The sequence below is a fragment of the Endozoicomonas sp. SCSIO W0465 genome (assembly GCF_023716865.1).
Taxonomy (GTDB): domain Bacteria; phylum Pseudomonadota; class Gammaproteobacteria; order Pseudomonadales; family Endozoicomonadaceae; genus Endozoicomonas.
Genome location: NZ_CP092417.1, coordinates 6,663,186 through 6,719,799, shown reverse-complemented (window position 1 = coordinate 6,719,799; position 56,614 = coordinate 6,663,186). Strand labels below are relative to the sequence as shown.

General features: G+C 46.7%; 57 protein-coding genes and 7 pseudogenes (2 of these 64 only partly in view). 45 read left to right on the top strand and 19 right to left on the bottom strand.

Annotation, left to right across the window (positions count from 1 at the left end):
- Positions 1–356, bottom strand: the 5' portion of a protein-coding gene (locus MJO57_RS30325) for a LysE family translocator (protein WP_252021128.1). 268 nt of this gene lie to the left of the window's left edge; the window shows 356 of its 624 coding nt (coding positions 1–356); it begins with the start codon at positions 354–356; its stop codon lies off the left edge, out of view.
- Between the two features lie 113 nt (positions 357–469).
- Here MJO57_RS30325 and MJO57_RS30320 point away from each other — a divergent pair, with 113 nt between their 5' ends.
- The 4 genes from MJO57_RS30320 (at position 470) to MJO57_RS30305 (ending at position 3,322) form a co-directional block, all read left to right on the top strand.
- The gene (locus MJO57_RS30320) at positions 470–1,129 is read left to right on the top strand and encodes a DUF2491 family protein (protein ID WP_252021127.1); all 660 of its coding nucleotides are present in this window, start codon (positions 470–472) and stop codon (positions 1,127–1,129) included.
- A 69-nt stretch (positions 1,130–1,198) separates the two neighbouring features.
- Positions 1,199–1,609 (top strand): DUF350 domain-containing protein, encoded by a 411-nt coding sequence (locus tag MJO57_RS30315; RefSeq protein WP_252021126.1) that lies wholly within the window; start codon positions 1,199–1,201, stop codon positions 1,607–1,609.
- 19 nt (positions 1,610–1,628) lie between these two features.
- Complete coding sequence (locus tag MJO57_RS30310; protein ID WP_252021125.1) at positions 1,629–2,150, top strand: DUF1190 domain-containing protein; 522 nt, start codon at positions 1,629–1,631, stop codon at positions 2,148–2,150.
- Positions 2,150–3,322 (top strand): glutathionylspermidine synthase family protein, encoded by a 1,173-nt coding sequence (locus tag MJO57_RS30305; RefSeq protein WP_252021124.1) that lies wholly within the window; start codon positions 2,150–2,152, stop codon positions 3,320–3,322. Before MJO57_RS30310 ends, MJO57_RS30305 begins: the two co-directional genes overlap by 1 nt.
- A gap of 211 nt (positions 3,323–3,533) precedes the next feature.
- Here the strand turns inward: MJO57_RS30305 and MJO57_RS30300 are convergent, their stop codons facing one another.
- Positions 3,534–4,178 (bottom strand): outer membrane beta-barrel protein, encoded by a 645-nt coding sequence (locus MJO57_RS30300; RefSeq protein ID WP_371924718.1) that lies wholly within the window; start codon positions 4,176–4,178, stop codon positions 3,534–3,536.
- 502 nt (positions 4,179–4,680) lie between these two features.
- On the opposite strand from MJO57_RS30300, the gene MJO57_RS30295 reads away from it, so the two are divergent.
- Genes MJO57_RS30295 through MJO57_RS30285 form a run of 3 tightly spaced genes read left to right on the top strand, consistent with a single transcriptional unit; the run spans position 4,681 to position 5,960 of the window.
- The gene (locus MJO57_RS30295; protein ID WP_252021122.1) at positions 4,681–5,121 is read left to right on the top strand and encodes a hypothetical protein; all 441 of its coding nucleotides are present in this window, start codon (positions 4,681–4,683) and stop codon (positions 5,119–5,121) included.
- Positions 5,090–5,563, top strand: a complete 474-nt coding sequence (locus MJO57_RS30290) for a hypothetical protein (protein ID WP_252021121.1) — start codon at positions 5,090–5,092, stop codon at positions 5,561–5,563. The genes MJO57_RS30295 and MJO57_RS30290 overlap by 32 nt, the downstream gene beginning before the upstream one ends.
- Entirely contained in the window at positions 5,526–5,960 is a 435-nt protein-coding gene (locus MJO57_RS30285) for a hypothetical protein (protein WP_252021119.1), read from the top strand. Before MJO57_RS30290 ends, MJO57_RS30285 begins: the two co-directional genes overlap by 38 nt.
- A gap of 478 nt (positions 5,961–6,438) precedes the next feature.
- On the opposite strand, the gene MJO57_RS30280 is transcribed toward MJO57_RS30285, so the two are convergent.
- The 3 genes from MJO57_RS30280 to MJO57_RS30270 are packed head-to-tail and all read right to left on the bottom strand — an operon-like array spanning position 6,439 to position 7,951.
- Positions 6,439–6,918 (bottom strand): transposase, encoded by a 480-nt coding sequence (locus MJO57_RS30280; RefSeq protein WP_252027143.1) that lies wholly within the window; start codon positions 6,916–6,918, stop codon positions 6,439–6,441.
- Positions 6,918–7,520 (bottom strand): transposase, encoded by a 603-nt coding sequence (locus MJO57_RS30275; protein WP_252021117.1) that lies wholly within the window; start codon positions 7,518–7,520, stop codon positions 6,918–6,920. The genes MJO57_RS30280 and MJO57_RS30275 overlap by 1 nt, the downstream gene beginning before the upstream one ends.
- Complete coding sequence (locus MJO57_RS30270; protein ID WP_252021107.1) at positions 7,484–7,951, bottom strand: DUF6444 domain-containing protein; 468 nt, start codon at positions 7,949–7,951, stop codon at positions 7,484–7,486. The genes MJO57_RS30275 and MJO57_RS30270 overlap by 37 nt, the downstream gene beginning before the upstream one ends.
- Here MJO57_RS30270 and MJO57_RS30265 point away from each other — a divergent pair.
- The 11 genes from MJO57_RS30265 to MJO57_RS30215 all read left to right on the top strand — a co-directional run bounded on the left by MJO57_RS30265 (position 7,950) and on the right by MJO57_RS30215 (position 17,073).
- Entirely contained in the window at positions 7,950–8,177 is a 228-nt protein-coding gene (locus MJO57_RS30265) for a hypothetical protein (protein WP_252021105.1), read from the top strand. The genes MJO57_RS30270 and MJO57_RS30265 overlap by 2 nt on opposite strands.
- A gap of 54 nt (positions 8,178–8,231) precedes the next feature.
- Entirely contained in the window at positions 8,232–9,134 is a 903-nt protein-coding gene (locus MJO57_RS30260; RefSeq protein ID WP_252021103.1) for a LysR substrate-binding domain-containing protein, read from the top strand.
- A 321-nt stretch (positions 9,135–9,455) separates the two neighbouring features.
- The gene (locus tag MJO57_RS30255; protein ID WP_252021101.1) at positions 9,456–9,941 is read left to right on the top strand and encodes a F0F1 ATP synthase subunit I; all 486 of its coding nucleotides are present in this window, start codon (positions 9,456–9,458) and stop codon (positions 9,939–9,941) included.
- Positions 9,942–10,066: 125 nt separating this feature from the next.
- A complete protein-coding gene (atpB, locus tag MJO57_RS30250; protein ID WP_252021099.1) occupies positions 10,067–10,948 on the top strand; it encodes a F0F1 ATP synthase subunit A in 882 nt (293 codons plus the stop codon).
- 114 nt (positions 10,949–11,062) lie between these two features.
- Positions 11,063–11,314 carry a F0F1 ATP synthase subunit C gene (atpE, locus tag MJO57_RS30245; RefSeq protein ID WP_020581950.1) on the top strand — a complete coding sequence of 84 codons (252 nt, stop codon included), beginning with the start codon at positions 11,063–11,065 and terminating at the stop codon, positions 11,312–11,314.
- Between the two features lie 183 nt (positions 11,315–11,497).
- Entirely contained in the window at positions 11,498–11,968 is a 471-nt protein-coding gene (locus MJO57_RS30240; RefSeq protein ID WP_252021098.1) for a F0F1 ATP synthase subunit B, read from the top strand.
- Between the two features lie 14 nt (positions 11,969–11,982).
- The gene (locus tag MJO57_RS30235) at positions 11,983–12,516 is read left to right on the top strand and encodes a F0F1 ATP synthase subunit delta (RefSeq protein ID WP_252021096.1); all 534 of its coding nucleotides are present in this window, start codon (positions 11,983–11,985) and stop codon (positions 12,514–12,516) included.
- 59 nt (positions 12,517–12,575) lie between these two features.
- Positions 12,576–14,120: a F0F1 ATP synthase subunit alpha gene (atpA, locus tag MJO57_RS30230; RefSeq protein ID WP_252021094.1), complete on the top strand. Its 1,545-nt coding sequence runs from the start codon at positions 12,576–12,578 to the stop codon at positions 14,118–14,120.
- A gap of 103 nt (positions 14,121–14,223) precedes the next feature.
- On the top strand, positions 14,224–15,084 hold the full coding sequence (gene atpG / locus MJO57_RS30225; protein WP_252021092.1) for a F0F1 ATP synthase subunit gamma: 861 nt from the start codon (positions 14,224–14,226) through the stop codon (positions 15,082–15,084).
- A 73-nt stretch (positions 15,085–15,157) separates the two neighbouring features.
- Positions 15,158–16,534 (top strand): F0F1 ATP synthase subunit beta, encoded by a 1,377-nt coding sequence (gene atpD / locus MJO57_RS30220; RefSeq protein WP_252021090.1) that lies wholly within the window; start codon positions 15,158–15,160, stop codon positions 16,532–16,534.
- A 113-nt stretch (positions 16,535–16,647) separates the two neighbouring features.
- A complete protein-coding gene (locus tag MJO57_RS30215) occupies positions 16,648–17,073 on the top strand; it encodes a F0F1 ATP synthase subunit epsilon (RefSeq protein WP_252021088.1) in 426 nt (141 codons plus the stop codon).
- 30 nt (positions 17,074–17,103) lie between these two features.
- Here MJO57_RS30215 and MJO57_RS30210 read toward each other — a convergent pair whose 3' ends face one another.
- The gene (locus MJO57_RS30210; protein ID WP_252021086.1) at positions 17,104–17,382 is read right to left on the bottom strand and encodes a hypothetical protein; all 279 of its coding nucleotides are present in this window, start codon (positions 17,380–17,382) and stop codon (positions 17,104–17,106) included.
- On the opposite strand from MJO57_RS30210, the gene MJO57_RS30205 reads away from it, so the two are divergent.
- Positions 17,381–17,665: a DUF6444 domain-containing protein gene (locus MJO57_RS30205; protein ID WP_252021084.1), complete on the top strand. Its 285-nt coding sequence runs from the start codon at positions 17,381–17,383 to the stop codon at positions 17,663–17,665. The genes MJO57_RS30210 and MJO57_RS30205 overlap by 2 nt on opposite strands.
- Positions 17,622–18,896: an IS66 family transposase gene (locus MJO57_RS30200; RefSeq protein WP_252021082.1), complete on the top strand. Its 1,275-nt coding sequence runs from the start codon at positions 17,622–17,624 to the stop codon at positions 18,894–18,896. The genes MJO57_RS30205 and MJO57_RS30200 overlap by 44 nt, the downstream gene beginning before the upstream one ends.
- A gap of 194 nt (positions 18,897–19,090) precedes the next feature.
- On the opposite strand, the gene MJO57_RS30195 is transcribed toward MJO57_RS30200, so the two are convergent.
- Positions 19,091–19,606 (bottom strand): transposase, encoded by a 516-nt coding sequence (locus tag MJO57_RS30195; protein ID WP_252021080.1) that lies wholly within the window; start codon positions 19,604–19,606, stop codon positions 19,091–19,093.
- A 117-nt stretch (positions 19,607–19,723) separates the two neighbouring features.
- Between MJO57_RS30195 and MJO57_RS30190 the strand changes: the two genes are divergently transcribed.
- Positions 19,724–20,782 (top strand): transposase, encoded by a 1,059-nt coding sequence (locus MJO57_RS30190; protein ID WP_252017920.1) that lies wholly within the window; start codon positions 19,724–19,726, stop codon positions 20,780–20,782.
- Between the two features lie 2 nt (positions 20,783–20,784).
- Here the strand turns inward: MJO57_RS30190 and MJO57_RS30185 are convergent, their stop codons facing one another.
- Together MJO57_RS30185 and MJO57_RS30180 are read right to left on the bottom strand one after the other, a co-directional pair.
- On the bottom strand, positions 20,785–21,165 hold the full coding sequence (locus MJO57_RS30185; RefSeq protein WP_252021078.1) for an IS110 family transposase: 381 nt from the start codon (positions 21,163–21,165) through the stop codon (positions 20,785–20,787).
- 382 nt (positions 21,166–21,547) lie between these two features.
- Entirely contained in the window at positions 21,548–22,876 is a 1,329-nt protein-coding gene (locus MJO57_RS30180) for a hypothetical protein (protein ID WP_252021076.1), read from the bottom strand.
- Between the two features lie 195 nt (positions 22,877–23,071).
- Between MJO57_RS30180 and MJO57_RS30175 the strand changes: the two genes are divergently transcribed.
- Positions 23,072–24,304 carry an NAD(P)/FAD-dependent oxidoreductase gene (locus MJO57_RS30175; RefSeq protein WP_252021074.1) on the top strand — a complete coding sequence of 411 codons (1,233 nt, stop codon included), beginning with the start codon at positions 23,072–23,074 and terminating at the stop codon, positions 24,302–24,304.
- A gap of 653 nt (positions 24,305–24,957) precedes the next feature.
- Here the strand turns inward: MJO57_RS30175 and MJO57_RS30170 are convergent.
- Positions 24,958–26,022 carry an OmpA family protein gene (locus tag MJO57_RS30170; RefSeq protein ID WP_252021072.1) on the bottom strand — a complete coding sequence of 355 codons (1,065 nt, stop codon included), beginning with the start codon at positions 26,020–26,022 and terminating at the stop codon, positions 24,958–24,960.
- A 264-nt stretch (positions 26,023–26,286) separates the two neighbouring features.
- Here MJO57_RS30170 and MJO57_RS30165 point away from each other — a divergent pair, with 264 nt between their 5' ends.
- Complete coding sequence (locus tag MJO57_RS30165; protein WP_252021070.1) at positions 26,287–27,117, top strand: Cof-type HAD-IIB family hydrolase; 831 nt, start codon at positions 26,287–26,289, stop codon at positions 27,115–27,117.
- A 57-nt stretch (positions 27,118–27,174) separates the two neighbouring features.
- Here the strand turns inward: MJO57_RS30165 and MJO57_RS30160 are convergent, their stop codons facing one another.
- Complete coding sequence (locus MJO57_RS30160) at positions 27,175–27,870, bottom strand: substrate binding domain-containing protein (RefSeq protein ID WP_252021068.1); 696 nt, start codon at positions 27,868–27,870, stop codon at positions 27,175–27,177.
- A gap of 199 nt (positions 27,871–28,069) precedes the next feature.
- Positions 28,070–29,533, bottom strand: coding sequence for an IS4 family transposase (locus tag MJO57_RS30155; protein WP_252021066.1), 1,464 nt, complete (start codon positions 29,531–29,533; stop codon positions 28,070–28,072).
- A gap of 258 nt (positions 29,534–29,791) precedes the next feature.
- Between MJO57_RS30155 and MJO57_RS30150 the strand changes: the two genes are divergently transcribed.
- The 6 genes and pseudogenes from MJO57_RS30150 to MJO57_RS30130 all read left to right on the top strand — a co-directional run bounded on the left by MJO57_RS30150 (position 29,792) and on the right by MJO57_RS30130 (position 36,185).
- Positions 29,792–31,153, top strand: coding sequence for an ISNCY family transposase (locus MJO57_RS30150; protein ID WP_252017318.1), 1,362 nt, complete (start codon positions 29,792–29,794; stop codon positions 31,151–31,153).
- Between the two features lie 454 nt (positions 31,154–31,607).
- Positions 31,608–33,542, top strand: a complete 1,935-nt coding sequence (locus MJO57_RS30145; protein ID WP_252021064.1) for a hypothetical protein — start codon at positions 31,608–31,610, stop codon at positions 33,540–33,542.
- Between the two features lie 123 nt (positions 33,543–33,665).
- Positions 33,666–34,310 carry a CoA transferase subunit A gene (locus MJO57_RS30140; protein ID WP_252021062.1) on the top strand — a complete coding sequence of 215 codons (645 nt, stop codon included), beginning with the start codon at positions 33,666–33,668 and terminating at the stop codon, positions 34,308–34,310.
- A gap of 12 nt (positions 34,311–34,322) precedes the next feature.
- Positions 34,323–34,487: pseudogene (locus MJO57_RS33015) on the top strand (CoA-transferase); the annotation flags it as partial.
- Positions 34,488–34,591: 104 nt separating this feature from the next.
- Positions 34,592–34,993 (top strand): annotated as a pseudogene (locus tag MJO57_RS33010) (CoA-transferase); the annotation flags it as partial.
- A gap of 17 nt (positions 34,994–35,010) precedes the next feature.
- Positions 35,011–36,185 (top strand): annotated as a pseudogene (locus tag MJO57_RS30130) (acetyl-CoA C-acetyltransferase).
- 150 nt (positions 36,186–36,335) lie between these two features.
- Here MJO57_RS30130 and MJO57_RS30125 read toward each other — a convergent pair.
- Positions 36,336–36,668 (bottom strand): hypothetical protein, encoded by a 333-nt coding sequence (locus tag MJO57_RS30125; protein ID WP_252021061.1) that lies wholly within the window; start codon positions 36,666–36,668, stop codon positions 36,336–36,338.
- Positions 36,658–36,942 (bottom strand): annotated as a pseudogene (locus MJO57_RS30120) (transposase); the annotation flags it as partial. The gene MJO57_RS30125 and the pseudogene MJO57_RS30120, both read right to left, overlap by 11 nt.
- Positions 36,943–37,144: 202 nt before the next feature.
- Here MJO57_RS30120 and MJO57_RS30115 point away from each other — a divergent pair.
- Entirely contained in the window at positions 37,145–38,347 is a 1,203-nt protein-coding gene (locus MJO57_RS30115; protein ID WP_252017687.1) for an ISL3 family transposase, read from the top strand.
- On the opposite strand, the gene MJO57_RS30110 is transcribed toward MJO57_RS30115, so the two are convergent.
- Positions 38,325–39,506, bottom strand: coding sequence for an IS66 family transposase (locus MJO57_RS30110; protein ID WP_252021059.1), 1,182 nt, complete (start codon positions 39,504–39,506; stop codon positions 38,325–38,327). The two genes, MJO57_RS30115 and MJO57_RS30110, sit on opposite strands and share 23 nt — an antisense overlap.
- Between MJO57_RS30110 and MJO57_RS30105 the strand changes: the two genes are divergently transcribed.
- Positions 39,505–39,657, top strand: coding sequence for a hypothetical protein (locus MJO57_RS30105; protein ID WP_252021057.1), 153 nt, complete (start codon positions 39,505–39,507; stop codon positions 39,655–39,657). The genes MJO57_RS30110 and MJO57_RS30105 overlap by 2 nt on opposite strands.
- Here the strand turns inward: MJO57_RS30105 and MJO57_RS30100 are convergent.
- Together MJO57_RS30100 and MJO57_RS30095 are read right to left on the bottom strand one after the other, a co-directional pair.
- Positions 39,592–40,308 (bottom strand): annotated as a pseudogene (locus tag MJO57_RS30100) (transposase); the annotation flags it as partial. The gene MJO57_RS30105 and the pseudogene MJO57_RS30100 sit on opposite strands and share 66 nt — an antisense overlap.
- Before the next feature lie 145 nt (positions 40,309–40,453).
- Positions 40,454–40,663 carry a hypothetical protein gene (locus MJO57_RS30095; RefSeq protein ID WP_252021053.1) on the bottom strand — a complete coding sequence of 70 codons (210 nt, stop codon included), beginning with the start codon at positions 40,661–40,663 and terminating at the stop codon, positions 40,454–40,456.
- Positions 40,664–40,737: 74 nt separating this feature from the next.
- Here MJO57_RS30095 and MJO57_RS30090 point away from each other — a divergent pair, with 74 nt between their 5' ends.
- Positions 40,738–42,252, top strand: coding sequence for an IS66 family transposase (locus MJO57_RS30090; protein WP_252017330.1), 1,515 nt, complete (start codon positions 40,738–40,740; stop codon positions 42,250–42,252).
- Positions 42,253–42,255: 3 nt separating this feature from the next.
- Here the strand turns inward: MJO57_RS30090 and MJO57_RS30085 are convergent.
- Positions 42,256–42,726, bottom strand: a pseudogene (locus tag MJO57_RS30085) (PfkB family carbohydrate kinase); the annotation flags it as partial.
- A gap of 293 nt (positions 42,727–43,019) precedes the next feature.
- Between MJO57_RS30085 and MJO57_RS30080 the strand changes: the two are divergent.
- The 7 genes and pseudogenes from MJO57_RS30080 to MJO57_RS30050 all read left to right on the top strand — a co-directional run bounded on the left by MJO57_RS30080 (position 43,020) and on the right by MJO57_RS30050 (position 51,157).
- A complete protein-coding gene (locus MJO57_RS30080) occupies positions 43,020–43,643 on the top strand; it encodes an AvrPphF family type III effector (protein ID WP_252021051.1) in 624 nt (207 codons plus the stop codon).
- 1,355 nt (positions 43,644–44,998) lie between these two features.
- Complete coding sequence (locus tag MJO57_RS30075) at positions 44,999–46,810, top strand: hypothetical protein (protein ID WP_252021050.1); 1,812 nt, start codon at positions 44,999–45,001, stop codon at positions 46,808–46,810.
- A 168-nt stretch (positions 46,811–46,978) separates the two neighbouring features.
- Complete coding sequence (locus tag MJO57_RS30070; protein ID WP_252021048.1) at positions 46,979–48,109, top strand: hypothetical protein; 1,131 nt, start codon at positions 46,979–46,981, stop codon at positions 48,107–48,109.
- 15 nt (positions 48,110–48,124) lie between these two features.
- Positions 48,125–48,304, top strand: coding sequence for a hypothetical protein (locus MJO57_RS30065; RefSeq protein WP_252021046.1), 180 nt, complete (start codon positions 48,125–48,127; stop codon positions 48,302–48,304).
- A gap of 48 nt (positions 48,305–48,352) precedes the next feature.
- On the top strand, positions 48,353–49,780 hold the full coding sequence (locus MJO57_RS30060) for an IS4 family transposase (RefSeq protein WP_252021044.1): 1,428 nt from the start codon (positions 48,353–48,355) through the stop codon (positions 49,778–49,780).
- Positions 49,781–49,807: 27 nt separating this feature from the next.
- Positions 49,808–50,197: pseudogene (locus MJO57_RS30055) on the top strand (class II fructose-bisphosphate aldolase); the annotation flags it as partial.
- A 120-nt stretch (positions 50,198–50,317) separates the two neighbouring features.
- A complete protein-coding gene (locus tag MJO57_RS30050) occupies positions 50,318–51,157 on the top strand; it encodes a MurR/RpiR family transcriptional regulator (RefSeq protein WP_252021040.1) in 840 nt (279 codons plus the stop codon).
- Positions 51,158–51,227: 70 nt separating this feature from the next.
- On the opposite strand, the gene MJO57_RS30045 is transcribed toward MJO57_RS30050, so the two are convergent.
- The gene (locus tag MJO57_RS30045) at positions 51,228–51,992 is read right to left on the bottom strand and encodes a DeoR/GlpR family DNA-binding transcription regulator (RefSeq protein WP_252021038.1); all 765 of its coding nucleotides are present in this window, start codon (positions 51,990–51,992) and stop codon (positions 51,228–51,230) included.
- 238 nt (positions 51,993–52,230) lie between these two features.
- Between MJO57_RS30045 and ltnD the strand changes: the two genes are divergently transcribed.
- The 6 genes from ltnD to MJO57_RS30015 form a co-directional block, all read left to right on the top strand.
- Entirely contained in the window at positions 52,231–53,136 is a 906-nt protein-coding gene (gene ltnD / locus MJO57_RS30040) for an L-threonate dehydrogenase (protein ID WP_252027142.1), read from the top strand.
- A 2-nt stretch (positions 53,137–53,138) separates the two neighbouring features.
- Complete coding sequence (otnK, locus tag MJO57_RS30035; protein WP_252021036.1) at positions 53,139–54,398, top strand: 3-oxo-tetronate kinase; 1,260 nt, start codon at positions 53,139–53,141, stop codon at positions 54,396–54,398.
- Positions 54,399–54,454: 56 nt separating this feature from the next.
- Positions 54,455–54,637: a class II aldolase/adducin family protein gene (locus tag MJO57_RS30030; protein ID WP_252021035.1), complete on the top strand. Its 183-nt coding sequence runs from the start codon at positions 54,455–54,457 to the stop codon at positions 54,635–54,637.
- Between the two features lie 136 nt (positions 54,638–54,773).
- A complete protein-coding gene (locus tag MJO57_RS30025) occupies positions 54,774–55,478 on the top strand; it encodes a hypothetical protein (protein WP_252021033.1) in 705 nt (234 codons plus the stop codon).
- A 62-nt stretch (positions 55,479–55,540) separates the two neighbouring features.
- Entirely contained in the window at positions 55,541–56,140 is a 600-nt protein-coding gene (locus MJO57_RS30020; protein WP_252021031.1) for a transposase, read from the top strand.
- On the top strand, positions 56,077–56,614 hold the 5' portion of the coding sequence (locus tag MJO57_RS30015; protein ID WP_252021030.1) for a class II aldolase/adducin family protein. Its footprint extends 119 nt past the window's final position; only the first 538 of its 657 coding nucleotides appear in the window; its start codon is at positions 56,077–56,079; the stop codon falls past the right edge of the window. Before MJO57_RS30020 ends, MJO57_RS30015 begins: the two co-directional genes overlap by 64 nt.

Here is a 56,614-nt window from a genome sequence, read left to right as displayed (position 1 = left end):
TCAGTAATAACACCCTGATAAAAAATTCGTTTCAGGGCAACTTTTGAAATACACTCGTTGCTACTTTCTCCTTTCGAAAAAAAGAGCGTTCGAACTCCCAGGTAACAGAGATAGGCGGCCCCGGCATACTTAATACATGCAAATCCCATTGTTGACGATGTGATCAGGGCAGACAGTCCGAGAGATGCAATGATAGTATGGATGAGTACGCCGGTATGAACGCCCAGTGCAGAAATAAACCCGGCCATGGCTCCCTGAGAAAAACCCCGGGTGGTGATATAAAGCAAGTCCGGTCCGGGAGCCAGAGCCAGAATCAGGGTCGCTATCAGAAATAACGCCAGTGATGATTCAGACATAACGTGTTCTCTTTTCTATTCATAGCCATCTTTTCATGGGTTAATGACTTTCAGGGGTTAAAGAGTATAGTCCTGATTTCTCTATCAAGCGTTTTAAATGGTGGTTTGTTTTTATGATCTTTGACTGGTTTAACAGTAAGAAAGAAGACCAAAGCAAGAGGGTTTCTTTACCATCACCACTCAATTTGCGCCCGGGAAGTGCTGTTGAACTGGATTTATTACCTTTGCAGATGGTGCGCGAACAGTTGAGACTCAGCCTGCCAGAGGGGATTCAGACAATTGAGGCGGCAGGTTTTATTGATCTGGGGGCAGGAAATTCGCTTTGCCGTTTCTACACCGCTGATGATGGATTTATTCAGATCTCTACAAGTGGTGGTTATGAAACACAGAATATTGATGACATAAAATTCTTTGTTTTTACCCAAACTCATAACATTGCCAGTGAAAGCGGTGTAGGCCTCTGGGTTAGTGATACTGGCTTGATTGGTGATAAGCTCTTTCTGCTGGATGGGACCAGTTACGGTCGGGTATGGGATGAGGCCGTTACCGGGCGGATTGAACCGGTCAATTTCACTGAAACAGTTTATGGTCGTGATGATTCAGTGGATACCTATGATGTCGATCACCTGGCCATGCTCTATCAGCGACAAATCAGTGGCAGCGAACGTTATGAATACCTCCTGGCTTCCCTGGAGTTCAGTAATGACGATGAAGCTACAGCTGTCGTCAGTGTGGGCTTTGATCTTGATATTTCATCAATGAATATCACGTAAGCAATGAATCTCAGGGTTTGCAAGGGTATCCTTGTCAACCAGTACCGATAATGTTCAGGACGTAACCGTATGATTGCCATCACCGACTATTTGGCCGGAGTCCCTCTTTTTCTTGCCTATTTTGCCATTGCCCTAGTTTTAACAGGTGTTTATGTGCTGGTTTACACATGGTGCACGCCTCACGAGGAGATGAAACTGATCAAGGCAAATGTGCCCGCAGCAGCGATCGCCTTTGCAGGCAGCTTGATCGGGTTTGTGCTGCCGTTGGCCAGTGTGATTGAAAATTCCATTGACCTGGTGGATATGGCGCTTTGGGGTGCAGTGGCATTGATTGTCCAGTTGGCAACATTTTTTGGCTTAAGACAGTTTATCCCCAAAATCTCAGAGCACATTGCTGACAATGAGCTTGCTTCAGGTATCTGGCTTGGAGGAGTATCCATCGCGACTGGTTTGTTGAATGCTGCCTGTTTGACCTATTAGTGTTGGAGTTAAGGGAATAATGAAGCGTTCAAAGACGTTGCAGCTTGTCATTATGGGCACCGCTCCATTGGTTCTCGGTGGTTGCACAGATTCATCCAGAGAAGCGTTGGTCTACAAAGACGTAGCCAGTTGCATCAATGATGGCGTTATTTCAGATTCGGTCTGTCGGTACGAATACAATAAGGCTTGGCAGAACCATTTAATGATGGCTCCCAAATACCCTGTAGCCTCTGACTGCCAGCAGGACTTTGGCACAACATGCCAACAGCTGGCTTCCGGAGAGTATATTCCCACGATGGAAGGCTTTATGCTTGCCGCAGAGCCAGGGTCGAACAGAAGTTCTTTCACGGTTATACCGCTCTATCTTGGCAGCGGTGGTTATTTCCGGACAGGTAACTACGACAGGGTCGGCAGTAGCTATAAGCAAGGGAAGGTGGTGGTTGACCAGAAAGCAACGGCCAAGCCTTCTTTGAAAAGTACCACCATGAAACGGGGAGGTTTTGGTAGCCGCTCTGCTGCCAGAGGAAGCTGGGGGGGATAATGCGGCGTATTACCTCTGCACCGAGAAGAGACTGGACAAAGCTTGCTGAGTCCCTCGGGTTTAAATTCCACACTATTGGTGGGGAAGCCTATTGGGACGAAACTGCATATTATCAGTTCACCATGAAGCAGGTAGAACAGGATATTGAAAATCCTACCGCAGAGATTCACCAGATGTGCCTGCATCTGGTGGACAAAGCCGTGAATTCCGAGCAAATGCTGGAGCGTCTGCGAATTCCCCGGTTTTTCTGGGACTATGTGCGTGAATCCTGGTTAAGAAGGGATTCTCATCTGTACGGACGAATGGACTTTTCCTACGATGGTAAGTCCCCAGCCAGATTTTATGAATATAATGCCGATACACCAACGTCCCTCTATGAATCCGCTTTTTTTCAGTGGCTCTGGCTGGAGCAGATGGTTGAAGAAAAGAAGCTTTCTCCAGACATCGATCAATTCAATATCATTCAGGAAATGTTGATTGAAGCGCTGGTTCTACTGAACAAGCAGAAGATGGCCGGTGAACCACTTTACTTCTCTTGCAGTCGGGACTCCGAGGAAGATTATGGGACGGTTGAATACTTCCGTGACTGTGCGGTTCAGGCGGGGTTAACTACAAAGTTCATTTATACGGAGGACGTCGGTATCAGTTCAGAGGGGCAGTTTACCGACCTGGAAGACCGAACTATTCCCGGAATGTTTAAACTTTACCCGTGGGAGTTCATGTTTGAGGAAGAGTTTGGCCGCTATCTTCCGGGAAGTAGCACCTTATTCTTTGAGCCACCATGGAAGGCCATTCTGTCGAATAAAGGGATTCTGCCTCTTTTATGGCAGGAGTTTAAGGGGCACCCTAACTTGTTGCCCAGCTATTTTGATGATGAATCACCGGGGGATGATCTGGGAAATCGCTACGTCAGGAAGCCTGTTTTTTCCAGAGAAGGTGCAAACATCACAGTCATGGACAGTGGAGAGTCGGTAGTGGTCGTTGATGGTCCATATGTGGATAGTGGCTATGTTTTACAGAAATATGAACCTCTGCCTGTGTTTGGTGGAAACCATACACTCATCGGTAGTTGGGTAATAGCTGATCGTTCGGCCGGAATTGGGATAAGGGAGGATTATTCAGTGATAACCAAGGATAGCTCCAGATTTTTGCCGCATGTGATTAGAGAATAAAGAAGAGAGCCCCAGCCCCATAACAGGGTAGGGCTTTACATTAAAGCCTAGGAGGCTGACCGAGAATAGACTGCCCTACTGCGGTGGCAGCAAATTAGTCTAAAAAGCCGGAAATTTTTAGCAAATAGAACCACTATTCACGAAAAATTTCCGGCTTTTTATCCTCAATTTTCTGCCATCCTCGCTACGGGCGCTATTCTCGGTCAGCCTCCTAGAAGTGGATAGATGCTGCAACATAGATCTGGCGAGAGTCGTTTACTTTTAGTTTGATATCATGTTTGTGCTCATAATGGTTAGAGGTACTGTTGGTTAGATATCTTAATCCGGCTTCCAGGTCAAACTGGTCAATTTGGTAGATAACACCTGCTTGAGCACCGTAGGCAAAGGCCCATTTTTTGTTGAAACTGTTTTCTCCCACATCTGGAATGTCTACAGTACCTTTAGCTTTTGTCTCAGCTGCACCAATAGTAAGGCCTACAAAAGGTTGTAACTCCCACTCAGGCATAAAGAGATAATCTGCTGAAACCAGTAAATTTAGCTGCTTGATGTCATGTACTTTGTATTCGATACCACTAGCGTTCCAATTAGCATCTTTCGGCTTGAGATAACCAACAGTCAAGTAGGCTCTGGCCTCATCTCTCCAGAAACTGCCAAAGCGGACACCAAAAAAACCTGTATTGTCACTGTTATCATGACCGGTTACTCCATCCACCTTTACTTTGGTTTTGGCATAGCCTCCTTCCAGACCAACAAACAAGTCACTTTCCGACCAGTCGTCCTCCCAATTGGCCAAGACCACTGAAGATGATGCAAAAAATAGTGTGAGAGCAGTTAAGAGTGAAGTTATCTTTTTCATGGGTATTCCCAACGTATTCCATATCCAAGTGTGTGTACAAGAAACAACCAACCGCTTTTTCTATGTTCTATAGATCAAGCTCGACATTAAGGAAACATCGCTAAAAATAGACCAGTTTCTGAGCGCACGAGGTAGAAAAAACGTATCGACCAGAACCCGGAGAGCTATTGAGAACAGCGTTTCATTATCAATCAGTGGTTTTTATATAGAACACATATCCACATTCTGCCATTTTCATTAAGCGTACCAAGGTACAAAATTACGTGAGAGTGGTTACTTTCGATGCATAAACAGGGTGGATGTAAATAAGAAAACAGAAGGGAAAGATTTGTTCGATTTTGATTATTATGATGAGTTTTTTGAATGTTTTTTATTATTAATGATGCTGCAAAATATCGGTGGTGCCGTTTTAATTGGGTGTTCTCTCTGAATAATTGAAACCTATGTGCACCCCAATCACGACTATTATGGGAACCATCTTTCACAGTCGTAATCTGTCGCCATGCCTGCTTCTGTCGTTGCCCGTAAACCAAAAACCATTGTGTTGCAAATTGAAGTACCCATTGAATCTGGCAACATGCTGGATCTTGAAGATGGACTGCAGCGAGCATTGAATGAAGCAGGACAGCTCGGAACAAAAGAGTTGCTTGAACTGTTTGAACCACCCAACAAAGACCCCATTGTCGTAAACCAGCAGAAGTGGAGTTACAAGGGAAAGGTGCTGAAGCGATATGAAACCATGTATGGATGTGTGCCTATGGAACGTTCTGTTTATCAGGGGGGCAGAGGTGGTGTTACGCTGGCGCCTCTTGATCTTCGCACCGGTATTGTCGGCTCAGCTACCCCCAAGTTTGCCAAAACACTCGCTTGGAAATACAGTCAGATGCCCGCTCCTGCTGTTAAAGAAGACTTTGCAAACCAACCATCAAAGAACTCTGTCTAACTCGTATATCAAGCATTTATCCGACAGGGTAGGTGCATTAATTGAAGACCAGAATGACATCGAATATGACTTGCCGCTCCTGCCAGAACCTGTCGAAACCATTGCCATAGGTCTGGATGGCACCTGCATGTTGCTCTGTGAACACGGCTGGAGAGAAGCGATGTGTGGAACCCTGAGTCTTTACTCGGCCAATGGTGATCGATTGCACACTATTTATACCGCCAGCTCACCTGAATATGGCAAGCAAAGCTTTATGGGCAAACTGGACGAGGAGATTGCAAAACTAAAACGCCTTTACCCACAAGCGACTTATGTGGGGGTCGCTGATGGGGCTAAAGAAAACTGGTGCTATCTGACGAAGCATACCTGCTCAGATACTCGATTTTTATCATGCCTCGGAATACTTGGCCGGGGCAGCAAAAGCATTATTTCCGGACAGTAAAGCCAGGAGAAAGGTCTGGTTAGAAGATAGGCTCCATAACTTGAAACACACATGCGGTGCGGCCAGGAAAATACTGAAGGAGATTGAATCAGCAGAACTCCCGAAAAAGACGACGGCACTGATAGAAAAGCGTTACAAGGCAGTGACCTACTTTACCAACAATCATCACTTAATGAAGTATCAAGAGGCTCTGGAGCACAACTGGCCGATCGGTTCCGGAGTCACAGAAGCAGCATGTAAGACATTGGTCAAACAACGGCTATGCAGTTCAGGAATGAGGTGGAAATTAGCCGGGGCAGAAGTACTGCTGGAAACAAGGTCTCTTATCCATAGCAAGGGACGCTGGGAACAACTGTGGTCTAACGTTATGTCAGGCAAAGTTTTACTTGATTGCTAAGTCAGCTATTAACCCGAGAGAGCACCCTTTTAATTTTGCTCAACCAGTATAAAATAGAAAATTTCTTATTAATGAATTCTCAAAACGCTTTCAAATAAGCAAATTCATATGGTTCAAAGTTGTCCGGTTTTATTCTTTGAGTTTTGTTTCTGTTATTCTTTGTTATTTTGGGAATAAAAAAACCGCTTGAAAAAGCGGTTGATGTTAATAGCATCTCACTAGATAGTGACTAAGCACTATTTGATATGCTTATCTGCTTCCTTAAAGAAAAGCGCCATATTGTTCCACGGCGTTGTCTTTCTGAGAATACGTCTGCAATTTACGATCGTTTCAAAATTAGGGGTCTGTTTCTTCAGCTCAACCCAGCTACTGATGCCACTGTTTTTCATGATACAACTCGAAAAGACTGAATAAACTCAGTGAGGGATTAGGATGAGTTCAGTATATGACGATAAGATATTTATAAAAATCAATGTAACTATTCAGCACTGAGCAAAGGCATATTACAGTAATTCCGAACAGCTCTATGAAGTGATTGATATATGTCCATTCCCTGTTTTCTGGCAGACGACAAATAGCTGCGAATCCGTGCAAACATAGAACCACCGTCTGCACTCCTGAAGCAGCCTGAGATTTTCTGCTTTAACTTGGCCATTCGAACATCCCGCTCACTGCCATTGTTATCGAAGGGAATGGTAAAATCTGACATGAAGCGCAGTGTCTCAGCCTTGAACTCAGTGAGTCGTTTGAAGAGATTGTAAGCTTTAGTATTCTTGACTTTCTTGCGCTTAAGCTCCTCTCGTTGCTTCTCCATATAGACGACTTCTTTCATTAGAGCCCGCTGAAGCAACCGGTCATAAATCTTCTCGATTCGTTCACAGACAACACTTGGCATCTGTAGCATACCTATGGTCTTAAAGCCCTTGCAGTAATGCCAGGAAAGCCTCAGTAGCTTCATCAATCGCAACGCCCGTTGATTGCTGTCCCTATCACAACACCCAAAAGCTCCCTCAGGTGATGGGCATTGCAAAGTACGTGAGTTGCCGCATATGCAAAATAGGATTTCCAATGATCATGAACCAGAACGCCTGCAAATGTTAGCAGTATGCCCATCGTGTCCATGGCCTCACGACCTCGCTTTTCAGACAAGTAGTAGAGCGTCCATTGTTCATCCCGCATAACGTGTAGCCAGTGCAAAGAGCCCTCGGCCCGCATACCCGTTTCATCGGCTCCGGCAACAGACGATTCCCGCAAGGCGTCACGAATAACCTCTTCAGTAGAAGCCAGATTTTCATAGGTTCTGGCCACAAAATTGGCGACAGTGCCTGCACTTACACTCATTTTATAGAGAGTATTAAAATACTCTGACACGCGCTTAAAAGGCAGGAAATGGTATTGGTTAAGATAGACGGCCATAGCCTGTGTGGCTGAGCCATATTGTGCGGCAGCGGTAACACCTTCCGGGAATTCAGCCTGATTCCGACAACCACAAGTGCAGATTTTTACTTCAGCTCTATGGGCCGTTACTTCAAATTCACCCGGTCTCCCTGGTTCAAACACCTGTCGTTCAATATATTTGACCGCTCACTATCAAGAAGAGACGCCTGACATTTATTGCATTCTTTAACCGGAAGGTACTCAATATAGTCAGGGATATCGACCTGTTTAAGACAAGTGCCCTGATGCCCTTTCTTTCCACCGGCTTTATTACCAGAAGACTGTCTCAGACTTTTAGGATTGGGTTTTTCATCCGATGGATCGGTACCTTTATCTGCGGAAAGGTCGTCAGAATGATCTGGAGAATTACTGTTTTTACAAGGTTTTTGATAACCATCAGACGATGGCGGCTTGCTGCTGTTTTGACTGTTCTTGCCAACCTTTTCTTCCAATTCTCGACATCGCTCTTCCAGACAGGCAACTCTCATCCGCAGCTCTGCATTCTCTTTCAAGAGAATCTCAGCCGACATAGTTGCGGGTAGTTCTGGAATCATGCTGGCGAATATTGTGGAAAAATGGTGCTTAAGAGGATGGTATAAAAATCAGAAAATTCCAGATTTATGTGGGGGTGCTGAACAGTTACAAATCAATAATACTTTGAGAACCTATCAAGTATGCTTATGCCCTGATTCATTGCAACAGGTGGTATTCTTCCCTCGGAGTCAGTCTGCACTATCAAAGAGCATCGAAAGAGCGCCGGGGATGGTGAGTATCAAGTAAACCTGAATTAGTAATCTGATTCTTTGGTTTTTGATGGAATAGGCTGTACATCAAATGCATATTACGCTTCGTCAGTTGGAAATATTTCGGGCAGTCGCTCAGTGTGGAAGGGTGACTGGTGCTGCTGAGAGTTTGTATATTTCCCAACCGGCAGCCAGTATGGCTTTATCTGAACTGGAAAAGCACTTGGGACCATTGTTTGATCGTAATCAGGGGGCAGGCCTGAAAATGAACGATTCAGGCCGGGCGCTTTTGCCAAAGGCGTGCGAATTGATTGATCGCGCCAAGGAGCTGGAAAACCAGTTTGCAGTGGATGGATCTTATGAGTCGGGTTCTCTGGTTTTGAATGTCAGTTCAACGATAGGCAATAACCTGTTGCCAAAAATGCTTGCCCAGTTCCGGGAAAGTAGTCCTGGTATCAGGATAGATCTGGAAATTGATAATACCCGTGCCATTGAGCAGCGAATTCTGGATTTCAAGATAGACCTTGCTGTTGTCGAGGGCGTCTGTCTGCATCCGGATATCGAAGTGACTACATGGCTTGAAGATCAGCTGGTGGTTATTTGCAGCCCGGATCATCCATTGGCCAACAGGGGTAATATCCCGCTGTCTTCGCTTTCCAATGAACGGTGGGTTTTAAGGGAGCCGGGGTCTGGTACGCGGGAGCTGTTCGATGAAATGATCGCAACTCAACTGGAGTCACCAAAGGTTGCTATGGTGTTAAACCGTTCAGAAGCGGTTAAGCAGGCCGTCATTGATGGTGTTGGTATCGCCTGTATCTCAAGCCTGGCGGCGAAATCAACACTGGATACCGGGCATATGGCAACGATTGGGGTTACAGGATTGAACCTGAAACGTCATTTTTATTTGCTGACCCATAAGAAAAAGTACAGGAGTACAGTCTTTGATCAACTATGCCATTTCATCATTGACTGGAGGCCATTTCAAAATGTTTGATTTTTTAAACGACTGATTCTGGATACTGAATACGGGGCAAACTCTCCTCCCCTTATACCGCTCGTACTGAACGGCTGTTCTATCAGATTATTTGTTTTATGACTTTGTGAAATATCAACAAGTCGTTATGGTTTCGGTTGAATATAGGTACTTTTACCCATATACTGCCCCGGCAGGGATGTCAGAAATGATCAATCAAATAACAAGCTTTGACATGATTCAACAAAGCATTTCGCAGTGTGCAGGTATTAATCTTTTTTGCTCGCCCTTTTCCTGGTGAAAGAGAGGGGGGAAGTTAACGGAGCTGTAGTTAACGGAAGTATGTCAGAAGCAAAGGCCTGGAAGCAGCAAAGGGCAACGCCAAGTGATGACGGGGCTGGATTTGCCAACCGCAAATTCTGTCGTGCTGATCATCGTAAATACCTGTGGCTCCAACCGCCACCAGTGCATCGCGTTATTGTTGCCCAATTGGTGGTATCTGCTGCGCTGGCCCTGATGCTGCTGCCCCTGGGAAGTACTTTTACCTTGTCATCACTTCTGGGAGGGCTTTGCTGCTCGCTGCCCAATGCATACTTTGTATGGAGGGCGTTTCGCTACCGTGGTGCCCGCTCTGCAAAACTGATTGTCAGCTCGTTCTACCGTGGAGAAGCAGGCAAACTGGTATTGACCGCTGTGGGTTTTATTCTGGTTTTTACCCTGGTTGAACCGCTTGAACCACTGGCGCTGTTTGTTACTTTTACTGCTGTTCAGGCCGTAAGCTGGTTTGCACCAGTGCTGATGGCTCGTCGACAGCAGGCAGTACCGTAATTATGTGGAAAACAACTGAACGTGTTTGAGTGGAAAAGCCGGTTGTGAATTTGGTTCGTTGTTGGAACAAAAAAATCAACCAGCTTTGATATTGAAAATGTAATGGATGGTTTACAGGATTAGCCATGGCAAATACTGCTACTGAATACATACAGCACCACTTGCAGAATTTGACGTATGGTCAGCTGCCTGCGGGTTATGAGCGAGTGGATGCCCATGGGCATCCACTGGGTGTTCTGACTGAGCCTGTCTGGACCTTTGCCCTGACCCCTGCTGAGGCCAAGGAGATGGGCTTCTGGGCAATTCATGTCGACAGCATGGTCTGGTCGGTACTCCTTGGGTTGGTGTTTGTTCTCTTATTCCGCTTTGTCGCCAGGAATGCGACATCAGGTGTTCCGGGCAAGCTACAGAATGCCATTGAGTCTATCGTCGAGTTTGTCGATACCAGTGTTCGTGAATCCTTCCATGGCAAAAATCCGCTGATTGCTCCCCTGGCCCTGACCATTTTTGTCTGGATTTTCTTCATGAACCTGATGGACCTTATTCCTGTGGACTGGATTCCCGGCCTGGCAACACTGGCAGGCGTTCCCTACATGAAGATCGTGCCATCGACAGACCCGAACATCACCATGTCCATGTCGATCAGCGTCTTCTTCCTGATGCTCTTCTTCTGGATCAAGGTTAAAGGTGTCTCTGGCCTGTTCTCTGATCTGGCCCTGCACCCATTCTCCAGTAAAAATCCGGTTGCAAAGGTCATTCTTATTCCCGTAAACCTGCTGCTGGAAACGGTATCCCTGTTAGCCAAACCAGTTTCTCTCGGGCTGCGACTTTTCGGCAATATGTATGCCGGTGAACTGATATTTATCCTGATTGCCATGATTGGCTGGGCGCAGCTGCCACTGCATTTCGGCTGGGCCGTTCTCCACATTCTGGTTATTACCCTTCAGGCATACATCTTCATGACGTTGACCATTGTCTATTTGAGCAGCGTCCATGAAGAACACTGAGTGAAAGGTAATTGGGCAGCAGCAATGGTCAAACCAAAGTACTGCCCACTGGATAAATTAACTTTAACTAATCACTAATCTCACAACACACGACCTGTAAAGTCGGGAGGAAATATGGAACTGGTAGTTGGTCTGACAGTCATCAGTGTTGCCATCATGCTCGGTGTAGCGGCGCTGGCAACGGGTATTGGTTTTGCCCTGCTTGGCGGTAAATTCCTGGAAGGGGTTGCCCGTCAGCCAGAAACTGCGCCTATGCTGCAAACCAAAATGTTTATTGTTGCGGGCCTGCTGGATGCGATCCCAATGATTGCTGTCGGTATTGCTCTGTTCTTCACCTTTGCTAACCCGTTCGTTGGACTGCTCTGAACAAAGACGTTAATGCCCGACTATGCGCCGCGTGCCTGAAAAGGCACCAGATAGGTGCCAAGTGCTTTGATGAGAAGCTGAAAACTGCGGGCTGACGTTTGCAAAGCATTAGCCCGTAGTCGTAAGGCACTAAAGGCCAGGCTCTGAAAGGAGCCAACGACATTAACTGAAAGAGGTGTTGGCGTGAATTTAAATGCAACCCTGATCGGCCAATCCATCGCTTTTGCGTTCTTTGTGTGGTTCTGCATGAAATATGTATGGCCACCTCTGACCAAAGCGCTGAGTGACCGGCAGCAAAAAATAGCCGATGGTCTGGCTGCTGCTGATAAAGCAGAAAAAGACCTGGCACAGGCCAATGACAAAGTTGCTGAACTGCTGAAAGAAGCAAGAGCCGAAGCCCAGGGCATCATTGAGTCGGCCAACAAGCGAGCAAACCAGATAGTCGATGACGCCAAACAACAGGCCCGTGCTGAAGGGAACCGTCTGAAGGCTGCCGCTGCTGCTGAAATTGAGCAGGAAGCTAACCGGGCGCGTGAAGCATTGCGTTCGCAGGTGGCCAGCCTGGCGGTTGCCGGTGCTGAACGAATTCTGGGTGAACATCTGGATGAGGCCGCGAACAGCAAGCTGGTTGATGATCTGGCGGCTGAGCTTTAAGAGGGCTGGAGATCATGGAATTAACAACCTGTGCCCGTCCTTACGCCAAAGCGGCCTTTGAATATGCCCGTGACGCATCACGTTTGAGCGAATGGTCTGACATGCTGTCACTCTGTGCCAGTGTGACAGCGTACCAGAAAGTGGTTGAGATGCTGGGCAATCCGCAGTTAAGTGGCGCACAGCAGGCAAAAACCATTATCGGGCTGTGTCAGGGAGAGCTGGATAAGCCGTTTGAGAATTATCTTCAGGTATTGTCAGAGCATCGTCGTTTGCAACTGTTGCCTGAAATTGCTGTCCTGTATGCCCGGTTGAGAGCAGAAGAAGAACGTTCCCAGCAGGTACAGGTGACTTCAGCGTATCCCTTGAGTCAGGAACAGCAGGATAAGCTGGCAGAAAAAATGGCGGCCAGACTTGGGCGTTCTGTCCATTTGGTGACAGAAATCGACAGTAGTATTTTAGGTGGCGTTATCGTCAAAGCGGGTGACCTGGTCATTGATGGCAGTCTCCGTGCCCGGCTGAGCAAGCTGGCCGATGCGATGATTTCCTGAGAATCAATAAAACTGCACGTTTGCGGTTTTTTTGCAAATAAAGAGCGGGCAGGTAAGCTATGCAGCAACTGAATCCTTCCGAGATCAGTGACATCATCAAGAGCAGAATCGAACAGCTTGATGTGTCCAGTGAAGCCCAGAATGAGGGCACGATTGTCAGCGTAACTGACGGTATTGTACGTATTCATGGTTTGGCGGATGCCATGTACGGGGAAATGATCAGGTTCCCGGGTAATGTATACGGTATGGCACTGAACCTTGAGCGTGACTCGGTCGGTGCAGTAGTCCTGGGTGACTACGGTGATCTGGCTGAAGGCCAGACGGTTCAGTGCACCGGTCGAATTCTTGAAGTTCCGGTGGGTAATGAACTGCTGGGACGTGTCGTTGATGCCCTGGGTAACCCGATTGATGGTAAGGGAGCCCTGCAAACCGGGCAAACCTCTCCTCTTGAGAAAGTCGCCCCTGGCGTTATTGCCCGTCAGTCGGTCGATGAGCCGGTTCAGACCGGTTACAAGGCGATTGACTCAATGGTGCCCATTGGCCGTGGCCAGCGTGAGCTGATCATCGGTGACCGTCAGACCGGTAAGACTGCCCTGGCTATCGACGCCATCATCAATCAGAAAGGCACTGGCGTTAAGTGTGTTTACGTTGCGGTTGGCCAGAAGCAGTCCACCATTGCCAACGTGGTTCGCAAGCTGGAAGAACAGGGTGCCATGGACCATACCATTGTGGTGGCCGCCGGTGCGGCTGATCCGGCGGCAATGCAGTTCCTGGCACCGTTTGCCGGCTGCTCCATGGGTGAATACTTCCGTGACCGTGGTGAAGATGCCCTGATCGTCTACGATGACCTGACCAAGCAGGCTTGGGCTTATCGTCAGATCTCCCTGTTGCTCCGTCGTCCACCGGGCCGTGAAGCTTATCCTGGTGACGTCTTCTACCTGCACTCCCGTCTGTTGGAGCGTGCGGCACGGGTTAACGCCGACTATGTTGAGAAGTTCACCAGCGGTGAAGTGAAAGGCAAGACCGGCTCTCTCACCGCCCTGCCCATCATCGAAACCCAGGCAGGCGACGTATCAGCCTTTGTACCGACCAACGTTATCTCCATCACCGACGGTCAGATCTTCCTGGAAACCGACCTGTTCAATGCCGGTATCCGTCCTGCGATGAACGCCGGGGTATCGGTATCCCGTGTCGGTGGTGCAGCCCAGACCAAGATCATCAAGAAGCTCGGTGGCGGTATCCGTCTGGCTCTGGCCCAGTATCGTGAGCTGCAGGCGTTTGCCCAGTTTGCGTCTGACCTGGATGAAGCCACCCGCAAGCAGCTGGAACATGGTCAGCGGGTAACCGAGCTGATGAAGCAGACCCAGTACGCCCCCATGTCAGTAGCCGAAATGGGACTGGTTATTTTTGCGGCTGAGAAAGGTTACCTGGCGGATGTCGCCCTGAATAAGATTGGTGATTTTGAAGCCGCCCTGATCAGCTATGCCAACGCTGAGCACAGTGCCCTGATGGCCAACATCAATGAGTCAGGGAACTACAACGGCGAGATTGAAGCCGGCCTTAAGGACGTCATTGAGCAGTTCAAGGCCACCCAGACCTGGTGATCAGTTGTCAGTGGGCAGTTGTCAGTGGACAGTAAAGCCTGTCCGAAATAACTGCCTGCTGTCCAACAACTGGCAACTGATAACTGACAACGGGTAACTGAAAATGGCAGGTGCAAAAGAGATACGGACGCAGATTTCGTCCATTAAAAGTACACAGAAAATCACCAACGCTATGGAAATGGTGGCAGCGAGCAAGATGCGCAGGGCTCAGGAGCGGATGGAAACCAGCCGCCCTTACGCTGAGCGTATCCGCCAGGTGGTAGGGCATATCGCCAACGCTAATGCTGAGTACGAACACAGTTTCATGATTGAGCGCGAAGCGGTTCGCGTGGGTTACATCATTGTCTCTACGGACCGCGGGCTTTGTGGCGGTTTGAACATTAACCTGTTCAAAAAAACCATTGAGGACATGAAGCAGTGGCATGACCGGGGGGTTGACATCGATCTCTGTCTGGTCGGCAGCAAGGCAATCTCATTTTTCCGAAGTCATGGTGGCAATGTAGTGGCGGCACTGAATCATATTGGTGACTCCCCCAACATTGAGGACCTGATTGGTGGCGTGAAAGTCATGCTGGACAGCTACGACCAGGGTCGTATTGACCGGTTGTTCGTGGTGAGCAACGAGTTTGTGAACACCATGAGCCAGACGCCACAAGTGCTGCAACTGCTGCCACTGGTGCCTGATGATGACGAGTCCCTGAAGAGACCCTGGGACTACCTGTATGAGCCCGATGCCAAAGAGCTGCTGGACGGTTTGCTGGTCCGTTATATCGAGTCTCAGGTTTTTCAGGCCGTGGTGGAAAACAATGCCTGTGAACAGGCGGCGCGAATGGTGGCCATGAAGAGTGCTACCGATAATGCCGGAAACCTGATTGATGACCTGCAGCTGGTGTACAACAAGGCTCGACAGGCGGCGATCACACAGGAACTCTCTGAGATTGTCAGCGGCGCTGCGGCCGTTTAGGCGCTTCGGCCATATAAGCTGCGGCCACATAAAAAGCGCGGCGGGATAAAAGATTAAAGGGTGAGGAAAGACTATGAGTAGCGGTCGTATCGTACAAATTATCGGCGCCGTCATCGACGTCGAATTCCCACGGGACAGTGTTCCCAAAGTCTATGATGCACTGAATGTGGATGGTAAGGATCTGGTACTGGAAGTTCAGCAACAGCTGGGTGACGGTGTCGTTCGTTCCATTGCCATGGGTTCTACCGAAGGGGTTGCCCGCGGTTTGAACGTTGCCAACACGGGCACTCCGATTCAGGTGCCTGTGGGTACCAAAACCCTGGGACGTATCATGGACGTTCTGGGTAATCCTATAGATGAAAAAGGCCCTATCGGTGAAGAAGAGAGAGCAGCCATTCACCGTAAGGCGCCAAGTTACGCGGACCAGGCAGCGACCAACGAGCTGCTGGAAACCGGGATCAAGGTCATCGACCTGGTTTGCCCATTTGCCAAGGGTGGTAAGGTGGGTCTGTTCGGTGGTGCCGGTGTGGGTAAAACCGTCAACATGATGGAACTGATCCGTAATATTGCCATCGAGCACTCCGGTTACTCGGTATTTGCCGGTGTGGGTGAGCGTACCCGTGAAGGTAACGACTTCTACCATGAAATGACCGACTCCAACGTTATCGACAAGGTCTCGCTGGTGTACGGCCAGATGAACGAGCCACCCGGAAACCGTCTGCGTGTCGCCCTGACCGGGCTGACCATGGCGGAAAAATTCCGTGATGAAGGCCGTGATGTACTGCTGTTTATCGACAACATCTACCGTTACACCCTGGCGGGAACCGAAGTATCGGCACTGCTGGGTCGTATGCCTTCTGCAGTAGGTTACCAGCCAACTCTGGCAGAAGAGATGGGTGTGCTGCAGGAGCGTATTACTTCCACCAAAACCGGTTCCATCACCTCTATTCAGGCGGTATACGTGCCAGCGGATGACTTGACTGACCCATCCCCTGCCACCACGTTCTCCCATCTGGATGCCACCGTGGTACTGAGCCGTGATATCGCTTCCAAGGGTATCTACCCGGCGATTGATCCACTGGACTCCACCTCCCGCCAGCTGGACCCTCTGGTTATTGGTCAGGAACATTATGAAGTCGCTCGTGGTGTGCAGACGGTACTGCAGCGCTATAAAGAGCTGAAAGATATCATTGCCATTCTGGGTATGGACGAACTGTCTGAAGAAGACAAGCAGACCGTATCCCGTGCCCGTAAGATTGAGCGATTCCTGTCTCAGCCATTCTTCGTAGCGGAAGTCTTCACCGGCTCTCCGGGCAAGTATGTGCCATTGAAAGATACCATTCGTGCATTCAAGGGCATTCTGGAAGGTGAGTATGACGCGCTGCCTGAACAGGCTTTCTATATGGTTGGTTCCATTGACGAAGCGGTTGAGAAGGCCAAGTCTATGTAAAACTCAGGCACCGGAAATAGTTTTTGTATTTCCGGTGTCCGGATTGAGGGGCATCGAAAATTGCTCCTGCATTTTCGATATACCGTCCATCCATGGACATAAGGTGACTCATAATGGCTTTAACCGTAGATTGTGACATTGTTAGTGCCGAGCAGGAAATCTTCAAAGGTCAGGTTGAGATGTTGATTGCTACCGGCTCTCTTGGAGACCTGGGTATTACTCCCGGGCATACACCATTGCTGACCGAACTGAGACCGGGTCCGATCCGTCTGGTTACCGAAGGCGGTGAAGAAGAAGTTTTCTACGTTTCCGGTGGCTTTCTTGAGGTCCAGCCAAACCAGATCAAGATTCTGGCAGATACCGCACTGCGTGCAGATGACATGAATGAAGCGGCGGCTGAAGAAGCCAAGCGTCAGGCAGAAAAAGCCCTGGAAAACCAGAGTGGTGAATTCGACTACTCAAGAGCAGCAACCCAGTTGGCCGAAGCCGCTGCCCAGCTGAGAACACTTCAGGCTATTCGCAAGAAACTGGGAAAGTAAACCCGATTTCATCCCTGCCACAAAACCCTGTTAAATCAGGGTTTTTGCAGGGCCTATAGAAATAAGGTTGCTGGCCCGGTTTAAACAACAACAACAACTCAAAAAACAACGTTCGTGACCAGATAAAAGGACACAGTAATAATCTGAGTACGTTTGTCTGATCGCTCTAGTACATGGTTTCAATGAGTTTGACGGGTTGTCGTTACCATAAGCCTTTGGTAACTGTTCAGCACCCCCACATAAATCTGGAATTTTCTGATTTCTATACCATCCTCTTAAGCACCATTTTTCCACAATATTCGCCAGCATGATTCCAGAACTACCCGCAACTATGTCGGCTGAGATTCTCTTGAAAGAGAATGCAGAGCTGCGGATGAGAGTTGCCTGTCTGGAAGAGCGATGTCGAGAATTGGAAGAAAAGGTTGGCAAGAACAGTCAAAACAGCAGCAAGCCGCCATCGTCTGATGGTTATCAAAAACCTTGTAAAAACAGTAATTCTCCAGATCATTCTGACGACCTTTCCGCAGATAAAGGTACCGATCCATCGGATGAAAAACCCAATCCTAGAAAGTCTGAGACAGTCTTCTGGTAATAAAGCCGGTGGAAAGAAAGGGCATCAGGGCACTTGTCTTAAACAGGTCGATATCCCTGACTATATTGAGTACCTTCCGGTTAAAGAATGCAATAAATGTCAGGCGTCTCTTCTTGATAGTGAGCCGGTCAAATATATTGAACGACAGGTGTTTGAACCAGGGAGACCGGGTGAATTTGAAGTAACGGCCCATAGAGCTGAAGTAAAAATCTGCACTTGTGGTTGTCGGAATCAGGCTGAATTCCCGGAAGGTGTTACCGCTGCCGCACAATATGGCTCAGCCACACAGGCTATGGCCGTCTATCTTAACCAATACCATTTCCTGCCTTTTAAGCGCGTGTCAGAGTATTTTAATACTCTCTATAAAATGAGTGTAAGTGCAGGCACTGTCGCCAATTTTGTGGCCAGAACCTATGAAAATCTGGCTTCTACTGAAGAGGTTATTCGTGACGCCTTGCGGGAATCGTCTGTTGCCGGAGCCGATGAAACGGGTATGCGGGCCGAGGGCTCTTTGCACTGGCTACACGTTATGCGGGATGAACAATGGACGCTCTACTACTTGTCTGAAAAGCGAGGTCGTGAGGCCATGGACACGATGGGCATACTGCTAACATTTGCAGGCGTTCTGGTTCATGATCATTGGAAATCCTATTTTGCATATGCGGCAACTCACGTACTTTGCAATGCCCATCACCTGAGGGAGCTTTTGGGTGTTGTTGATAGGGACAGCAATCAACTGGCGTTGCGATTGATGAAGCTACTGAGGCTTTCCTGGCATTACTGCAAGGGCTTTAAGACCATAGGTATGCTACAGATGCCAAGTGTTGTCTGTGAACGAATCGAGAAGATTTATGACCGGTTGCTTCAGCGGGCTCTAATGAAAGAAGTCGTCTATATGGAGAAGCAACGAGAGGAGCTTAAGCGCAAGAAAGTCAAGAATACTAAAGCTTACAATCTCTTCAAACGACTCACTGAGTTCAAGGCTGAGACACTGCGCTTCATGTCAGATTTTACCATTCCCTTCGATAACAATGGCAGTGAGCGGGATGTTCGAATGGCCAAGTTAAAGCAGAAAATCTCAGGCTGCTTCAGGAGTGCAGACGGTGGTTCTATGTTTGCACGGATTCGCAGCTATTTGTCGTCTGCCAGAAAACAGGGAATGGACATATATCAATCACTTCATAGAGCTGTTCGGAATTACTGTAATATGCCTTTGCTCAGTGCTGAATAGTTACAGCCTTTGTACTCCGTTCGTCCTGAGGCTCTATGTTTCTTGTCAACATAATTTTCAACAATTATCAGTGGAAATTTTAGAGCCTTGTTGAAACTTTAAACAAAACGAAACCACTGCCAAGAACCCTAGCCGTTAGCAGTTTCAAGGTCCTCCCTGCATTATCTCAGGTCCTTGATGGCCCAGTGATAAGCCTATAAAGCACTTTGCATTACAGGGGAACGATACATAGCCATATCAAATGCTTTCTTACTACGCCATACGCTGAACGCAATTCGCAGCAGTTTGCGCATCACCGCCACCAAAGCCTGAGTACAACTCATTCTGGACGTGTAGTGCTCATACATTGGTTTAAATGCGCCACGGCAAGCTGACATCGCTACGTTGTACAACAAACGGCGACCTTCGCTTGAACCTTGCTTGCTCAGTCTGCGGCGACCGCGTTTCGTGCCAGAGTCTTTAAACTGCAGATCAAGTCCAAAAAAGGCAATGAATTGATCTCCAGATTTGAAGTCTCCTCTGGCCATTTCGTTGGAAAAAAAGGCCGAACTCAATGCACCAAAGCCCGGAATACTCTTCATCGCCTTAAAGCCTTCCTGTTGCTCCGGATCTTCGTTTTTCATGGTTTCCATGATCTTTTTTTCCAGCTCATCGATCAATTTTTTCAGGGCCTCCAGGGCATCATTGAGCATTGTTAGCTCAACAGGCATTGACTTACACGTCATTGAAATAGCCTGACGATGCCTGACTACTGACGCACGATGGTTCGTTAGCATTTTAATCACTCAAGTTACGCACCTTGCTGAAAATCAGCCATTATTGGTGGCATGAAAAATGATCTCATAGAACTTTATTCTGACTACCTGTTGTCGTCGTCTGGGAAGACCACTGCAACGGGAGTGTCAGAGCTTTTGGATAATGTCTACAGTCATGACCAATTCACCCGATTGCTTTCAAACAATGAGTTTACCAGTCGTGACTTATGGCTTTACGTTAAACCCGTCGTGCGACAGGTTGAGTGCAGTGATGGGGTTTTGATCTTTGACGATACGATTCAGGAAAAGCAGTTCAGCAAAGAGAATGCCCTGAACACCTGGCATTTTGATCATACAAAAAATCGCACCGTGAAAGGTATAAATCTGCTCAATGCACACTACCATGCCGGAGATGCGTCGATTCCTGTCGCCTATAAATTGATCGAGAAAACCATCCTGTACACCGACTTGAAGACAAAAAAGGTAAGACGATATGCAGAGCAAACCAAAAATGAAATGATGCGGGAGATGCTGATGATTTGCTGCCATAACCAGCTTATGTTCCGCTATGTCCTTGCAGATAGCTGGTTTTGCTCAAACGACAATATGATGTTTATTCGACACGACTGTAATAAACATTTCCTGATGGCGATGAAGTCAAACCGCAAGGTATCCCTCAGTCTGGACGACAAATTACAAGGCCGTTCACAGCGTATAGATACTGTTGATTTTTCAGAAGATAAGCCTGTACAAGGGTGGATAGCAGGTGTCGATTTCCCTGTTCTGCTATACCGTCAGGTCTTTAAAAACAAAGACGGAAGCACAGGCATTCTCTATCTGGTTTGCAGCGATCTTGACTGTGATGCCGAGACTCTCAAGGCAATCTACGAGAAACGGTGGAAAGTCGAGGTCTTCCATAAAACGCTGAAATCGAATGCGTCAATGGCCAAGTCACCGGCGCATACTGTGAGAACACAGAGTAATCATATCTTTCTTTCAATTTACTCAGCCTTCAGGTTGGAAGTATTGTCATTGAAAGTAAATCTGAATCACTTTCAGCTCAGAGCCAAAATCTATATGGCAGGGCTGAAAGCTTCGTTGGGGCAGCTGAGAGAGCTGTTAGCTGCGTAACTTCAGTTAATCAGTTCCTGGTTGGCTGTGGCTGGCCTCCAGGGCTTTAGACTGTCATGTTCATTGCTCAGATAACGTCGAATAATTGCAGCATCTGCCTTATCGCTCTTTTGCCGACGACCTATTCCGGCTGCGTAATGATACACAGCCCTTGGGTTAAGTACATAAACGGTATGACCATGCTGGAATGCAACAGAAGCCAGTAATGAGTGGTAACGACCCGTTACTTCCATGGCAATAGCTGTTGCCCGAGGCAAAGAAGCGACCCACTCTGTAATTGCGGTGAGTGAGTTGTCAATGCGTTCAACAGAACCATTGTGCAGACAAATGTCTAACCATCGAGAAGCCACATCCACACCAACGAAGTTAGTTACCATTTCCATAGTACAGTCCCTGATGTAATCTTTATGCGGATGGGGTGACCACAGGCTGGCGTTAGCTTGCGAAAATTGTCTGCTGCAGGGCAGTAACGCTCCTAATCGTCGCTCATGCTTGTGGGTGGGGACTTCTCAGTCAGTCTGTCCTGAAGGCAGTAAGCAGTCGATGCCCCTCACCCCGTCTCTGTACTTATACAAGTAATCAGAGACAGGTTAAACATACAAGCCTGTCGAAGGGCGCAAACTCTGGCCCATGATAGATCGTGCCAAACACCCTTCGACTCCGCTCAGGATGAACGGAGATGGTACACGTCAATCTCATTAAAATGATTTACTGGTACAGAAAAGCGCTAATACCCATACAGCCGAGCTTCATCGATTTTACTGATTATTTTTTAAGTGTTCCTGACTTGTGATGTTCAAAGGTCGATTTTTCGTTAGCAACCAGTGCGGCATTCAGTTTATCAAAAATGTAATTATAGTTGTCAGCAAAAGCCTGATCATTCGAAACTGAATCACTTTCATACAGGCTATTAATTTTTGTGCTGACGTCTTTAATTATTTGCTCCAGGTGAGTATTTCCAGACTGAGTCACTCCCATCACCGCATTTTCTACTATTTTTTGGGGTAAAACATATAGTCCACAAGGGTCTCCCGGAAAGGTAACCCAATCAGGAACACCCAGTATTTCTTCCGGTTTTAATGGGATATCAGGAAGCCTTGCGGTCATCGTGGTATCAAAATCACGGTAAATAAGGTTTCCATCAACACCGGATAGTTTGTCAGAGTTGAAAAGGACAATACATCGCTGTAAGTCAACATAAATTGCTTTTTGCCCGCCACTTAATGGTAATGGTTGAGCAAGAAAATCCAGTTTATCCAGTTGCTCTTTATTTAATTGATTGATTTGTTGTTGTAATGCATTAGAAACCAATATGGATATGTTCTTATTGGCTAAATCAAAAATCATCGACAGTTGGCTGCCGTTGAATATCTGCATCCATGGATTTTTAGCAACGATATTTGTCCAAACAGACCTGCTATCGTCGCCATAAACAGAGCTGAATCTGCCATCACTATGGCCAATGGCGGTGACTACTCTGTTAACAAGCTCAAACTTCTGTCTTGTACCTTGCATTTCTATCCAGCTAAAATAGCTTTTTAATTTGCATAATGATTCATTGTTAACCAGATTTTTATTAAGATCTGCGTAATCATAAACGTGTAATTTTGAGTGTTTTTTTTCAAGGTCCCCGAAAAAATCACCAATAGCCTCTATTTGGTCACTATCGAGCAATTCAGGCTGAAAAATTTCAAATACAAGATGCAGTGTCGGGGTATCCATTGGATAATCGTGATTTAACTGGTCAATAATGCAGTTTAATTGTTTCATTTCCTTTTGACCCAGTATGGGTAGATCTTTTACCAGCTTTTTAGAGTTACATTCATCATTAAAAATAACCCATTGCATGAATTGGTCAGATTTTCCTGGTAGCGTCTGAGTTTCAGTTTTTGAAGTTACTGAAGATGCAATTTTACGACTATTTATCGCTTTATTTTCTGACGGAGTTGTGCTGGAACAGATTTCAGAACTTTTTATTCCGACTTGCTCATGATGAGCCGTGACTGCTTTTAAATCAAAAATCGGTACTGACTGTTCATTTTGGATTGTTTGTACAGGGTAACGGTATTGATTACATTGGCTTTTATCAATCATGATTGTATTCATCTGTTTATATTTCAATAATTGGTAGTTTATTAAGGTTGGTGTTTTAAACCATGAATTCAACGGTATTTACCTAAACAGCCTGTTAGGAAAGCTAACACTAAGAGAAAAGTTCAATACGCTTCATCTGGAATTTATTTCACTGTTCATTTATAGTGCATTTTTCGATACCGCCTACCTAACTCCATGCCGTTAAATAATTCTCTTTTGCCTTCCATGCAATACGATGCCGTTATTATCGGGGCCGGGGCTTCCGGGTTGATGTGTGCACTGACAGCGGGTGATCGCAGCCGAAAGGTGCTGGTCATCGACCATGCCAACAAGATTGGTAAAAAGATTCTGATTTCCGGTGGTGGTCGCTGTAACTACACCAATATGTACGCTGAACCGGCAAACTATCTTTCCGGGAATCCCCATTTCTGTAAGTCGGCACTGGCTCGTTATACACAGTGGGATTTTCAGGCGCTGGTGGATAAGCACCGTATTCCCTGGCATGAGAAAACCCTGGGGCAGCTGTTCTGTAACCAGCAATCCAGCGATATAGTGGCGATGCTGGTGGAGGAGTGTAGAAAGTCTGGTGTCACCATTCGCCTGAAAACAGCATTACACCACGTTAGCCCATTGGATGATTTATCCGGATTTTTGCTGGATACCACGTTGGGAGCGATTCGCTGCACATCGCTAGTCGTGGCAACCGGTGGCTTGTCATTCCCCACCATGGGAGCTTCCGGTCTCGGTTATGAATTGGCGGAGCAGTTTGGACACCCGTTAATAGAGAGAATGCCAGGCCTGGTGCCATTCACAATGGATAAACAGTGGCTCTCTCATTTTATTGAGTTATCAGGAGTCAGTGCCGATGTCATCGCCAGCTGTAACGGGCAGAGCTTTCGTGAAAATGTGCTCTTTACCCACAGAGGACTGAGCGGGCCGGCCATATTGCAGATTTCTTCCTACTGGCGGCCAGGCAATAAAGTTGCTATCAACTGGCTACCTGGCCTATCCATAAAAGACTGGTTTAACGAACTGAGAGAATCGAAGCCAAAGGCTGAGATTCGCTCGGTACTGTCAGATCAATTGACCAAACGATTGACAGCTGCTCTGTGCACCTTTGGCGAGCTACAGGCATTGACGGACAGTGGTTGTAAACCAGTTAACCGGTTTTCTCCAACAGAGCTACAACGTCTGGCTGAAAGTCTGGAGTCCTGGGAAGTGATGCCAGCAGGCACCGAAGGGTATAAAAAAGCAGAAGTCACACTGGGCGGTGTCGCAACCAACAATATTTCATCCAAAACCTTTGAGAGTCAGAACCAGTCAGGGCTTTATTTTGTTGGTGAGGTACTGGATGTGACCGGCCACCTTGGGGGGTTCAACTTCCAGTGGGCATGGGCTTCAGGGCATTGTGCCGGGTTGTATGTGTGAATTGTGTGTTGAACCAATAGAGCCCGAAACAGTCTTACAGGTGAATAGCTACAAATTATGAACATTTCAAAGAATGCATTTCTTCTTGCCAGGATAAGGAAATTTCGGGGCTTTTGGCCAAAGCCATTAACCATGCATGTAATGCAATGGAGATAAGTCAGTATCTTGATGCATCATGTTCCAGTCAGTTAGGATGCTGTCTTCGTATTGTCGCATTATTTCCTGTTGAGAATGTACCAGCTAGCTTTCCGGGGATGAATTGAACGATCTTGCTTCTGCCTTTTTTACCAGAGCGAACAAACTGGCCCCTAACAGGCAGGATCGGCTCAAAAATGAAGCCTGGAGGAAAGCAGAGTATGATTTTTTAGCAAGGCTAGGAGGCTGACCGAGAATAGCGCCCGTAGCGAGGATGGCAGAAAATTGAGGATAAAAAGCCGGAAATTTTTCGTGAATAGTGGTTCTATTTGCTAAAAATTCTCGGCTTTTTAGACCGATTTTCTGCCACCGCAGTAGGGCAGTCTATTCTCGGTCAGCCTCCTCGCGTCAGGATAACCAGCGTCCTCTGAAACCTCAGCCTCTTGGTGAGTTTTCAAAGCATCTACTCTGCATTCCCCTATATAAGAGACAATTGTCTCCTATGGCCAGTCAGGGTATTAAGCGCCAATAACCTCGGCAGTCACACGACGGTTCTGCTGACGACCTTCGATGGTATCGTTGTCGGCAACCGGCTTGCCTTCACCCATACCCACCGCATCAATACGCTCTGCGTCGATCCCATGCTTCTCGATCAGTTGCTGGCGGATGGTGTCGGCACGACGAACAGACAGCTGATCATTGTATGCTGCTTGTCCGCTGGCATCGGTATGACCTTCAATAAGGATGCGAACTTCCGGGTAACGCTGCAGGAACTCACCCATCTTGGCTATCTGATCACTGCCTTCCTGATTAACGACTTCGGAATCGAATGCGAAGTTAACCAGCAGATCAATGGCTTTCATTGGCTCACAGCCAGTCTGGTCAACGGTAATGCCTGCCGGAGTATTTGGGCACAGGTCGTCCTTGTCCAGTACGCCGTCGTAATCAGCATCAAGAACCGGTGTTGGCTCAACCGCTGCAATCACTTCTTCCTGAACCGGCTCAACCACTGCAACAGGTTCTGCCGCTTTGGCTACACTGCCAAAGGTCCAGGTCAGGGCAACATTCGCCATGGCTTCTGTCTGAGCGTAATCCAGGGTACGAACGGCACGAACATCACCACGGATAGCCAGGTTTGGAGTAAATGCCTTTCTCAAACCAAAACCGGCATTCATACGAGTGTCGTCGTGTTCACCTTCTGCGTCGAGGTCAACGTCCAGTTCGGAAATACCGGCAACAACGTAAGGGGTCAGTGAACCATCCCATGGTGTCAGGTCGTAGAAGGCGTCCAGACGGAATTCTTTAAGATCTGCATCTCCGCCTGTCTTCTGCTCTGTGGAGTACTGAGAGTAAATACCTTCGAAACTGAAACGATCGTTCATACGATAGCCAATACCGACTTCCGGTGCCACTTCGTTGTCCAGACCGCGGTAGCTGTCCAGACCGTTGTAAGCACCACCGATGGTAAATGTCAGTCCTTTATCCACGACCGGTGATGCCACTTCACTGGCAAGAACAGAACTGCTGACAGTTGTGCCAATGGCAATGGCAATCAGTGAGCGTGCGAAACCTTGCACTTTCATGGTGTCTTCTCTGCGTGTGTTTTGTGTTGTGTTTGGACCTTTGGAGCGCATGCGGCAAAGGGCGGAGGAGATAAGGTGATTTTTACGCCGGAATGAATACTCTGTAACTACGTATCTATACCTATGCATATAACTTATGCCGACGTGTGTGGCCAGTGTACTTGATTAAGCACTGTGCTTATTATTGCAATGGCAAAGCTTCTCAAAGAGAAGGTAAATGTGTGTAACACCGAAACAATTCTACCCCCAGAGATAACGACTGAAATGACAGGCTGCACCGTAATCAAATTAATTGCTGTCGATATGGATGGCACATTTCTGAAAGATAACAAAACGTATAACCGGGAGCGTTTTCTGGAACAGTTCAAGGCCCTGAAGGCTCGGGGTATTCGATTTGTTGTGGCCAGTGGCAACCAGTATTACAAGTTGCGATCCTATTTTGAGGGTATCGATGCTGGCGATATTGCTTACGTTGCAGAAAATGGCGGCTATGTTCACGATGGACAGCAGGCGTTGTTTGTTGCGGATATTGCAGTGGCAACCCTGAACCGTGTCTACCCGTTTCTGAATAGCCTGAAAGCGGTAACTGCCATTATCTGTGGCCGCGACAGCGCCTATGTTTTGAACACTGCTGATCCTGCAGAGGTGGCCAATGCCCGCAATCACTACCAGCGTCTTGAGTTGATACAAAGCTATCGGGATATAAACGACACAATTCTAAAGATCGCCATCAAAATGTCGCCGGATATTCACGAAAGCGTATTGGAAGCAGCAAGAAAGGAACTGGGTGATGTGCTGGTGTCGGTTACCAGTGGTCACGAGTGGATTGATCTGATTATTCCCGGTGTTCATAAGGCCCACGGTATCCATCTGTTGCAGGAACAGTGGAATATTGCCGACGATGAGGTGGCTGCCTTTGGTGATAGCGGCAATGATATAGAGATGCTGCAGAAAGCAGGCTTCAGTTTTGCCATGAACAATGCCAGCGACAGTGTCCGGCAGGTCGCCCGTTATTCAGCGCCTGCGAATAATGATGAAGGCGTTCTGGATACCATTGACCATATTCTCAGTGGTGAGCTGGATAAGCTGAGTTAAAATATCACGTTTGCTGGTACACCCTGATGAACGAAAATCACGTAGGTGAACGGGCTTTCATTCAGGAACCAGTCTCGATAATCGCGATGGTTTGTTTAGCTGATCCCGATAAGTGCTCAGGAAAAAATCTTTAAACAATACACATCCCTGGTCCATCTGCCTCACTTCAGGGTAGTAAAGGTTGAGCATCCAGTGGGCCGTCTGATAATCGGGCAGCAGTTTTTCCAGCTGCCCACTTCGGATACTGCTTTCAACCACGTATCGTGGTAAATAGGCGATTCCCATTCCCATTTTTGCAGCATCAAACAGCAGGTTGGTGTCACTGACTTCCAGGTTATCTGAAATATTAATCAAACGAACCTGACTTTCTTTACTAAAAGCCCACTGTCGTGAATGAGTCAGGGAGTCCGCATACAGGCAGGTATGCTCCTGCAGTTGTTCTGGATGATGTATCGGCTGGCGGGCTGTCAGATAGTCTGTTGAGGCGACCAGGACAAAGGGCTCGGTCAGCAAATTTCGTTTGACCAGGGGGAGCGTGGGATTTTCCTGAGGCTGGTATGACGTTTCGGCATTGATAATCAGGTCATAACGGCAGTACTGGCTCAAGCCATAGGGATTGATATCCAGTGAGAAACGCACTTTACGATATCGCCGGTTAAAGGCATTAATCACCGGGAGCAGTACGCTCTGTGCAAAGATCGGGGTGCAACAGATGCGCACCCGTCCCCGGGGCTCATCAACAAAGCTATCCATTTCCTGAATCAGCGAATATATGTTATCGCTGATGGGGCCGAATTTCTCAAACAGGCATTGCCCGGCCGAGGTCAGGATAAATGATGCGCCACGTCGACAATAAAGCTTAACACCCAATTGCGGTAAAAAAGCTAATCCAGGTCATAGTCTGTGCATGTTGTTGTAAGTAAAAGGTCCTCATCCATAGCCTGACTCTTGATCACATCTCTCCAGCGCTGAACTGCCGGGCTATCTGCCAGGTTTTTACCCGATCCTGCAATTTCGCCCAGCCTTCCCATACCACTAACCAGCCGGGCTGCCCTGTATGCTTTGAATCACCCCAACCACCAAGCCGAGCAATCGTTTGAAGCAGCCAAGTGACTGTTGGCGGCTTATCGGGCAACGCTTTTTTTTCATAGGTTAGCCAGAGAACCTGCCATTCATCATCACTGACCACCTCATTCGCGAGTGTTTTTTCACTCCAAAGCTTTCTGTCTTTGTGCTGCCTGTCATTCGGTAACATTTTTCTGTCTTTGTGCTGCCTGTCATTCGGTAACATTAATGCTTCACGGATTTGCATTAGTCTGACAGCGACAAACATTAATATGACCGCAAGTCGTTCAATGTTATCCGGAGATTGCAGACGAAGCCTTTCTACTCCTGCTCCCGATTTCCAAGCCTTATGGAACTCTTCTATTCGCCATCGGAGCTCGTAAAATCGAATGATAGAGCGACAGTCTTCGAATGTTTCAATATCTTCAGTTGTCAATAGTACCCAGTGCAAACGGTCTTCGGAGTCATTGCCAATCTCTTCAGCCGACACAATATTCATAGTTACCGGTTCCGGCCTGCCGCCTGGCCTTTGCGGCGCCTGTATTGTCATCTTCTTTCTTTTGACCTGCAGCGTTGCCTTTCGCTTCTTTCTACCTCCTTTTTGAGGAACCACTATCGTATATTTCCCCAACACTTCAGTCTGAGCTAAGGAATCAAATAATAAGAGTTCGCCATCCACCAGGATTCTGTTTTGTGTAGCTCTTACAACAAACCGCTGTCGGTTATCCAGTTTGTAGTGCATATATTCGTATATATCCGCCTCCCGGTCGCAAACACTGATGATGTCAGGCATTTTACCCCCCATCCTTTGTTCTGTGTTTTCAGAGGCTCTTTGCCACTTAAAGCTTTCCTTTCCCTCGTAAGGTAGCTGACGACGTTGGTTCTTTTTCCCCCGCTGAACGTCCTCTCTAACCCATCGTTCTTGATCAATAAGCCCAATGCTTCGCTCTGTATCCGCATCAACCAAGAAGACAGAGTGGACGTGGAATCCTCTGGTTTTAGAGCCTTCAGGACCTCCAAGATCACCAAGCTCGGATCTGACAGCATGTTTATAACCCAGGGTTGTTGTATCTTCGAGAGCCAGAAGTAGGCGAGACTGTCTCGCTATTTTGGCAGTTGCCTGAAAGCCTGCCTCAGCTATTGCTTCAGGCTTTACGGCCTCATTCTCAATCAGCCGGTAAGCTCCAGTTACCAGTGCGGTATAACCTTCGCATGAAGATGACAAAGAATTACCGGTATGAGCTGAAAGCTCGGCAGCAACTTTGACAAGTCGTTTTGTACGTCGAGTATCGCCCAAATCAGCACATCCAAAAGTTAGTTCTGACCATGGTTTAGGAGAAAGTGGAAGCATGACCTGTTTTATCAGTGAGAAATGATAGAACAAGGTAGCTATTTGTGATCAAGAGACAGATCCATAGCCAGGGCAGTGGTTTGACGTTAAAAGCTCAGCTTCGGTATGCCGTAAGTAGCTAGTTCTCGTCCAAAAACACAACCAATTGAAAACTGTAGATTTTACCCTGAAAAATTAAGTGGAGCCCTACTGCTATCTGGCGACTAAACTTCCCAAGAGCAAGAAACATAAGGGATTGCCAAAAACAGAGGACTCCAAATGCGCAAAAAACGCAACCCGCAGTGTAGTATGGAACTCCATTACGTACCTCATGAAATCTGCTCCCAGCTTTCCGGTATCTCGCAATGGCTTGACGCCCATCCACAGTTCAATGACTGGATTTATGAGGACTTAAGTTCTGGTGATAAACAGAACACTGGGCGGAACGGACTATCAGCAGAATCCGTTCTTCGTGCGGCACTCCTGAAACAGTATTTGAATTGTGATTATGACTACTTGTCGTTTGTTTTGATGGACTCCATGCTCTTTCGAGACTTTTGTCGCCTCGAACCAAACCAGCGCCCCAGTCGCTCCAGTTTGCATGGGCTCATCAGCCTTCTTACTGCATCTACATGGGAACGGATTAATAACTGTCAGCTAATGACCGCTAAAGATCAGGGTATTGAAAAAGGGCGCACTGTGGCTATTGACAGCACAGTCACCGAATCGGATATCAAACCTCCTTGCGACAGTGATCTTTTAGCCAGTTCCGTTAAAGAAATTTGTCGGCTGCTGGAACGGGGACAAACACTGACAGCGACACCGCTTTATGAATATACCCATCACAACCGAGCCGTAAAAGATGCGGCCAGAAAATGCATCTACGCTGGCAAAGAAGAGCGGCATCAGCATTATAAAAAACTGCTGCAGTTGACCCGAAAATCCCGGAAGGTACTTATCGAAGCTACTGTCACGCTAGCAAACGCCCGTCAGCAGGGGCAGTGTCTCCTGGCTGATGATGCCGACAAGTGGCAGGCCGATGTGGATCACCTGTTACCCCTGGTGGATGCAATAGTCTCCCAGACAGAGCGCAGGGTCTTTAAGGGTGAAAAGGTGCCAGCCCAGGAAAAAGTGGTTAGCCTGTATGAACCCCATACGGATATCATCGTAAAAGACAGGCGGCAAGTACAGTATGGCCATAAACTGAACCTGGTTCAGGGAAAAAGTCGATTGATCCTGGACCTGGTTATTGAGGAAGGTAACCCAGCGGATTCGGACCAATTCATTCCGATGATGGAAAGACAAAAAGAAATTTATGGTCGTGTACCTCGCCAGACAAGCGGTGACGGCGGATACGCGTGTCGCGCTAATTTGGAAAAAGCCAAGGCCATGGGAATCAGCGATGTAGCTTTTAATAAGAAGCGCGGACTTGAAGTCGAAGAGATGACTAAAAGTCAGTATGTGTATAAAACGCTCTTTCGCTTCCGGGCAGGTATTGAAGCGGGAATTTCGTGGCTAAAGAGATGTTTTGGGCTATCACGTTGCCACTGCAAGGGTTCTGAGCGTTTTGATTCTCATTGCTGGTTATCGGTGGTCTGTTACAACCTGGTGATTCTGGCCAGACACCCGGCACCATCCTGATAGCCACCTCCACGCTACATGAAAGTACCTTTCCAGCATGGTGGGAGGATGTTTTCTGCCTGCTTTTCGCGTTTTTCTCCAATATCCGTCCCAGATTAGAGAAAAAAAGGGAAGAGTTTTTGCGGCTCTCTGGAATTTCAGGAAATATCAAAACGAACGTACAATCTAATTATGATTGCCTGATGCGTTTTTGGACGAGAACTAGCTAACCGTTACCAAAAATTAAATTAAACGGTTAGACATCAGGAACAAATTCCTATCCTTTCGGTCTAAATGCTGCATTTGGCCGAAGTGCTGTAGATAGGGTGTAATAACAAACAGACTATTTTGAGAAGTGTCAATCAAAGGTGGGAGCAGTTTACCAATGATCAACAAAACCTATCCACTTATTTATTCAAAAGATCCCTTTACTCTTTTTTCTTAATTAAGGGCTCATGAGAGAGGAGTTTTCATAATGCATGGTATTAATCATAATCAGTTATCAAGTGCTCAGGATCAACATCATCAACATATTGATCCAAAGCCGTCGGATACCACTTCAAGGCAGCAGTGGCTGAGTAGCAAGGCAGCCCGGACTGTAAACCGGCTTTCGAGTGGCCTTCGATCCATACCGAACCCTGTGTACATGCTGCTTTCCGCTCCGGGTCGTGTTATTGCCCTTCTCTCGCTCGCTGGCAGGAGCATTGCTGATGTTACTTCAGCCTCTGCTTCTCCCGCATCAATGCAAATGGAATCGAACCTGACGGCAGTAAACTCGTCCATACCGGTTCCTTCAAATCCACCTGTTGTCCTCCCAAAACAAGATCCGGCCTGGATGGCAAAGCTAAGAGAGCATAATACGCTTACCGACAAAAGTGATGAAGCAGAAGGCAGTTATCCATTTATGTCAGGGGATGGTGACGAATGGGAAACTGATACTGACGATAACGATGCCATAAAACCCAAAAGTCATACCCATGAAACAAGAGTGCAATCCAATCTATTGGAGATTTTTGAACAACAAGCTCAGAGTGATGCCATTGATTCAGAAATAGTTGAGTCTGAAACAATGGGGGCCAAAAGTACCCGTAATGAAGAGGCAGTATCCTCTCGACAAAAACGCGCACCCATAGCCTCTTATCGTGGAGGTGGTGGTCGTGGTGGTTCTAGCCGAGGCAGCTCAAGTCGTGGTGGATCCAGAAGTCGTGGGTCGAGACGTGGTGGATCCCGGTGGGGAGGAAGCAGAACCCATTCAGGCGTAAGATCCAAGAGTAGTTTACCTAAGCGTGGTGGCTCCTCTAAGGTTGCCTTTCATGGCTATCGTCGTCATGGTTCATACGTGTATAAGGAATATGTCAGGACAACCAGAGATTATTACACGGGTAAGCATTGGCTTAAAATAGGCGGCCAAAAGGTTGATTTATACAAAAATTCACTCCATACCCAATCTGGACACTTGAAACATCACATCACTACATCCCAAGGGTCTAGGTATAAAGTAGCCCAAGTAAAAAGTTGGTCGCAAATAAAAACCGACCATGGAATTACAATAAATGCTCTATCCAAGGTTGCACAGTTTAAACATGGCGATAGCTTATTTAAGCTTGCTGCGTGCAGCATATTTTTTAATACACTGTGGAACAACTCGTTGGAAATGTATTTTTTATCGGGACAAAACACTTTATTAAGACTGTTGTTTAAAACTAATGACTCTGATAATACCAAAATAGATATAGGGTATTACGAAAATAACACTGATGAACAACCAACGTCGGGTATCAGTAGCCCTGCTGCAGCAAATGAAACGGTAACAGACTCAAGTAGAGAAAATAAAAAGTTCATCAGGATTGCCACAATACCCAAAGGTGACAATTTGAGATTTGCCATACTTAATAACGAGCAGCCTAAGCGTGAAATCTCGCCAACACCCGTAAGTAAAAATAATGGATCAACTTCGGAAATATCCAGCAGGATTACCCCAGAGCCTGATTATACGCCAGCATTACAAAACTCAAATCATACCAATATCAACGACACAGCTTTGGTAAAAGAAACATTCAACCCGATTTACGCTAATAACACTGAAGCTAACAATATTACCAGAATAAACGCTTTGCTGGCTCAGCAAAACATTTCCACCAGCGCAAAAACACAACTGGTAATAATGGGGGGGGATGAAAAACCAGAAATTATCCCGCTATCCAATCTTGTCGATAAATTCTTGTTCCATAGCGATAATGACACTCTCTTGACTTATTCAATGAATGGCCCAAAAGTTTATAATGATTATTTCGGGCATTGGATTTATAGCCCACTAAATTCAGCCACTGAGAATTCTGGCAACATGTTATGGACAGTCATGGCGACGATAGCTGCACAAATGCAGCAACTGCTACCAAGTGAATCATGACTTTGCAAATTTGCAAAGTCATGATTGCAGAGGTGCTGTTCTGCTTTTTTCAAAAACTCGAATAATAGGTCTCAACCAGTTTCAGGGGTTTACACAGCCTCTTCAACGGATGAGACCACAACGATGCAACTCAAACCCATTATCAGCCCGGAGCAGGCTGTAGAAAAAATCAAACCCAATGATCGGGTGATGATTGGTGGTTTTATGGCCACCGGATCACCTCTGAATGTGATTAATCATCTGGTACATCTTGGCACTGCAGAACTGAACATCATCTGTACCGATACCGGTTATGCCGACAAAGGAATCGGGCAGTTAATCTCCAGCAGACAGGCGAAAAGCGTTAAGGCTTCACACATTGGTTTGAATCCGGAGACCGGACGGCAGATGAATACCGGCGAACTGGAAGTCGAGCTGATTCCTCAGGGTACTCTGGCAGAACGCATCCGCTGTGGGCGCGCGGGCGTGGGCGGCTTTCTGACCAAAACCGGTTTGGGCACCACGGTTGAAGAGGGTAAACAGAAGGTCACTGTCGAAGGTGAAGAGTATCTGCTGGAGCTCCCGTTAACGGCAGATGTCGCCTTGGTTAAAGCCTCCATTGTCGATAAAGCGGGCAACTGCATTTTCAATAAAACCACCAAAAACTTCAACCCACTGATGGCGACTGCGGCAAAGCTGGTCATTGTTGAGGCTGAGCGAGTGGGCGAAGTGGAAGCCGATCACTTCACGCTGCCAGGCACCTTCGTCGATTTTATTGTTGCGGTTTGAGGAGTAAGGGACATGGATAAGCAGGCATTACGTAACCGCATCGTTAAACGGGTCGCTGAAGAACTGAAGCCAGGCAGTCTGGTTAATCTGGGCATCGGTATGCCAACGCTGGTGGCCAATCACGTCAGCGATGATATGGGCATTCTTTTCCAGTCTGAGAATGGCATGATCGGTATTGGCCGTGATGCAGTAACCGACGATAACCTGGATGTGGATATTACCAATGCGGGGGGCAGCCGGTCAGTACCGTACCCGAAGTTTCCTATTTTGACAGCAGCCTCTCTTTCGCCATTATCCGTGGTGGCCATGTGGACAGTACGGTGCTCGGTGCACTGGAAGTGGATGCTGAAGGCAACCTGGCTAATTGGATTATTCCCGGAAAAATGGTGCCCGGTATGGGCGGCGCCATGGATCTGGTGACAGGGGCAAAGCAGGTCATTATCGCCATGGAGCATTGCAATAAAAATGGTGAGCCTAAAATCCTCCAGCATTGCAACCTGCCACTGACGGCAAAAGGTCAGGTCAACCTGATAGTTACTGAAATGGCGGTCATTGCGGTCACTGAAAACGGACTATTGTTAACAGAAATCGCGGTGGATACCACCGTAGAGCAGGTCATCAACGCCACGGGTGCAGAACTGAACATTGCCAGCGACCTGAAAACATTCGGAGAGATTGAATAATGCAAGGCTCTTTATCAATAGAAGACGTAGTGATTGTCAGCGCTGCCCGTACTCCCATTGGTTCGTTCAATGGTGCCCTGGCTTCGGTTACCCCTGCTCAGTTGGGTATCTGTGCGGCAAGGGGTGCCCTGGAAAAAGCCGGGGTTAAGGCAGAAGAGGTACAGGAGCTGATTCTGGTAATGTACTGGGTGCAGGGCAGGGCATGAATATTGCCCGCCAGGTAGCCTTGGGTGTTGGTATGTCCACAGAGAGTACCGCCTATAACGTCAGCAAGGTCTGTGGTTCTGGCTTGAAGGCGTTTGCCCTGGCGGCCCAGGCCATTGCCTGTGGTGATATTGAGGTTGCCCTGGCGGGTGGCTCCGAAAACATGAGTCAGGCGCCTTATGTTTTACCCAAGGCCCGCTGGGGCCAGCGCATGGGGCATGGCCAGCTTCTGGATACCATGATCAGCGACGGTTTGACCGATGTCTTTAAAGACTATCACATGGGTATTACTGCAGAAAACCTGGCAGAGCACTATCACATCAGCCGTGAAGCGCAGGATGAGTACGCAGCCAGAAGTCAGGAACGGGCACTGGCTGCTCAGGAAGCCAACCGGTTTGCCGGGGAAATCGTACCGGTTGAGGTCGTGGACAGAAAGCAGACCGTGGTCGTCGATAAAGACGAAGGTCCGAGAATCACGTCGGTGGAAAAACTGGCGCAACTGCGTCCTGCTTTCAGCAAGGATGGCTCGGTCACGGCGGGTAATGCATCCAGCATTAACGATGGTGCTGCCATGCTGTTGCTGATGTCCCGCAGTAAAGCCCGGTCCCTGGGGCTGAAACCCATGGCGGTGATCAAGGCCTCTGCTTCTGCCGGTGTGGCACCGGAAATGATGGGCTATGGACCTGTACCGGCCACCAGGAAGGCTCTGTCCAGAGCCGGACTGACGGTGGCGGATATTGATCTGGTTGAGGCCAATGAGGCGTTTGCGGTTCAGGCGCTTTCAGTGGTTGAAGGTTTGGAGCTGGATCCGGAGAAAACCAACGTCAATGGTGGTGCAGTGGCACTGGGTCATCCGATTGGCGCTTCCGGTGCCCGGATTCTGGTCACACTCCTGCATGAAATGGAGAAACGTGAAGCCCGCCATGGCCTTGCCACATTGTGTATTGGCGGTGGTATGGGGATTGCCATGGTGGTGGAGCGGGAATAAACCTTCCTCAACAACGTGCCAAAATAGCAGCCCTCTATTTTCAGCAGGGCCTATTGAACCACACAGCACATAAAACAGCCTTGCCTTTTCCAGTGCAAGTACTGTGATCTCTGTGGTGCCAGTAAATAACCAACAATTATTTCACTCATGTTACGCACCTGCTAACCGCTGAAGCTCTTGGAACGAAGATCTCAATGCAGACAGGTACAGCTTCGCCCTCAGCTCAAAATGGTTCAACTTGAGCTTACTGGCCAAGACTTCAAGGCGAAATACTGAATAGATTGACATAAACAGATGATTACTTTGGGTTAACACTGTGTGACTGGGCGACTTTGCCATGGAGGCATTCGATTTCAGCGTTTTATGAAAGACTTCGACTTTCCACCGTTTCTTGTAGATTGTCTCTAAAGCCTCGGCGTCACACTCCAGATCGCTGCACAACAGATAGAGAATACCTTTACTGCCATCGTAACTATTCAGCACTGAGCAAAGGCATATTACAGTAATTCCGAACAGCTCTATGAAGTGATTGATATATGTCCATTCCCTGTTTTCTGGCAGACGACAAATAGCTGCGAATCCGTGCAAACATAGAACCACCGTCTGCACTCCTGAAGCAGCCTGAGATTTTCTGCTTTAACTTGGCCATTCGAACATCCCGCTCACTGCCATTGTTATCGAAGGGAATGGTAAAATCTGACATGAAGCGCAGTGTCTCAGCCTTGAACTCAGTGAGTCGTTTGAAGAGATTGTAAGCTTTATATTCTTGACTTTCTTGCGCTTAAGCTCCTCTCGTTGCTTCTCCATATAGACGACTTCTTTCATTAGAGCCCGCTGAAGCAACCGGTCATAAATCTGGGGCTTTTACAGGTTGGCGGATGAAAAGTGAGGGGTTGCAACAGAAATAGCCTTCAGAGGAAGATTGATTTGTAAGGATCAAAACTTCTGAAGGATCAGACATGTCTGCAACCCCATCACTTCGTCCTATGTTCGCATTTCCTGGCTGGGTAATCGAGCGAATTGATATTGACTGGAATATCAAACATGCCTTTGTCCATCTCCGTCGGGATGGCCGTATACAACACGTCAGATGTAGTAAGTGCGAAACACCTATGGGGCAGATGAAGACAAACGATCGAAGCGTTCAGGATCTGCCACTGGGGACTCTTCAGGTAAATCTTCTCTTCACTGCATTTCAAGGGCGTTGCTCTCGTTGCGGTAATATAGAAACAGTCACGCCTCCGGGGCTTGCACCTAAAGCTCAAGCAACAGAGCGACTTAAAAGGCATGTCAGCCATCTATGCCGCTATATGCCATGTGACAAGGTTCCTGAATTCATTGCTATCTCTGGCGGCACCGCTCGTCGCTGGGATAAAGAGATGCTCATGAAGATGCTGCCTGCACCCAAGCGGGATGGTATTCGCGCTCTTCTTATCGATGAAAAATCCATTGGTAAGGGGCATCATTTTTTAACCGTTGCTCTGAATGCTGATACCGGTGAAACGCTGTTCCTTGGTGAAGGAAAAAAGAAAGAAGTTCTGGATCGGTTCCTTTCCAGTCTGACAGAAGAACAAAAAGCAAGCATTGAATGCGTTGGTATTGACCGTGGTGGAAGCTATCAGGCTTCAGTGAGAGAGCATCTGCCAAACGCCGATATTGTATACGACAAGTTTCATATTATTGCCAATTACAACGATGTGATTGACCAAATCAGGCGCAGGGAGTGGCGACAGGCAGAAGAAGAGGACAAGCCGTTTATCAAAGGGCAACGCTTTAACCTGTTCAGAAATCCTGAGAATTTAACACCAAAAGGGCAAAGTAATCTGAAGGAGTTGTTAGCCATGAATGAGGATCTCAATCAGGCATATATCCTGAAAGATATGCTAAAACAGCTATGGACGTACAAATATAAAGCCTGTGCCAGAAAGTGCCTGGACAACTGGATAGCACTTGCCAAAGAAACAGGGATATCCGAGTTAAAGAAGTTCGCCAAGGGGTTAGACAGAGCTAGAGAAGGGTTACTGTCATACTGCCAGCATCGTATAACCAGCGCGAAAATCGAAGCCTTCAATGGGGTTATCAAACGGATCATCTATAAAGCATGCGGTTACAATGACCTTGATTACCTATATTTGAAAATTAGACAGGAGGCTCTGAAATGATCAGCCAACCTGTAAAAGCCCCATAAATCTTCTCGATTCGTTCACAGACAACACTTGGCATCTGTAGCATACCTATGGTCTTAAAGCCCTTGCAGTAATGCCAGGAAAGCCTCAGTAGCTTCATCAATCGCAACGCCAGTTGATTGCTGTCCCTATCAACAACACCCAAAAGCTCCCTCAGGTGATGGGCATTGCAAAGTACGTGAGTTGCCGCATATGCAAAATAGGATTTCCAATGATCATGAACCAGAACGCCTGCAAATGTTAGCAGTATGCCCATCGTGTCCATGGCCTCACGACCTCGCTTTTCAGACAAGTAGTAGAGCGTCCATTGTTCATCCCGCATAACGTGTAGCCAGTGCAAAGAGCCCTCGGCCCGCATACCCGTTTCATCGGCTCCGGCAACAGACGATTCCCGCAAGGCGTCACGAATAACCTCTTCAGTAGAAGCCAGATTTTCATAGGTTCTGGCCACAAAATTGGCGACAGTGCCTGCACTTACACTCATTTTATAGAGAGTATTAAAATACTCTGACACGCGCTTAAAAGGCAGGAAATGGTATTGGTTAAGATAGACGGCCATAGCCTGTGTGGCTGAGCCATATTGTGCGGCAGCGGTAACACCTTCCGGGAATTCAGCCTGATTCCGACAACCACAAGTGCAGATTTTTACTTCAGCTCTATGGGCCGTTACTTCAAATTCACCCGGTCTCCCTGGTTCAAACACCTGTCGTTCAATATATTTGACCGGCTCACTATCAAGAAGAGACGCCTGACATTTATTGCATTCTTTAACCGGAAGGTACTCAATATAGTCAGGGATATCGACCTGTTTAAGACAAGTGCCCTGATGCCCTTTCTTTCCACCGGCTTTATTACCAGAAGACTGTCTCAGACTTTTAGGATTGGGTTTTTCATCCGATGGATCGGTACCTTTATCTGCGGAAAGGTCGTCAGAATGATCTGGAGAATTACTGTTTTTACAAGGTTTTTGATAACCATCAGACGATGGCGGCTTGCTGCTGTTTTGACTGTTCTTGCCAACCTTTTCTTCCAATTCTCGACATCGCTCTTCCAGACAGGCAACTCTCATCCGCAGCTCTGCATTCTCTTTCAAGAGAATCTCAGCCGACATAGTTGCGGGTAGTTCTGGAATCATGCTGGCGAATATTGTGGAAAAATGGTGCTTAAGAGGATGGTATAAAAATCAGAAAATTCCAGATTTATGTGGGGGTGCTGAACAGTTACCTGCCATCTTTGTTCGTAAAGACTTGCCTGTAGATAAGCACGGGAAAATCCACACCTGCTAACCAGGCCTTGATTGGCTTTTCTTCTGAAAAATCAACGGAATCTATGCGCTGCGAACGCCCTTGTTTTTTCTCTTCCTCGCTTAATGAAACCTTTCTATTGGACTTGCAGGCCATGACAAAATGCTTGTCGCAGTCGTGTCGTATATACATCATATTTTCATTTGAACTGAACCAGCTATCAGTGAGGACATACTTGAATTGTAGTTGGTTGTTACAGCTAACCTTCAACATCTCACGCATATACTCATTCTTGGTTTTTTCAGCTTTACGCTTAACCTTTTTGGCCTTTAAATCAGTGTACTGTATTGGCTTTTTTATCAGTTGATAGGCAACAGGCAGAGAGATATCACCAACATGGTAAACAAGGTTGAGTAGGTTAATTCCTTTAACCGATCGACCAAATACGTGATCAAAGTGCCAGGCTATGAGGTCATTTTCGTCGCTATATTGTTTCTCCTGTATGGTGTCATCAACAATAAGTACACCGTCGTTCTTTTCTACTTGTCTTACGACAGGTTTTACATATTGCCAGAGCGTTTTGCTATCAAGATGGTTGCGAGATAGCAGGCGGGTTATTTGATCATGACTGTACGCCCCGTCCACAAGTGATGACAATTGAGTTGCTGTCGTTTTGCCAAAGGAAGACAGAAGATAATCACTATAAGTTTCACGGAATTTGAAAAGGAAGTTGAACGAGTGTTCGCTTCATTTAGAGAGAGTCATATGATTTCGTTTGCAAATACTAAATAATCGTTCAGTCAATTTATCCGAAAGCAAATTATCAACTACTTAGAGTTCAAACAGTTCTTTTTTCATGCGTTACAGCATGGCAGATTTTGTCAAGTGCGTAACATGAGCTTTGCAGATGTTCCGTGACCTTATCATTGGCAACAAACCGGTTTTCACCTTCAGCCTTGCCTGTCAGCCCCCAGAGTACAGGACGATAATCAATATCCAGTGATGTGCGGGTACCATTACGTTTGGCAAACTCGTAACTGTTCAGCACCCCCACATAAATCTGGAATTTTCTGATTTTTATACCATCCTCTTAAGCACCATTTTTCCACAATATTCGCCAGCATGATTCCAGAACTACCCGCAACTATGTCGGCTGAGATTCTCTTGAAAGAGAATGCAGAGCTGCGGATGAGAGTTGCCTGTCTGGAAGAGCGATGTCGAGAATTGGAAGAAAAGGTTGGCAAGAACAGTCAAAACAGCAGCAAGCCGCCATCGTCTGATGGTTATCAAAAACCTTGTAAAAACAGTAATTCTCCAGATCATTCTGACGACCTTTCCGCAGATAAAGGTACCGATCCATCGGATGAAAAACCCAATCCTAAAAGTCTGAGACAGTCTTCTGGTAATAAAGCCGGTGGAAAGAAAGGGCATCAGGGCACTTGTCTTAAACAGGTCGATATCCCTGACTATATTGAGTACCTTCCGGTTAAAGAATGCAATAAATGTCAGGCGTCTCTTCTTGATAGTGAGCCGGTCAAATATATTGAACGACAGGTGTTTGAACCAGGGAGACCGGGTGAATTTGAAGTAACGGCCCATAGAGCTGAAGTAAAAATCTGCACTTGTGGTTGTCGGAATCAGGCTGAATTCCCGGAAGGTGTTACCGCTGCCGCACAATATGGCTCAGCCACACAGGCTATGGCCGTCTATCTTAACCAATACCATTTCCTGCCTTTTAAGCGCGTGTCAGAGTATTTTAATACTCTCTATAAAATGAGTGTAAGTGCAGGCACTGTCGCCAATTTTGTGGCCAGAACCTATGAAAATCTGGCTTCTACTGAAGAGGTTATTCGTGACGCCTTGCGGGAATCGTCTGTTGCCGGAGCCGATGAAACGGGTATGCGGGCCGAGGGCTCTTTGCACTGGCTACACGTTATGCGGGATGAACAATGGACGCTCTACTACTTGTCTGAAAAGCGAGGTCGTGAGGCCATGGACACGATGGGCATACTGCTAACATTTGCAGGCGTTCTGGTTCATGATCATTGGAAATCCTATTTTGCATATGCGGCAACTCACGTACTTTGCAATGCCCATCACCTGAGGGAGCTTTTGGGTGTTGTTGATAGGGACAGCAATCAACTGGCGTTGCGATTGATGAAGCTACTGAGGCTTTCCTGGCATTACTGCAAGGGCTTTAAGACCATAGGTATGCTACAGATGCCAAGTGTTGTCTGTGAACGAATCGAGAAGATTTATGACCGGTTGCTTCAGCGGGCTCTAATGAAAGAAGTCGTCTATATGGAGAAGCAACGAGAGGAGCTTAAGCGCAAGAAAGTCAAGAATACTAAAGCTTACAATCTCTTCAAACGACTCACTGAGTTCAAGGCTGAGACACTGCGCTTCATGTCAGATTTTACCATTCCCTTCGATAACAATGGCAGTGAGCGGGATGTTCGAATGGCCAAGTTAAAGCAGAAAATCTCAGGCTGCTTCAGGAGTGCAGACGGTGGTTCTATGTTTGCACGGATTCGCAGCTATTTGTCGTCTGCCAGAAAACAGGGAATGGACATATATCAATCACTTCATAGAGCTGTTCGGAATTACTGTAATATGCCTTTGCTCAGTGCTGAATAGTTACGCAAACTCAATTGCTTTACGACAAGCGGCGTTTGTTGTGGGGGTGGAAAAATGGGTACCGGTGATATGGAGCACTTTGGCACCGGCAATTGCGTCTTCCTGAATGTCGCCTTCAGACAGCGCCATATCTGCACAGTTTTCGCGATAGAAAATCAGCGGAAAGGTATCCTGATCTTCAATGCCCAGTACCACCAGGGCGGTCAGTCGTTCGGTATCGGTAATCAGGTGATCGGTTGAACAGCCAACCCGGTCCAGCTCTTCTTTCAGGAATCGTCCCATATGGTCATTGCCGATTCTGGCCAGCATGGCTGAGTTCAGTCCCTGGCGGGCGGTACCATAAGCAACATTGCCTGATGATCCCCCAAGGTATTTTGCCAGGGAAGTCACATCTTCCAGGCGGCTGCCAATTTGCTGGGCATAGAAGTCAACCGCGATGCGGCCTATGCAGATGACATCCAACGGTTTACTCATGATTCTGGTACTCCGGTTCTTTCTGAAGCCTTATGGAATATTTATTTCATATTTTTATCATATGGAATATTTGATTTATTTGATTTGAAGCAAGCTTTCCAAGCCTGGAAAATGAGCGAACCATTCCTTTATGACGAGAATTGTGGGGCTAACGGTGGGGGCATTTGGTGAAAATATAGCCAGTCGTAAATCTTTGATACCAATGTATGGAACTATTGTCCGATCCTATGGTCGTATTAAGAAAATCAAACTTTCATCTTCTGATTTTCAGGATTTTATTGCGAGGAGGTCGTATGTTATCCGGAGTTGCTGAAACAAACTGTTATCAAGAACCTGTAGAAAGAACTGACTCAAAAGAATCTAACCAAACAAAAGTGCTTTTTGCTCAAAGAACTGTCAACAGACATGAAGCATTAAAACGTATAATGGAGGATAACTCCATCGATACGGAATCAAAAGTTTATCGAGCCTGCGATCCGAAATATTTAGACTTTAAAACTATGACAGTAAAAGGAAATCCACGCAGTGAGGCCAAGGTAACTGATCACTATAATGAGCATTACAATCCAAAGCATGATGAGTTGAAAAAAAAGTTGGAAAATGGTTCAATCACTGAAGAAATGTTTGATTTTTTTAAAACTATTCCTTCATGCAAGCAATTTACAAATAAAATAATTTACGCAGATGAGCTTCCTCCATCTTTGAATGTTAGTGTGATAAAAAGCAAAGCTTATTTAAAAGAAGGTTACACCCTCATATCAGTAAAAATTTCCGATGTGCTAAAGAATGGAGGGTTAATCTATGAAGATGTTAGCTGTGTTTTGGATATTAATCCTTTGATTGTAACCATCCCAAACGGCAAAAGCATTCCTTTTTGTGAAGAAAAAATCTTTCCGCTCGACTTTAGAGATTTATAAGTACAATTGCTCCAACATGTAATCTGCTAAAAGCGATAATCCCCAGCGGCCAAATTCGAGATTGTCGCCATGCACACTTAAGATCATCGAGTAATCCTCAGGAAACTTTTTTATTCTTTTGCAATCTAAGTAATTTAATTACAACAATAAAGGAGTAATCTGTTATGGATTTCGGGATCAGCACCGCAAACAACCCATCAAAGATTGATTCAGGCACTACTTCCAAGAGTTGGCAAAAACCACATAAAACGAAACCTTATCATTGTGCTGCCACGGGCACATACAGAAACGTGGCAGACAGATCTTTACAGCAAGGGAGCACCGGGTTTGGCCTTCACAGCGCCCATGGTTTAGCGAAGAGTCCATTATCCGGGCGAACAGCGGTACTCAACCCTGCCTCGCAAGCAAGCCTAACGCCACTGCCAGAACCGTTTGTTTCTGTTGAGCAGCGGCGGTTACTATCCTGTTACCTGCAAGTTCCCATAGAGATCTCCGATCAGGAAGAATTGACCCGATTGATGGACTACAAACTTGTGTTGAGCCGGGGCTGGATTATAAAACATACCCAGACGAACGTTTTGCAATCTGTGCTTACCGCTGAATGGGTCAAAAAGTATATGCTAAAAGTCGAGGATCTACCGGATTCAGCACTCACGCCAGAGCTTGCCCTGGCGTGTCTGAAACAAAATATCTGGTCCTATGAGTTGCTGCCTGTCCGGTTGAAAACCCCTGACTTTAATCAGTGTTGTCTTGAAGCGAGTATTTTGCCGGCAGGTCTGATTGCTGAATCTGCTCAATTCCTCCGGCCAATTGATTTTGCTGCTCTGGTGGATAGGAATGCGAATAATATTAAATACGTCCCCGTTGAGCATCAGAGTCGTGAACTGTGCGTAAAAGCGATCAAGAAAGACCCTTGCTCAATTGAATTCATCAATCCATCGGTTCTTTTTTATCAGCAACTGTCCATTTTCTCGGTTATAGAAAATAAATACGCCTACTACAAGATTCCCCGGGATCAGATAACGGAAAAGATTCTTGCTGCGCAGGCTTATCATAAAGTTTTAACATTACATGAAATTCCAGAGCACCTTGTTAATTATCAACACTGCTGCGAAGCAGTCCAACACGCTCATCGAAATTGGGAGGTTTGTTATATTCCTGCCAGAATTTTTCGGGAACATCCTGAATTAGCGGAGCAAATTCTGGAACACCTGCCACCCGGTCGATCTCCCAACATTATGAAGAAACTCCCTGATGAGTTAAAAACAGAGGACTTTTGTCACAGATATCTGAGTAAATGGCCTCAAGATATTTACGGATGCCCCCTGCCATTGTTGCACAAACACCCGCAGTGGATGGAACAGTCGCTAAGACACCACGGTGCTGAGCTGGATGCGTTACCTGAGTCGTGCCGATCCTTCGACTTGTGTCAACGAGCCTTGAAATCCAAATACCCTTATATTGAAGCCGTGCCGCTCAGTATTTTAGAAGATCACCCCGATCTGCTGTTATCAGCCGCAGAACAATATAATGGCCTGTCAAAAATTCCGCCTCGGCTGAGAACCCCGGACGTTTGCTGTGCGGCCCTTGCTGCCTGCTCTCCGGGAGAGGTAAATGAAACGATGGCGTTTGTGCCAGATGCCGTTCGCAAGACGTTACCCTACGATTTATTGCTGGCCGTTGCTCCCGGTTATCTACCGCTGGAAATCCGCGAAGCAATGGTTGCCAATGTTGGTACCACTCTGCCACTCCCATACCGTCAGATGAAGCCCATACTGGATCAACGCCTGCTGATGGAACCGTTGGAACAGGTTCCTTTTGGTGAGCTTAAGTTCAGCAGTAGCGTGTTTTTGAAAAAAATATTGATGAGCACCGGCCCGTTTCACCTCCGCAACCGGTCGCTGGGTCATGCTCTCCAACAAGCCATACAGCAGCACTGTCAACAACGGACAACCGAGCTGCGTCGGGGGGAGCTGCCGTTATTGGAACGCACGGTTTCCGAAAAGAGTATCAATTACGGTGGTCGTACGTTAATGCTCCGTGCCGGGGATGGCTTTACCCGAATGAAGTTTCTGCGCAAAGGCGAGTCGCTGGATGATTTTTTCCGGGAAGAGGCTGTTCACCGTTTTGCCCATGGACATGCCCTGACAACATTACTGATGAGTGAGGTTCCGCAGCCTGTCGGGATGAAGCTGGTCCCCATTGATCAGCTGCCCGTTAACCTTTTATCAGGCTTTCGTTCAGAGCTTGAAAGGCTTCCGTTCGGTGACCAGATGTATTATCTGGTCTATGAGTTCACCACCCGCAATCAGGATTACAGCACACTGGCACACCAGAAAGATAGCAATGGTGACAGCACCCTGGCAGAACAGGGACTGTTCAAGGCTTGCCATGATCTGGGTTTATGGAGCAGCCTTGGTGCTGCTCATACGTCCACGATTAATGCGTATCACAATTTTCAAGAAAATCGCAAAGAGCTGTTTCTCTGCTTTATGTTTAATAGCGGACGATCTTTACCAGGGGCTCTAACTGGTTGGGACTCCGGGGCGACCGACGAATCCGATTGGGCCTATAGCGGTTTAAAAGACATTGGCGATATGGAGTTTTATCCCCGGATCACCAGTTATTTCGATGCCAGGGATACCGATGCCTTACTGCTTATTGGCTTTGATCAGCGGGCAGCATTTATGAGCGCCTTTGTGGAAAACATGATTGCGGCTGTGCTCCATTATGCCCGTATGCACCGGGATGATCCGGATTACCATTACAGGAATGCCGAAGGACGGGCAAAACTGGGATCGTTTATTGATACTGCCATTGGAGCGTATTTGTCAGGTCTTATGGGCAAGCAGGTCAAAACAGAGGCGTACTTTGAATCTCCGGAAATCTATCGGCAATGGCTGGATAAAACCACCGCCGAGACCGCATTATGGACTGCCAGGCAGGACCTGAATACCGACTGTTTTGCCCGAAGCCTTGAGCAAACCGGCTGTTATTCTGCGGAGGTCTACCCGGATCAGAAGGAGTCAGATGATCGATATCCAAAGGATTTTACCAGCCATAATCGGGATAATCTGGGCTGCAATAATGGACAGTTCGGTTTGACACTGTTGGTTCGTGGACTTTATCAGGTGGCGGCAGTACTGGCCGTCAGACTCGGTGCTTAAAGAAAGCTGATGCCTGATGCCCCATAACGCCCTGTCGTTACGGTTCAGCCTAACCATAAAATTCCTGGATTGTTTGTGATTTTTTATTGGAACTAATTTTTCAAAAAAGACACTAATATTAATAATTAGAAAATAACAAGAGAATAAATTAAAAAGAGGAGGCTAATAATGATAGACGTTACACAGCTAGGTACACTTGAATTATTTTTTGAGATTGAGTCACTTGCTGCTGAGAATAATTATGGAAAAAAAGACGGTTTAGAAGCAGTGCCAGTTGATGAAGGATATTTAGGTGGTCTGGACAATCCATTCTGCCAGGATAGTAAATCCTTGGTTGCATACTCTACCAATATTGTGAGTAAGGCAGTACCATCGGTAGATCGTGAAATTGTACCTTCGATTATGGAATTATCAGGTTGTGATAAGGGAATTAACAGTAGCGTAATGGATCTACGGGATGATTTGAACAATCAAGAGAAATGCCCCGGTAGCGGTAAGTCCCGTTATGAATCGACAGGCCATGTTAATCTCGAGGTATCGGCTATCGATGAGACTAATGTAAATATATCCCCACAGGCATTGGTTCAATCTCATAGTCTGCAGCCAATACTAATGGATAAATCAGGTTCTTGTTATGATTCTCACAAAGCTGGAACGTCGGAAACAGGAGCAGAACTGACAAAGGGTATATCCGATGCCAACTGGGTCGAAAAATATCTGAGAAGCCTGGCCGGGGAAAATCAATATGCCCAGAGCCATTTAAACAGTAGCTATCAGCCTGAAGGCTCACGTGCGCTATCGGTTTCTTCGGTTAACAAGAATATACTGATGCTCACTGACTCACCCAATGAGGTTGAGGTTGTTAATCTGAGTGATGCAGCGGACAGAAACAGTGTCAATCATGATCGTACCGATTTAACTCAAGTCAAAGATATTAAAATTGGTAATGAATTCTTCTCTAAACAAGAACTTACTGATATGGATATTGTAAGGTTTAATACGATTCTCAAAAAAGAAAGTGATGAAAGAGTTTGCCTTTTAGCAACGGTTATCCGAAGAAGAGGGAAAAATCAGGTTGCTGCCAGAGATTGCAGGAAAAGAAAAGCAGATGGAATTGAAACAGCTGAGAAAGATGTGAAGTTGTTGCGAATTGCAATAGATAATCTCAAATATCAACAAAAGCAATTGGCTGGAGAAGTAGAAGATTTTAAGTTAAAGATTAAAGCTATTGAACAAGAACATAATGTAAAGGCATATTATAGTGGTGATGGAGAGGAATTGATCGTTGTTCCTCGCTAAATTCAAAGCTCTGATTTGAAAAAAATGAAAAAGCCAGTACATCTGGCTTTTTCATTCGGAAACGAATTACAGATTTATGCGTCTACCGGAAGTCATGGAAGCCACACAAGCATCCGCCAGTTCAAGGGCATTGATGCCATCATCGATAGTGGACAGCAGTTGTTTGCCACTCCCTTCCCGGGACCTGTCTCTTGATCACAAATAGCTACCTTGTTCTATCATTTCTCACTGATAAAACAGGTCATGCTTCCACTTTCTCCTAAACCATGGTCAGAACTAACTTTTGGATGTGCTGATTTGGGCGATACTCGACGTACAAAACGACTTGTCAAAGTTGCTGCCGAGCTTTCAGCTCATACCGGTAATTCTTTGTCATCTTCATGCGAAGGTTATACCGCACTGGTAACTGGAGCTTACCGGCTGATTGAGAATGAGGCCGTAAAGCCTGAAGCAATAGCTGAGGCAGGCTTTCAGGCAACTGCCAAAATAGCGAGACAGTCTCGCCTACTTCTGGCTCTCGAAGATACAACAACCCTGGGTTATAAACATGCTGTCAGATCCGAGCTTGGTGATCTTGGAGGTCCTGAAGGCTCTAAAACCAGAGGATTCCACGTCCACTCTGTCTTCTTGGTTGATGCGGATACAGAGCGAAGCATTGGGCTTATTGATCAAGAACGATGGGTTAGAGAGGACGTTCAGCGGGGGAAAAAGAACCAACGTCGTCAGCTACCTTACGAGGGAAAGGAAAGCTTTAAGTGGCAAAGAGCCTCTGAAAACACAGAACAAAGGATGGGGGGTAAAATGCCTGACATCATCAGTGTTTGCGACCGGGAGGCGGATATATACGAATATATGCACTACAAACTGGATAACCGACAGCGGTTTGTTGTAAGAGCTACACAAAACAGAATCCTGGTGGATGGCGAACTCTTATTATTTGATTCCTTAGCTCAGACTGAAGTGTTGGGGAAATATACGATAGTGGTTCCTCAAAAAGGAGGTAGAAAGAAGCGAAAGGCAACGCTGCAGGTCAAAAGAAAGAAGATGACAATACAGGCGCCGCAAAGGCCAGGCGGCAGGCCGGAACCGGTAACTATGAATATTGTGTCGGCTGAAGAGATTGGCAATGACTCCGAAGACCGTTTGCACTGGGTACTATTGACAACTGAAGATATTGAAACATTCGAATACTGTCGCTCTATCATTCGATTTTACGAGCTCCGATGGCGAATAGAAGAGTTCCATAAGGCTTGGAAATCGGGAGCAGGAGTAGAAAGGCTTCGTCTGCAATCTCCGGATAACATTGAACGACTTGCGGTCATATTAATGTTTGTCGCTGTCAGACTAATGCAAATCCGTGAAGCATTAATGTTACCGAATGACAGGCAGCACAAAGACAGAAAGCTTTGGAGTGAAAAAACACTCGCGAATGAGGTGGTCAGTGATGATGAATGGCAGGTTCTCTGGCTAACCTATGAAAAAAAAGCGTTGCCCGATAAGCCGCCAACAGTCACTTGGCTGCTTCAAACGATTGCTCGGCTTGGTGGTTGGGGTGATTCAAAGCATACAGGGCAGCCCGGCTGGTTAGTGGTATGGGAAGGCTGGGCGAAATTGCAGGATCGGGTAAAAACCTGGCAGATAGCCCGGCAGTTCAGCGCTGGAGAGATGTGATCAAGAGTCAGGTATGAAGCCGAGGCCTTTGCCAGAGAATCCGGTGTTGACGCAGTGGCCATATCCGTAGGTAACATCCATCGTCTGAAAGAGCCAACGGCGGTGATTGATCATGATAGCCTGTCGCGTATTGCTGAGGTGGTAGACACGCCGCTGGTGATTCATGGCACCAGTGGTATCAGGGAAGAAGACCTGACCAGAATGCGTAAAGGCGCTGTGGCCAAGTTTAATATTGGTACAGTTCTGCGTATGGCCTTTGGCCATAAGCTTCGGGAAGTCGTGATGGCTCATCCAGAAGAGTTTGATCGTTTGTTCTTTATGGAAGCAGTAATGCCGGCTGTTGAAGAAGCTGCACGCCATCAACTGGCATCTATGGAAAGAATATTGGCTAATTTTCAAACCTTAGTCCGTATATAATAGAGTTCTACCCTGAGTTGCTAAAAGAATAGATTAATAGGTAATGGGTTTTTATAGCATTCAGGGAATGGTTTCATCAAAGGCTACCTGGAATATGGCCCATTACCAAAGTTACTGAATATGAAGACTGAGCTGAAACCAGCAACACCACAGACACTTGAAGAGCTGAAAAGTGCAATCATCAACCGCTATGACTCCATGAGTAAGCGGCTGCGACTGGTTGGGGACTTTTTTGTTCAGAACCCGAATACGGTAGCACTGGAAAATCTTGTCGTGATTGCCGGTGAGATTGACGTGTCACCTTCAACCCTGGTGCGTTTTGCCAACTTCTTTGGCTTTGCCGGTTTCTCAGAATTGCAGCAGTTATACCGCAGTCAGTTGAAAGGGCAGGTCAGTGGTTATCGCGAACGGGTTCGATACGCTTCGGAAACGACCGGCACCATTAAGGAAGGTCATCATCTGCTGGATGCTTTCTCCGGGCCACAGAGTCTTGCTATTGACAATCTCTCAGTAGATATCTCCCCAGCTGATTTTGATAAAGCCCTCGATTTGATGAGCAACGCCCGTATTATTTATGTAACCGGCGCTCGTCGTGCATTTCCGGTGGCTTATTACCTTTGCTATGCCCTGATGCGTGCTGATCTTGATGTTATTCTGCTTGATGGTGTGGGTGCCATGCATAAAGACCAGTTGAGGCGGTTAACCGAAGAAGACCTGCTTCTGGCTGTCAGCTATCACCCACATGCCGATGAGACCAGTGAGTGTATTCAGATTGCTCATGAGCGGCATTGCCCTTCGCTGGTACTGACCGATCACAGTATCCACCCTTGCAAAGAAGTGATTACCCATGGGCTACAGGTTAAAGAAGCGGAAATGATGGGTATGCGCTCATTAAGCACCTCTTTGCATCTGGCTCAATGTCTGGTGATGGGATTGCTTTGTCGGCAGGAAGATCATTAATTGTCTGCGTTTGCCCGGGGGCAGAAAATAATTCAATTATGAGAATTCCATCACAAAAAAACCATATCAATCAGACTTCTGCAAGATGTAAGGTAATGCCGCGCTTTTGCACCTCAATGCAGCCAGTTTCGGATAGTGAAGAATCACTGATGATCGAGTCAAAACGTTCAAGGGCTATCGCGTTGAAGGTAGCCATCCTGCCGTATTTCGATGAGTCGCTCACCAGAACAGATTTGAGAGCTGCATTAACAATGGCTTGCTTTACCAGTACCTTGTCTTCTGATGGTGTCGTTATCCCCCTTTGATCCCAGGAAGAGGTTGATACAAACGCCAGATCAATATTAATTGACTTCAGCATTCTGGCGGCTTTATCTCCGACACATGACTTGTTTTTTCGATCGACTCTGCCTCCGGTATGATATAATTCACAGCCAGAGTTGTTCATAAGAAAAGAGATGATCATAAAATCATTAGTAACAACCAGCAAATCATCACGTTGCGAAATATGATGAGCAACTTCTAAAGTGGTTGTGCCTGCATCCAGATAGATACAGCTTTCTTTCGCAATAAGTTCTGCGGCCTTTCTGCCAATGGCAACTTTTTCGCCATGGTGTAGCGACCGTTTTGCATCATGTGACGGTTCGTGCATCAATGTCTCTGACAACTGAACTCCGCCGCTAACAGACACGACCTTACCCTGAGCTTCAAGACTTGTGATGTCTCTCCGAATAGTCATATGAGATACTGCAAGTTGATCAGCCAGTTTATTGAAGCTGATAACTTTTTCTGAGCCGAGTAAGGCAATAATGGCGCGTTGGCGTTCTGCAGGAATCACAAAAAAAGCCTCAATCTATTTTCACAGATCTTAACATGCAATTGATTGGACCTGAATAAATATCAATGATAATCAGTAGGTTTGCATCTTTTTGTCAAAAAAAGACTGTGGAAAATACAATAAAAAATTGATGTTAATCAAAAAATAACCACTATGTGTGAAAAATTGTGAATTAGCACTGGTCAGTTATCTTCTAACAGATATAATCACGATATTTCTCAACGCGACAATATCCATCATGAATACATCGAATCCATTCTCAGTTGCAATTATTGGTTTAGGCTCAATGGGTATGGGGGCTGCAAAATCTTGCATAAAAGCAGGCCTGACCACCTACGGTATAGATCTGTCATCGGATGCATTGAATGAGCTGAGCTCTGCCGGTGCCGCTGGTGTTTCTCATAACTGTTCTGATTTTGCCAGTGAGCTTGATGCACTGTTATTACTTGTTGTGAATGCCAAACAGGTGGACACAGTCTTATTTGAGTCTGGTTTGGTTGAATTGTTAAAGCCAGGCACTGCTGTGATGGTGTCGTCAACTATTTCTGCCGATGATGCCAAGTATATCAACAGTAAACTTCATGCCCGCCAGCTGCTTATGTTGGATGCCCCGGTATCCGGAGGTGCCGCAAAGGCTGACCAGGGAGAGATGACCATTATGGCCTCCGGCAGTGTGGAGGCATTTGACGCTCTGGAACCTGTACTCAATGCAACTGGAGGCAAAGTGTACAACATTGGTTCTGAGGTTGGTCTTGGGGCTACGGTCAAAATTATTCATCAGTTATTAGCCGGCGTTCATATTGCAGCAGGGGCAGAGGCAATGGCGCTGGCTGCACGGGCCAATATTCCCCTGGACCTTATGTATGATGTTGTAACTCATGCGGCGGGCAACTCCTGGATGTTTGAAAACCGAATGAAGCATGTTGTGGAAGGTGACTATACACCCACCTCCATGGTGGATATTTTTGTAAAAGATCTTGGGCTGGTTTCCGATACAGCAAAATCATTGAGATTTCCATTACCCCTGGCAACCACTGCATTCAATATGTTTACCAGTGCCAGTAATGCAGGTCATGGCCTTGAAGACGACAGTGCGGTTATTAAAATTTTTAAGGGCATCACATTGCCTGAGAAGGATGCCTGACTATGTTGCTCGGTGTTATTGCAGATGACTTTACCGGTGCTACCGATATCGCTGGATTCCTGGTAGAGAATGGTATGAGAACCATTCAACTGAATGGTATTCCAGATGACAGGCTGGATGTTGATGTTGATGCGGTGGTAATTAGCCTTAAATCACGCTCATGTCCGGTTGATGAGGCGGTTAACCAGTCACTTTCAGCCTTGAATTGGTTAATGGCAAAAAACTGTCAGCAGTTTTATTTTAAATATTGCTCCACATTTGATAGTACCGCAGAAGGAAATATAGGCCCGGTAACGGATGCTCTCATGTCAGCATTAGGCTGTGACATTACCATCGTTTGCCCTGCATTACCCATTAATGGTCGTACTGTTTTTAATGGACACCTGTTTGTTTTGGGTGAACTGCTGAATGAATCTGGCATGAGGCATCACCCTGTAAACCCGATGAAAGACTCCAGTCTCATTCGTTTGATGAATCAACAGTCAAAGGGACAAACAGGGTTAATCAATTACCAGCAGATTGAGCAAGGGGCTGAAGTCATTCAGAAAGCCCTGGATAAACTGGTCAGTGAAGGAAAGCGCTACGCCGTAGTAGATGCATTTAATAGTAGCCATTTGCAAACTCTGGGTGCTGCCGTCAAGAACCTGAAACTGGTTACGGGGGGATCAGGGCTGGCAGAGGGTATTGCGAAAAACTGGGCGAACCATCTGGAAGACCAGTCACAAGCCAAATTGCACGGCACACCAAGCCGACAAAAGACAGTAGTTTTATCTGGTTCCTGTTCTGAGATGACTAATCGGCAGGTTAATCAATACAAGACAATAGCAGCTTATTTCCCCGTAAGTGTTGGACTTTGCATAGATCAGGAGAATTACAGCCATGAGGTGAGTCTCTGGGTTAAAGAACATCTTGATGATACTTATGCACCCATGGTTTATGCCACAGCCTCTAAAGGGGATCTGGACGTTATTCAGCAAACCCATGGTGCAGAGGCTGCCAGTCAGGCTGTTGAAACATTTTTCAGTCAACTTGCTCATCATTTGCAGGAAATTGGAGTAAAGAACTTTATCGTAGCTGGTGGTGAGACTTCTGGTGTGGTTACGCAAAGCCTTGGTGTCAGGGGATTCCATATCGGCCCGCAAATTGCACCTGGCGTTCCCTGGGTTCGTTCTATTGCACAGCCACTATCACTGGCGCTGAAGTCTGGTAATTTTGGCGATATTGACTTCTTCAAAAAGGCTCAGGAGTTTTACCATGAATGAGCAAGCCTATCGTCAGCAATTAGTCGATATCGGCCTCTCTCTATATGAGCGGGGTTATGCAACGGGGGGGGGCGGGTAATTTATCGGTCAAGATGGATGATGGTCGAATCCTTGCCACACCGACAGGTTCATCCCTGGGACGACTGAACTGTGATACGTTGTCGGTTGTCGATGTTGAGGGGGTGCATCTGGGTGGGCATAAACCGTCGAAGGAGGTGCATTTTCATCTGGCTATCTAGTTCTCGTCCAAAAACACAACCAATTGAAAACTGTAGATTTTATCCTGAAAAATTAAGTGGAGCCCTACTGCTATCTGGCGACTAAACTTCCCAAGAGCAAGAAACATAAGGGATTGCCAAAAACAGAGGACTCCAAATGCGCAAAAAACGCAACCCGCAGTGTAGTATGGAACTCCATTACGTACCTCATGAAATCTGCTCCCAGCTTTCCGGTATCTCGCAATGGCTTGACGCCCATCCACAGTTCAATGACTGGATTTATGAGGACTTAAGTTCTGGTGATAAACAGAACACTGGGCGGAACGGACTATCAGCAGAATCCGTTCTTCGTGCGGCACTCCTGAAACAGTATTTGAATTGTGATTATGACTACTTGTCGTTTGTTTTGATGGACTCCATGCTCTTTCGAGACTTTTGTCGCCTCGAACCAAACCAGCGCCCCAGTCGCTCCAGTTTGCATGGGCTCATCAGCCTTCTTACTGCATCTACATGGGAACGGATTAATAACTGTCAGCTAATGACCGCTAAAGATCAGGGTATTGAAAAAGGGCGCACTGTGGCTATTGACAGCACAGTCACCGAATCGGATATCAAACCTCCTTGCGACAGTGATCTTTTAGCCAGTTCCGTTAAAGAAATTTGTCGGCTGCTGGAACGGGGACAAACACTGACAGCGACACCGCTTTATGAATATACCCATCACAACCGAGCCGTAAAAGATGCGGCCAGAAAATGCATCTACGCTGGCAAAGAAGAGCGGCATCAGCATTATAAAAAACTGCTGCAGTTGACCCGAAAATCCCGGAAGGTACTTATCGAAGCTACTGTCACGTCACGCTAGCAAACGCCCGTCAGCAGGGGCAGTGTCTCCTGGCTGATGATGCCGACAAGTGGCAGGCCGATGTGGATCACCTGTTACCCCTGGTGGATGCAATAGTCTCCCAGACAGAGCGCAGGGTCTTTAAGGGTGAAAAGGTGCCAGCCCAGGAAAAAGTGGTTAGCCTGTATGAACCCCATACGGATATCATCGTAAAAGACAGGCGGCAAGTACAGTATGGCCATAAACTGAACCTGGTTCAGGGAAAAAGTCGATTGATCCTGGACCTGGTTATTGAGGAAGGTAACCCAGCGGATTCGGACCAATTCATTCCGATGATGGAAAGACAAAAAGAAATTTATGGTCGTGTACCTCGCCAGACAAGCGGTGACGGCGGATACGCGTGTCGCGCTAATTTGGAAAAAGCCAAGGCCATGGGAATCAGCGATGTAGCTTTTAATAAGAAGCGCGGACTTGAAGTCGAAGAGATGACTAAAAGTCAGTATGTGTATAAAACGCTCTTTCGCTTCCGGGCAGGTATTGAAGCGGGAATTTCGTGGCTAAAGAGATGTTTTGGGCTATCACGTTGCCACTGCAAGGGTTCTGAGCGTTTTGATTCTCATTGCTGGTTATCGGTGGTCTGTTACAACCTGGTGATTCTGGCCAGACACCCGGCACCATCCTGATAGCCACCTCCACGCTACATGAAAGTACCTTTCCAGCATGGTGGGAGGATGTTTTCTGCCTGCTTTTCGCGTTTTTCTCCAATATCCGTCCCAGATTAGAGAAAAAAAGGGAAGAGTTTTTGCGGCTCTCTGGAATTTCAGGAAATATCAAAACGAACGTACAATCTAATTATGATTGCCTGATGCGTTTTTGGACGAGAACTATCTATCGTGCGAAGCCTGACTGCCAAGCCATTGTGCACTTGCATTCAACCTATCTGACCGCACTGTCCTGTCTGAATAATCTGAACACGGACAATGCCATAAAGCCCTTTACACCTTATTACGTAATGAGGATAGGAAAGCTTCCAGTTATTCCTTACCTTCGACCAGGGCATCCAGAAATTGCCTCAGAGCTTGCTCGTTTGGCACCCGAAAATAGAGCGTTTTTGTTATCAAATCACGGCCCTGTTGTCACTGGTAAAGACCTTTTGG

What these genes read in the sequence shown, in the direction of transcription:
- MJO57_RS30320 (WP_252021127.1), top strand. Translation starts at nt 470, where the DNA reads ATGATCTTTGACTGGTTTAACAGTAAGAAAGAAGACCAAAGCAAGAGG.
- MJO57_RS30315 (WP_252021126.1), top strand. Translation starts at nt 1,199, where the DNA reads ATGATTGCCATCACCGACTATTTGGCCGGAGTCCCTCTTTTTCTTGCC.
- MJO57_RS30310 (WP_252021125.1), top strand. Translation starts at nt 1,629, where the DNA reads ATGAAGCGTTCAAAGACGTTGCAGCTTGTCATTATGGGCACCGCTCCA.
- MJO57_RS30305 (WP_252021124.1), top strand. Translation starts at nt 2,150, where the DNA reads ATGCGGCGTATTACCTCTGCACCGAGAAGAGACTGGACAAAGCTTGCT.
- MJO57_RS30300 (WP_371924718.1), bottom strand. Translation starts at nt 4,178, where the DNA reads ATGAAAAAGATAACTTCACTCTTAACTGCTCTCACACTATTTTTTGCA.
- MJO57_RS30295 (WP_252021122.1), top strand. Translation starts at nt 4,681, where the DNA reads ATGCCTGCTTCTGTCGTTGCCCGTAAACCAAAAACCATTGTGTTGCAA.
- MJO57_RS30280 (WP_252027143.1), bottom strand. Translation starts at nt 6,918, where the DNA reads ATGAAGCTACTGAGGCTTTCCTGGCATTACTGCAAGGGCTTTAAGACC.
- MJO57_RS30265 (WP_252021105.1), top strand. Translation starts at nt 7,950, where the DNA reads ATGCTGGCGAATATTGTGGAAAAATGGTGCTTAAGAGGATGGTATAAA.
- MJO57_RS30270 (WP_252021107.1), bottom strand. Translation starts at nt 7,951, where the DNA reads ATGATTCCAGAACTACCCGCAACTATGTCGGCTGAGATTCTCTTGAAA.
- MJO57_RS30260 (WP_252021103.1), top strand. Translation starts at nt 8,232, where the DNA reads ATGCATATTACGCTTCGTCAGTTGGAAATATTTCGGGCAGTCGCTCAG.
- MJO57_RS30255 (WP_252021101.1), top strand. Translation starts at nt 9,456, where the DNA reads ATGTCAGAAGCAAAGGCCTGGAAGCAGCAAAGGGCAACGCCAAGTGAT.
- atpB (WP_252021099.1), top strand. Translation starts at nt 10,067, where the DNA reads ATGGCAAATACTGCTACTGAATACATACAGCACCACTTGCAGAATTTG.
- atpE (WP_020581950.1), top strand. Translation starts at nt 11,063, where the DNA reads ATGGAACTGGTAGTTGGTCTGACAGTCATCAGTGTTGCCATCATGCTC.
- MJO57_RS30235 (WP_252021096.1), top strand. Translation starts at nt 11,983, where the DNA reads ATGGAATTAACAACCTGTGCCCGTCCTTACGCCAAAGCGGCCTTTGAA.
- atpA (WP_252021094.1), top strand. Translation starts at nt 12,576, where the DNA reads ATGCAGCAACTGAATCCTTCCGAGATCAGTGACATCATCAAGAGCAGA.
- atpG (WP_252021092.1), top strand. Translation starts at nt 14,224, where the DNA reads ATGGCAGGTGCAAAAGAGATACGGACGCAGATTTCGTCCATTAAAAGT.
- atpD (WP_252021090.1), top strand. Translation starts at nt 15,158, where the DNA reads ATGAGTAGCGGTCGTATCGTACAAATTATCGGCGCCGTCATCGACGTC.
- MJO57_RS30215 (WP_252021088.1), top strand. Translation starts at nt 16,648, where the DNA reads ATGGCTTTAACCGTAGATTGTGACATTGTTAGTGCCGAGCAGGAAATC.
- MJO57_RS30205 (WP_252021084.1), top strand. Translation starts at nt 17,381, where the DNA reads ATGATTCCAGAACTACCCGCAACTATGTCGGCTGAGATTCTCTTGAAA.
- MJO57_RS30210 (WP_252021086.1), bottom strand. Translation starts at nt 17,382, where the DNA reads ATGCTGGCGAATATTGTGGAAAAATGGTGCTTAAGAGGATGGTATAGA.
- MJO57_RS30200 (WP_252021082.1), top strand. Translation starts at nt 17,622, where the DNA reads ATGAAAAACCCAATCCTAGAAAGTCTGAGACAGTCTTCTGGTAATAAA.
- MJO57_RS30195 (WP_252021080.1), bottom strand. Translation starts at nt 19,606, where the DNA reads ATGCCTGTTGAGCTAACAATGCTCAATGATGCCCTGGAGGCCCTGAAA.
- MJO57_RS30190 (WP_252017920.1), top strand. Translation starts at nt 19,724, where the DNA reads ATGAAAAATGATCTCATAGAACTTTATTCTGACTACCTGTTGTCGTCG.
- MJO57_RS30185 (WP_252021078.1), bottom strand. Translation starts at nt 21,165, where the DNA reads ATGGAAATGGTAACTAACTTCGTTGGTGTGGATGTGGCTTCTCGATGG.
- MJO57_RS30180 (WP_252021076.1), bottom strand. Translation starts at nt 22,876, where the DNA reads ATGATTGATAAAAGCCAATGTAATCAATACCGTTACCCTGTACAAACA.
- MJO57_RS30175 (WP_252021074.1), top strand. Translation starts at nt 23,072, where the DNA reads ATGCCGTTAAATAATTCTCTTTTGCCTTCCATGCAATACGATGCCGTT.
- MJO57_RS30170 (WP_252021072.1), bottom strand. Translation starts at nt 26,022, where the DNA reads ATGAAAGTGCAAGGTTTCGCACGCTCACTGATTGCCATTGCCATTGGC.
- MJO57_RS30165 (WP_252021070.1), top strand. Translation starts at nt 26,287, where the DNA reads ATGACAGGCTGCACCGTAATCAAATTAATTGCTGTCGATATGGATGGC.
- MJO57_RS30160 (WP_252021068.1), bottom strand. Translation starts at nt 27,870, where the DNA reads ATGGATAGCTTTGTTGATGAGCCCCGGGGACGGGTGCGCATCTGTTGC.
- MJO57_RS30155 (WP_252021066.1), bottom strand. Translation starts at nt 29,533, where the DNA reads ATGCTTCCACTTTCTCCTAAACCATGGTCAGAACTAACTTTTGGATGT.
- MJO57_RS30150 (WP_252017318.1), top strand. Translation starts at nt 29,792, where the DNA reads ATGCGCAAAAAACGCAACCCGCAGTGTAGTATGGAACTCCATTACGTA.
- MJO57_RS30145 (WP_252021064.1), top strand. Translation starts at nt 31,608, where the DNA reads ATGCATGGTATTAATCATAATCAGTTATCAAGTGCTCAGGATCAACAT.
- MJO57_RS30140 (WP_252021062.1), top strand. Translation starts at nt 33,666, where the DNA reads ATGCAACTCAAACCCATTATCAGCCCGGAGCAGGCTGTAGAAAAAATC.
- MJO57_RS30115 (WP_252017687.1), top strand. Translation starts at nt 37,145, where the DNA reads ATGTCTGCAACCCCATCACTTCGTCCTATGTTCGCATTTCCTGGCTGG.
- MJO57_RS30105 (WP_252021057.1), top strand. Translation starts at nt 39,505, where the DNA reads ATGCTGGCGAATATTGTGGAAAAATGGTGCTTAAGAGGATGGTATAAA.
- MJO57_RS30110 (WP_252021059.1), bottom strand. Translation starts at nt 39,506, where the DNA reads ATGATTCCAGAACTACCCGCAACTATGTCGGCTGAGATTCTCTTGAAA.
- MJO57_RS30090 (WP_252017330.1), top strand. Translation starts at nt 40,738, where the DNA reads ATGATTCCAGAACTACCCGCAACTATGTCGGCTGAGATTCTCTTGAAA.
- MJO57_RS30080 (WP_252021051.1), top strand. Translation starts at nt 43,020, where the DNA reads ATGTTATCCGGAGTTGCTGAAACAAACTGTTATCAAGAACCTGTAGAA.
- MJO57_RS30075 (WP_252021050.1), top strand. Translation starts at nt 44,999, where the DNA reads ATGGAACAGTCGCTAAGACACCACGGTGCTGAGCTGGATGCGTTACCT.
- MJO57_RS30070 (WP_252021048.1), top strand. Translation starts at nt 46,979, where the DNA reads ATGATAGACGTTACACAGCTAGGTACACTTGAATTATTTTTTGAGATT.
- MJO57_RS30060 (WP_252021044.1), top strand. Translation starts at nt 48,353, where the DNA reads ATGCTTCCACTTTCTCCTAAACCATGGTCAGAACTAACTTTTGGATGT.
- MJO57_RS30050 (WP_252021040.1), top strand. Translation starts at nt 50,318, where the DNA reads ATGAAGACTGAGCTGAAACCAGCAACACCACAGACACTTGAAGAGCTG.
- ltnD (WP_252027142.1), top strand. Translation starts at nt 52,231, where the DNA reads ATGAATACATCGAATCCATTCTCAGTTGCAATTATTGGTTTAGGCTCA.
- otnK (WP_252021036.1), top strand. Translation starts at nt 53,139, where the DNA reads ATGTTGCTCGGTGTTATTGCAGATGACTTTACCGGTGCTACCGATATC.
- MJO57_RS30030 (WP_252021035.1), top strand. Translation starts at nt 54,455, where the DNA reads ATGCAACGGGGGGGGGCGGGTAATTTATCGGTCAAGATGGATGATGGT.
- MJO57_RS30025 (WP_252021033.1), top strand. Translation starts at nt 54,774, where the DNA reads ATGCGCAAAAAACGCAACCCGCAGTGTAGTATGGAACTCCATTACGTA.